Here is a 57,671-nt window from a genome sequence, read left to right as displayed (position 1 = left end):
GGATATCGTAGTATTGACACAGCTTCGTTTTACAAGAACGAAGAAGGTGTTGGACAGGCTCTTCAAGAAACATCGGTTCCACGCGAAGAATTATTCATTACCACAAAGGTTTGGAACGATGAACAAGGATATGAAGAAACGTTGAATGCATTTGAAAATAGCCTTGAGAAATTGGGACTTGACTATGTTGATCTTTACTTAATTCATTGGCCTGTTCCTGGAAAGTACAAAGACACATGGAAAGCACTTGAAAAGCTTTATAAAGATGGGAAGGTAAGAGCAATTGGTGTAAGTAACTTCTTGCCACATCATCTAGAGGAGCTTCAAAAAGACGCTGAAATCAAGCCAATGGTGGACCAGGTCGAGTTCCATCCTCAAAATAGCGTTCCTGAGCTTCAGGAATATTGCAAAAACAATGGAATTCAATTAGAAGCATGGTCACCTCTTGCACGAGGGAAATACTTTGAAAATGCAGTTTTACAAGAATTAGCGAAAAAGTATAATAAAACAGCTGCACAAATTATTTTGCGTTGGGACTTCCAACATGGAGTCGTAACCATCCCGAAATCTTCAAGCAAGGAACGTCAGGCGCAAAATGCTGATATTTTTGATTTCGAACTAACGGATGTAGAAATGGGCAAAATTGATACATTAAATAAAGAAAAACGTATCGGCCCCCATCCTGATGAATTTGACTATAATTCCTAAGAAATAAATAACCCGCCCATTATCATTAATAATGATAATGGGCGGGTTTCATTTATGTTGGTTGTACTCTATATGCTCCTTGAGGAAAACCTTAAACGTTTCTTTAATTAATAATACCACTACGTAATATTTTCGTATTTATGTTTATTTTTACTTTCATTTGAGGATATAATTCTCTCCATTTATCATTCTCCATGGCTTTGGGACCTACTTTTCGTTGGTATTTCAGTCCAAAGCCTACAGGGTCGGAGTTCATTTCCTGCAATTTTTGAATAAGTTCTTCAGTCTGTTGTTCTAGGTTCTTATCAATGGTTTCTTCTAATTTTTTTATTATTTTGTCATCTTCCATCTTAACCGCTTCGGAGAGTTCTAATACTCTGGCTGTAATGTTGATGTTGACGTTGAATTCTATATTATCCACACTAACAACTTGAATATCTGTATCACTTGATAGTTCCCCTAAATTAATATAAATGCCTTGTACTTCTTCATAATGACGGTCACTTTCCTTATCATCAATGAATGGCTCTTGGGGGATGACCATTTCTAATTGACCCGATTCAAATCTGTCCTTTAACAGTTTTAAATGAAAGCCTTCCTTGGCTGAAATTTTTCCTACCATTTGGTCACCTCTAAATACAGCAAGGTTTCGGATTGTAGGTTTTGAATTTTCTTCATTCAGAATAGGGACCACAGGGTCAGATGACCTATCATAATAGTGATGAAGAAAGTCATGTAAAGTACTTTGAGGAACTTTTTCGTCTTGGATATTTTTTTGAATTAATTGATGTAAATACGTCCCAATGTTGGCGGCATCTTCGAAGTTGTTCGCTCGTAAAACTTGATTAGCTGTAGTTTCACTTACAGCGATATACATCATGTCGGCAATCTCCGCATCTCGAGCCAGGGTGTCCAGCAATCTCATAACTCCTTCTTTGGCTATTTTATCTCCAAAAAGTACTAACCGAAGCTGACCGGATGCTAATTTTTTACTCGTCTTTAAACTTGCATCATTTATTAATCCTTTAGCTGTTTTGGCGCGAGTGGTAATAATTTGAGAAACATTTGCTTGATTTGGATCGAATTGAAATAGTACATGAGTTCCTTCTAACCATCCCTCTTCGTCAAGCATATCGTAGCCTACCGCAGTAACAATGCCGATTTGCTCTAGATATTTTTTTTCGACACAGCTCGTTAAACATAACACTGAACATATCATTAGCAACGTCAATCGTTTCATTTGGTACCACTTCCTTGTCCTTTTGTGAATTTCTTCTTCACTAATACAATCAGCAAAAGGAAATATGGATAAATAAAGACTGCATAGAAGCCAACATTAGCTGCAAGATCGGTAATGGTATTAATGTTAAATCGATATTCAAAAAAATTCGTAAATGCATAGAGAAGAATGATGATTACGTATAGGGCATGCTTTTGCTTTACATGGTACAGACGTTTTGCCCCATAGCTTGCTAACCAAATAAATAAAATGATGTTCGGTAAAATGACGAATCCCCAAAATGCAACAGCAATAAAGTCAAATCGCTCTAAAATGGAAAATTGGATAATCTTAAACATTGCTAAGGTTGGCCAGATTTGCTCTTCCAGTTGAGGACCACTGAAGTAGCCAATCGAAATAAAGGTCACTAAAAAGGTTAATATTGTTGTAAGTAATACAGCTAAATGGGCAGCTATAGGAACTTTCTTTTTATTACTAATGAAGGGGTATACAAACAATAAAACCTCTAGTCCTAATACAGAGAAGGTTGTTTTATACGCGCCAAGCATCAATTCTTTAGGAGTAGCTTGACTAAGTGGAAAGTAATGATCCCAATCCACATGGCGAACAGGTTCATAAAGGGAGAAAACAAGCCAAATTGTAAGGAAAAAGAACAGATATGCTGACCCTACTACGACTCGAAATCCACCTGTTATAGCATAAGTGGCCAAAAATAATAGAAAGAAAGTAATCTGTAGAGATGGCATCTTAGGGAAGATGAACACTTGAACAACTTCTGTATAATTTAACAAGATACTACTCGTAACGGTTAAAACATAAAGGATGTAAAAGGTGCCTAAAAATCGACTTATCCATTTTCCGAACACGTCCTTTTGGATGGCGAACAGATCAGCATTGTTGTATTGCTTCAGGAGTGTAACCATAACGAAAATAGTTAAATGTAAAAACACTCCTGCTATAAGCACAGAAATCCATGCATTATTCTTGGACTCCTTATAGATGATTTGAGGGACGCCCATAATACCTGCCCCAATTTGCATCGTATGAATGATGAAGAACAGGTAAAAAGCAGTGATTTGGATGTTTGGTTTGATTTTGACATGTGCTTGATTCATATAAATCCCTACTCATCTATGTCTTTTTTCTTCTTTGCTTTCTTTTCAGAATATGCTTTTTTATCCTTAGGATGGTTAGACAATGGTCTAGTGTTCCCAATTGTAGCAGGTAAACGAATAATGGAATCGTTAAAGTCCTTTATCGTTAATGGGTAAATAGGAGAGAGATATGGTCTTCCTATTGAAGTTAAACGTAATAAATGAATAATGAGAAATCCGAATACAAAAAGCATTCCAACTAATCCCCATAAACCTGCGAATATAATCGTAGGAAAACGTATGATACGGATCGCAGTACCCATTAAATAACTTGGGGCTGTGAAAGAAGACAGGGCGCTTAAAGCCACGATAATGATTAAGATATTACTGGTAAAGCCTGCTTTAACTGCCGCTTGCCCAAGTACAATCCCCCCAACGATACCCATTGTTTGTCCTACCTTCGTTGGCAACCTTGCTCCAGCTTCCCGGAGTAGCTCGATTAATATTTCCAACAGTAATGCTTCTAATATAGGTGGAAATGGTACTGTTGCTCTTGATTGTCCTAACGACACAAGCATGGATGATGGAATAACCTCATAATGGAAAGTTAGTGCTGCAACATACGCAGGCGTTAATAAAATAGAAAGAACCATGGCTGTTAGTCGCAATATCCGTGCAAATGATCCCATGTTCCATCTCATATACACATCCTCTGTTGTTTCTAAAAAAGAGAATACTGTAGATGGTGCAATTAATACGTTTGGGCTTTTATCAAGGACGACTCCCACTTTCCCTTTTTTTAATGCATAACATAACCTGTCAGGTAATTCGGTTTGCAAAATTTGAGGAAATATACTTCTACTATTATCCTCAATAAGTTGAGCTAGCACGGAGCTATCCAATACATCATCAACTTTTAACTCTTCTATTCGCTGCTGTACTGTGTTCACATTTTCATCATCTGCTAGAGATTTGAGATAAATAACGCGAACCTCTGTCGGGATTCGTTCTCCCACTATAATTTTCTTTACTTCTAAATCCGGGGTATCCATACGCCACCGAATAATATTTAAATTAGAAACAAGTGACTCTGTAAAAGATATTTGAGGTCCAAATACGAGTGATTCGTTTTCAGCACGACTGATTGATCTTTGTTCTAGTTCAGGAATAAGATAGGTGAGTGCTTTTTCATCCTGTTCTACATATACACATGCTGAACCATGTATTAGATTTGAGGCAATTTTATCTATATTATCTTGCGCCTCACCCCCACCTAAGGGAATCTCATTTAATATGACTTTATGATCAAGGTTTTGTTGCTGAATCTTTAAGAGTGGTGGGAGTAAACTCTTGTTTAATTGGACTTTGTTGATTTGATAAGTGATATAAAAGATAGCTACCTTTTTCTGTTGGATGGTGTACTCCACCATATTTAAATCAGGACTCTGGTGAAAGATATCCTTTAATTTCTGGTGAATTTCTTCAATAGTATATGGAAAGCTGCTACTAGAACTGCTATTAGATGATTTTCTTCTACTTCTTCTCATGATGGATTCATCCTTTGTGGAAAGTTAGTCTTAGTATGAGAGAAATTGGTGGGATTATGAGAACATTAGCTTTTTTTATGAAAAGAATTGAAGTGATGCATTCATTTATTTGAAGGAAGAGAGAGGATTTGGCCAATTTCACACATAAAAGTATGCATTTCACTAATACTAAAGCAAAAACAAGTCTTTATAATTCCGAATGTTAGTATATTCCATCCCTAGTTAAAAGGATGAACAACATGAGCCTACAATTAATTGAAGCCTATATTCCGAATAAACACTTCGAATCTGTAGATGAGAAGTTACGAGAGCATCCTCATACTTCCTATTGGGTATCAAGTGAGTCTAAAGAGCGGATGCTTGTGAGAATACTCGTGAATACCGATGAAGTAGAAGAGATATTAAATTATTTAGAGAGCGTATCAAATGTGGTAGATGGTTTTGAAACGTTGCTTATTCCTGTAAGGACTTATTTATCTAGGTCTACTTTAAATGAGGAAACAGAAGAAAAGGATAAGAGCGAACAGGAAGAAGAGGAAGATGATAAGACGATGCTGCTGCGTGCAAGTCGGCATGAGCTATTAACGTATGTAGAGAAAAACAGTTTAACAACCTTGAACTATACGCTATTGATTTTTTTATCTGCTGTGGTTGGCACAATGGGTTTTATAAAGGATAGTGATGCGGTTGTGATTGGTTCTATGGTAATTGCTCCTTTAATAGGACCAGTTATTGCTACAGCTTTTGCGGCTATATTAGGTGATTATAAATTGTTAGGAAAAGCTGCACTTACATCGTTGTTAGGCGTAGGTATTGTCATCGTAATCGCAATCATATTTAACATGTTCTTTAATATCGATATAAATACTCGGCAATATGTAGCGCGAACAGAAGTAACGCTTTCAGATTTTTTCCTTGCATTAGCAGCTGGTGGAGCAGGATCAATCGCAACACTAAACAGAAAGGCTGGCAACCTTGTAGGGGTTATGGTAGCTGTAGCATTACTCCCTCCGAATATTGCTCTTGGAATGTCAATAGGAAAAGGGTTATGGCCTGAAGCGTATGGTTCCTTTTTACTCGTAACAGTCAATATTATGTGTATATTGTTATCTGCAGTAATTGTATTTTCATTAACAGGTATTCGTCCCGTACGTTGGAGAGAAGTGCAACGAGCAAATGTATCAAGGTCACTATCGATTATTTTTGTTTTGCTTATTGTTGCCTCGCTTTTATCCGTGATTTTCTTAGGTCAGGACATTAAATTCGAATAACTTGTTGTGCTGTGCTTTATAAGAACAGCATATATTGTGTACCCAGAATTTTTAAAAGGGTAGGCATTTACCGTTCTAAACTTATTACACGTTCATATAGTAAAAAAGTAGAAAAGTTTTCCTGAAGTTGTTGACTTAAGATTTTGAAAATTATATACTTTGTACATCTTACGAATAAAAGGGAGGTTACATTATGTTGATTTCAAAGTTTGATTGCCATGAATTGAATAATATAAGTGACCTTCCCTCTTTATTCTTGTGTCAGTAGGATAAAAGGAGCTACAACTGTACGTAAAGGGTCACGCCTATGTTCGTGACCCTTTTTTATGCTCGCATACGTCACCGGACGTATGCGTTTTTTTATTGTTATAAGGCTTCAAGCTTTATATAAACATTCTAAAAGGAGGAGTTACACATGAGCAATTGTTCAGTAAGAAAGGTAGTAAAGGATTGGAAGGCAACAGGCGGATAACAAATGAATATTGGGAAAAGAAGGTGAACGTATGTTTTCAGTTTTAGGAAAACTCCAGTGGTTTTTTAAGGATCATTGGATTCGGTACACATCAGCAATCATCATGTTGATTTTTGTAAGTGCAATCGACATTATCCCTCCGAAAATTATCGGGATGGCAATTGACGCGATTCAGTTTGAAACATTAACAACAGGACGTTTAATGGAATTATTGCTCTGGTATGGGCTTATTATTGTAGTAAGTTACGTGGTTTCTTATTATTGGGTGAATTTGCTTTTTGGTGGAGCATTTATTTTGGAACGGAAAGTTCGCTCGAAATTAATGCAACATTTCCTTTCGATGACGCCAACTTTTTTTGGGAAATATCGTACGGGAGATCTAATGGCTAGGTCCACCAATGATTTGAAAGCACTGTCCATGACAACGGGATTCGGTATTTTGACACTAGTGGATTCTACTTTTTTCATGATTATGATTATCGGCGTTATGGCGATTACGATAAGCTGGCAACTAACGTTAGCTGCCCTAATTCCACTTCCAATAATGGCCCTTATTATGAATCGATATGGAAAAACGATTCACGAGCGGTTCACAAAAGCTCAGGATGCTTTTGGTGATATGAATGATGATGTTCTTGAGTCCATACGTGGTGTGCGTGTTATTCGTGCGTTTGTCCAAGAAGGGCAGGATGAGAAGCGATTTCATGAGATGACAGAAGATGTCTATGATAAAAATGTCGCCGTCGCGAAAATTGATGCCATGTTCGAACCAACGATTAAGGTTTTAGTAGGTATTTCTTATACGATTGGTTTAGGGTACGGGGCATCGCTTGTATTTACGAATGTAATTACACTCGGACAGCTTGTTTCATTTAATGTATATCTTGGTATGCTTATTTGGCCAATGTTCGCTGTAGGTGAATTGATCAATGTCATGCAGCGAGGGAATGCATCTCTAGATAGGGTGAATGAAACACTTGGCTACAAAGCAGATGTAGAAGATCCAACTGAGCCAAGGAAAGTTCCTCTTCCTCAAACGATTGCTTTTGATCAGGTGACGTTTCAATACCCTGATACAGAGCAAGCACAGCTCAAAAGTATTCAATTAGCGGTACAACGCGGAGATACAATTGGGGTTGTAGGTAAAACAGGAGCAGGTAAGACGACATTATTTAAACAATTGTTACGAGATTACCCTGGTATGAAAGGGAACTTATCGATATCTGATACATCTATTCATGACATTGCTTTAGACGTAACAAGAGGATGGATTGGATATGTGCCACAAGATCAAATTCTATTTTCGAAGACGGTTCGAGAAAATATTCAATTTGGTCAAGATGGGGCGGAGGATTCGGAGATTGAAAGAATCTTAGAATTGGCCTATTTGAAGGACGATATCGATAACTTACCGCAAGGATTGGACACGAAGGTTGGAGAAAGTGGAGTCACTTTATCAGGGGGACAAAAGCAACGTGTATCCCTAGCAAGAGCTCTCATTATGAATCCGGAAATTTTGATATTAGATGATTCCTTATCCGCAGTCGATGGTAAGACGGAAGCGAATATTATTAAGCATTTAAAACGAGAGCGCAAGGATAAAACAACTTTTATTGCTGCGCACCGCTTATCTGCTGTTCAACATGCTGATCAAATTATTGTGTTAGAAGATGGCCAAATTGTAGAACGAGGTACGCATGAAGAGTTGATTGAGAAAAAAGGATGGTACTTCGAGCAGTTCACCACACAACAAATGGATTCAGGGGAGGTGAGCGGCTAATGAAATCTTCAACGGAAAAACGACTATTTCAATATGCTATGCAGTTTAAGAAGACGATTTTCATCGGACTGATTTGTTTAACCATTGCCGTCGCACTTGAACTGACAGGACCATTTATAGCAAAGCGCTTGATTGATGAGCATATTCTTGGGATTGAAGCAAATTGGTATCAGGTTCAAGAGGAAGAAGGCTCTCACACCGTATTATATCAAGGAGATCCTTACAAACGAGCTGATCGCCTCGATTCAACGGATGAAAAAGTAAATACCGCAACGATTTTACAAGCTGGAAAAAGCTATTACTTTATAGAGGAAGATGCTCCAACAGAGGGGAATAAATCATTCGCAGATGGGGTACTTACGATTACCACACCGGATGAGAAAGTAGAAGTGAACGCAACCGCATTACAATTGAATGAGTTGTATGCATTCTTTAAACCGGAAACAAGTGCAATAAAATGGTTGCTTGGTTTGTATGTTGTGTTGCTATTGATTGCAGCTGTATTTCAATATTGGCAAACCTACTTGTTACAAGTATCCTCCAACAAAATCATACAGAAGATGAGAAAAGATGTATTTGCTCATATTCAACGAGTACCAATTAATTACTTCATCAATCGACCAGCAGGTAAAATAGTAGCTCGAGTAACAAATGATACCGAGGCGATTCGTGAATTGTATGAAAAGGTGCTAGCAACATTCGTTACGAGTTTGATTTATATGTTTGGAATCTACATCGCTTTATTTCTACTCAACGCGAAGCTAGCTGCAATCTGTCTATTGCTTATTCCCATTATGGCGATTTGGATGAAGCTCTATAAGGCATATGCAGGTAAGTACAATGATGTAATCCGTTCAACGATTAGTGACTTGAATGGTAATATCAATGAAGCGATTCAAGGTATGCCAATCATTCAAGCATTTCGGAGACAAAAACAAACGACAGAAGAATTTGAAGAGATGAACACGCGTCACTTCACCTATCAAAATAAACTATTAAACTTAAACTCTCTAACATCCTTTAATTTAGTAAATGTTCTACGAAATTTAGCTTTCGTAGCATTTATCTGGTATTTTGGAGGAGCTTCCATGGGAGTTGGTGGCGTCGTATCAGTAGGTTTACTCTATGCATTTGTTGATTATTTAAATCGTTTGTTTCAGCCAGTTATTGATGTCGTCAATCAATTATCTCAACTTGAGCAAGCACGAGTTGCCTCAAGCCGTGTATTTGAACTTATGGACCATGAAGGGGAAGAAGTTAATAATCAAACCATTCCTCGCTATAGAGGGAACATTACGTTTGATCATGTTTCTTTTGCATATGAAAAAGATGACTATGTACTAAAAGATCTTTCCTTCCAAACAAAAGAAGGGGAAACCGTTGCATTTGTTGGCCACACAGGTTCAGGAAAAAGCTCGGTTATGAATTTACTGTTCCGCTTTTATGATCCACAAAAAGGTACTATCTCGATTGATGGAACGGATACACAAAGCTTATCCCGACAACAAGTACGAAGTCATATGGGAATTGTTCTCCAAGACCCGTTTATTTTTACAGGAACGATATTATCTAATGTAACGATGGGGGATCCTTCTATCTCAAGAGAACGAGCAATAAAAGCATTGCAAGAAGTTGGTGCTGATCGCTTTGTAGAGAAATATCCTAATCAATATGATGAACCTGTGAAAGAAAAAGGGAGCACTTTATCCGCAGGAGAACGACAGCTGATTTCCTTTGCTAGAGCATTGGCGTTTGACCCGGCTATATTAATATTGGATGAAGCCACAGCCAACATTGATACAGAAACAGAAGGTATCATTCAAGCGGCATTAAATGTTCTTAAAAAAGGTAGAACTACACTAGTAATCGCACACCGCCTATCCACGATCCAACAAGCAGACCAAATATTTGTGCTGGATCACGGTAGAATTGTAGAACAAGGAAATCACGAATCTCTCATTAAAGAAAACGGCATCTACTTCCAAATGTATCAAATGCAACAAGGAAGACTGGAAGAAGCGGCAATTTCATAGCAGAACAAAAGCTCAGGGCGCCCGTTAAGCGACGTACAAAATGGACGGCTCCGTATGAGATAAAGGAAACACGAAGAGCGCAAGCGATTCGATGTTGACTTATCGTAAGGAGGTGCAGGAAGTTTGCTAGTCGCTGGGCGCTGGAGCTGGACGTGGCTACTTCACTTTTTCAGTTATACACAAGCATTAAATTTTATAATTTCCTAGACAACAATGAAAAAGATAGATGCATTCGGCATCTATCTTTTTTTGGTTAGGAAGGTTTGATGAAGAGTAATTGGAATAAAGGAGTTATTCAGGATAAGAGGCATAATCTTGAAGACTTGGATTCGAGATAATTTGGGTTAGAGGGATGTTTCCGTTGCTTTAGATGGTATAAAGGTGGCCTGGGAACAACTCGCGTCCTGCCGGCGAGCTGGCAAGCTACCTTCGGGGGAAACGTCCTCAGGGGATCTTGCCTACCTCTTTCTCCGGCGGGAGTCTCGTCGTTCCCAGGCCACCTTTGTTGTTGTTGGGAGGAACGAAAACATAGCCTGATTTTGCAAGGGTTCTACAAATTTTACTTAGTAGCTGCAATAACCCCCATAATAAGTACGAGCAAAGGATTAATGATGCTATGACACAGTTTAGCTCTAAATATTGAATACTTCTTAAGAATTCCCACTCAGATATTTCTATGCCTAGTAACGAGCTTCTGGCTATTTGGTTCGAACTTCAACATATGGCGATGTTTCCGTTAAACCAAACGAACACAAAGATGGGCCGGGAAATGGCGAGACTCCCGCGGAAAAACGGATGTGTCGAGACCCCACAGGGCCGCATTTTGGCCCGAGGAGACTCGACCGTTCGTCCGCAGGAAAGCGAGCTATTTCCCGGCCCATCTTTTCTCTGATTAAAACAACGGAAACATCTCTCTTTCCCCATAATATCTCGATTCCAAGTCTTCAAGATAATGGGGCTATTACAGAATATCTTTTACATCAAATAGCCAACAAATTTCTCACATTTGAACCAAAGGTGGTAAAATAAAAATTATATGATGCCTTATCTAATGTCATATAGCTTAAAGGGAGATTACTATGAGTGAAGAAAGAAAGAATAACAACTCAGATATGATAGATGATGACTTGTATGAAGAGTTCGAAGATGAGGAATTAATGGAATTACTGGAAGAAGAGAAGCGTAAGCCTAAACCGGAGAAAAAAGGACCTGTCTTTCCAAAGTGGGCGTTTTGGTTAATTGCCATTATGATGTTTATTAACGTTATAGCCGTTATACCAAACACGTTTTCCTTACCTGCTGTTGACTTTCTCTTTAAATCTGCTCAATTGTCGACTAATTCGGATATTAATACCTATCAAAAGTCCATCGTTGTTGTTGAATCAGGAAAGTCAAAAGGAACTGGCTTTTCCATTTCACAAGATGGGTATATCATAACGAACCACCATGTGATTGATAATGGGGAAAAGGTCTCCCTAGCCTATCCAGAAGCAGGGCTTTTCCAAGGTGAAGTGGTAGCTGAATTTGAAGATGTTGACCTGGCTTTATTGAAAGCTAAGCGAGTAGATGGTCAAAAAGTAGAAGCACTCCCCTCGTTGCCACTAGCCGAAGAGACATCATTCGAGAAAAGGGAGCATGTGTACTTTATAGGCAATCCAATGCGTTTCACTGGAATTGCGAACGAAGGAGAAGTGATTGGCTACACGAGTTTGGATGATTGGGAGCAGGAAGTTCTCATGCTCGATGCCCCGATTTATCATGGAAATAGTGGAAGTCCCGTGATCAATATGCAAGGAGAGGTTATAGCTGTTGTTTTTGCAACAATTAAACGTGAACAACATGGTAAGGTCGGATTGGCTATTCCAATTTCGTATTACCATCAAAAAATAGAGAATCTAGAGGATCAGAGCTTAGATGAAATTCAATAGTGTGAAATAATGGTAACACTAGAAATTTGTATATTTAACAAACGACATACTTCCTTGTGATGTAACGAATAGATATAGAGACTGAAAAACTACCTTTCGCAGGTAGTTTTTTTACATTTTAATCTTTATTGATTATAGAACATGGTAGGAAAAGAAACGATAGAAATAGGTACCCCACTTTTCCTTTATCATATAAGGCTTATATACAATGTTAATAAATGGATTGAAAAAACGGTAGATAACACCTTCTATATGGTGTATGATACCCATATTGAAAGTGGCTCAACCCCCGCCATGATAGGAAAAACATGTATTGAATATGACAATGGGTGAAATCTTTTTGTAACAAAAATGAAAAAAAGTAAATGTCACCACCCAAAAATAATTCAAATAAAACGAAAATTATAAATAGCTGGAGGTGATAAAGGTTGATCAGACGTCTGTTTAAAAAAGACGGAGATGATAGCCTCGAAGAACTCGTCACCCTTGCGCAGGATGGCGATGAAGAAGCACAAAATCATCTCCTCAAACAATATCAACCTTTTATCGCCAAAAGTGTCTCTGAAGTTTGCAAACGATATATCGATCCTTCAAAAGATGATGAATTCAGTATAGGTTTGATGGCATTTCACGAAGCCATCCAATCTTATTCAAGAGAGAAAGGGAGTTCTTTTCTCTCTTTTGCCAAGCTCGTTGTGAAGAGGAAGGTTATTGATTATATAAGAAATGATCAAAATAACCCAGTAGTTGCCTCGATTGATCAAGAATATGATGACGAGGAACAAATGGAAAATCCTCAAGAGGTTAAAGCAGCTAGAGATCGCTATGATCTTGAAACGGAGAGCTGGTATAGACGTATTGAAATTCATGATTTTACAGAGAAGTTAAAAACGTATAAATTGTCTTTTGAAGAGCTTACTACTGTGTCCCCCAAGCATAGAGATGCTCGGGAGTCAGCTATCAAAGTAGCTCGCACGATTTACAACGATGACCAACTTAGAGACTTTGTTCTAGAGAAGCGTAAACTTCCTATGAAACTTTTGGCTGACAAAGTAGAGGTAAGTAAAAAAACCTTAGAACGTAATCGCAAATTCATCTTAGCGATTTTCATCATTTTGCATGAAGATTACGTTTACCTGAAAGATTATATTAGGGGGGTGGGCCTTTGAGAAAAGGAATCATCATGGAGCAACATCGTCGGTATTCCGTCGTTATGGGTAGAGATGGCACGTTCCATAAGGCAAAACCATTGACTGAAAATATACCGGGTGACGAAGTGCAATTCGAACCTTTACCAGAGAGAAATAAACTATTCGGTTTTTTTCCCAGGAATCTAAAACTCAATGTGCGTTTTATTGCTATGGTAACGGCGTTATTAATTGCCATCCTACCGTTATATTCGTGGTATGATTCCAACCAAGCTTATGCTTATGTGAATATAGATATGAACCCTAGTCTTGAGTTGAAAGTCAATCATAATATGAATGTCATTGATATGACGGCATTAAATGATGATGCGAGTTCATTTCTTGAAACACTGTCAGACTGGAAAAATAAAGCCGTTGAAAAAGTGACTGTAACCATTATTCAAAAAGGGCAGGATGCCGGCTTAATGAATCAAAACAAACAAGTCATGATTGGTGTAAGCTATGATGGAAACAGCACACAAGGAAAAGAAATTACAAAAAGTATAGATGAATATATACAAACAAATCCTCAAGCCGTAACGATTGCCACGTTTGAGGTTCCAAAAGAAATCCGAAAGCAAGCCCAACAAGAACGAAAATCGATGAATGAATTATATGCTCAATCAGTTATGCAACCTACTGAGAAGACAACTAACTCTGTATCTACATCATCGAATGTGAATCAAAAGGAACAAGAAATCATACAATCTTTTTACAAAAGTTCCAGTGATTCAAATAAAACAGATTCATCAAACTCTAACAACTTACCTTCAGAACAATCGGATTCTACAGAAGATAAACAAAATACAGATTCAGAACAGACTGAATCTAAAGAATCGAAACAGATAGAGAACGAACAACAAGATAGTAAGGAAAAAGATTCAACTGCTGAAACTAAGCAGAGAAACGTTGAACAGAAGAAGGAAGCCCAACAATACTCTGCAAAACAGTTGTTGGAAAAGCTCCCTCCTGGTCAAGCGAAAAAATTAAACATACACGATGATAATATACTAAACGCTCTTCCTCCTGGTATTGTCAAGAAGGTAAAGGACTCTGGTAACATGGATGAGTTCCGGTCACTACTCCGCAAGAGGATTGAGGAGGAGTCTGATTTTTTACAAACGAAACAAGAAGAAAACCAAGCAAATAAAAAAAAAGAGACGAAAATAAATAATTCAAAACACTCGCAGGAAGAACCACCTGGTCAAGCGAAAAAGAAGAAAGATAAAAATAAATCTTGGAAAAACAAAAGCAAACACAAACAAGAGAAAGATAAGAAATGGAATGACAAAAAAGGAAAAAATAAACCAAACCACCATAAGTGGAAGCAAAAGGGCAAGCACAATAACAAGAAAAAATGGCATGAAAACTCTAATAAAAAGAACAAATAATAGCTATTATACTGCTTATAAGGAAAACCCTTTTTCTGTCCAAGTGCCAGAGATAGGGTTTTTTTTATCTTCTAACGTACAATAAAAATTAAACGCTTGTGTGTAACTAAAAAAGTGATGCGGCCACGTCCAGCTCCAGCGCCCAGTGACTAGCAAACTTCCTGCCTCTCCTTACGATAAGTCAACATCTGGTCGCTACCACTCTCCGTGTTTCCTTTATCTCCTAGGGTCTTAGGTGAAGTTCGATTAAGAACGCAACATAACGAAGCAACCTCGAACCAACCAACGTCGTGTGGGCCACAGCACGTACGTCGCTAACCGGGCGCACTGAGCTTTTGTTGTTACACTTCCAAAAGTGCAATCCTCTAGTTCTTTCGTTACAATAGGAGGAAATGGAGGGATGTAAAATGGCTAAGCAAAATTTAGGGGTTCGTGATGGAAAGTTAGCTCCTTGTCCAAGTTCACCAAATTGTGTATCGACGCAAGCGGAAGATGAGTCAAAGCATATGGAACCATTAGCGTTCAAAGGGGGTAAACAAGCTACAAAGGATAAGCTGAAAAGTATTATAGAGGCATATCCGAAAACTGAAATTGTTACAGAGCGTGGAGATTATATTCATGCTACGTTTAAGACAAAATGGCTTAAGTTTACCGATGATGTTGAATTTTACTTAAACGAAGAAGAACAGAACGTACATTTTCGATCTGCCTCTCGTACAGGATATTCTGATTTAGGAAAGAATCGAAGTCGAATGAATGAAATAACGGAATCATATAATAAGTTATAAGAACATGCCTTCAGATGAACCTTCATTTGAAGGCATTTTTTTACAAGCAAATGCTTAGCGCATAGGTGGTCGCTCATAAATTTGAAATCTCGCTCAAATACAATTCTCGCTCATATATCTAAAATCTCGCACAAAAACCCAACTCTCGTTCAAATACCAAGGCAATCTCGCTAAAAAACCTCTATCAAAATTGGAAATACTTTCTTAAACATCCGCAATGGAATCCCTGCGTCCTGTGGGCAGCAGTACATATGTCTCTAGCAGGGCGTTAAAGCTTCTCTTTTAGATTTGATGCTTTTATGGTATAAGCTATGATTATTTTCACAAAGCTTTCATATGATAGATAGCAGAGGATTGTAATGTTCTGAGCTTTTTTTCTAATTAAACTATGGAAAAATATCTCCAAGTTAGATTAGGTGTTGATAAACCAAATAATTCCTACTAAACCATTTACTAACACAGATTATTAAAAAGTTATAAGAGTTTATGACTTTTATGTTACAAAAGGTTTTCGAAAACATTACAAGATAGTATAATAAGTAAGGTCTTAGCATTATCTATGAAACATTGAATCTCCTAGTGGGGGGAGAATGGATTTTTATTTACTAGAAGGGGAGAGAGACATGAGCCAACATAAGAAAAAAGGAATGAGCAAATGGCTAGTCGTGGTTTTATCAATCATCGTCGTAGTCGGTTTTGGTGCCACTGCTTATGGTGTGCTAAAAGAAAATAATCCTATGGCTCTTTATGTAACAGCAGAGAAAAATACGATGGAAGAACAATGGGAACGTATGGAACAATATAATAAACATACGTTAGCATTACAAGAACGCATGCTTCAAGAAGCGTATGAAACAGATGCTTCCTTAAAAATGAATGCAAATGCTCAAGGTGGACAATTGAATCAAGCTGTTCCACAATTAGCTATGATACAAGGCATTCTATCAACTTTAGAACTAAAGATGACATCAAAAGTAGATCCTGAGTCTAGTGAAATGTCCGGTAGCCTGGATGTTCTATTACAGGGGAATAGTCTAGCACAAGGGAGCTTTTATCAAAATAAAGAAAAGACAGCTGTAAAAGCACCATTTCTATATGATAAATATTTTGCTTTGAAAAATAATGAACTAGGTGCTTTCATGGAACGCATGAATCAGCCTACACAGGGGTTAACGGAAATCCCTAACTTTGTTCAGTCTAATAGTGCAGCATTTACTGTAGATGAAATGAAAGAGATGGCTGAAGAATATGTGAAGGCGATAGGAAAGCATTTTGACCAGGATCAATTTTCATTATCGAAAGGTGCTTCCTATGAGGGCACGAAATATGACAAGGTAACGATAGATATTAGTGAAGAAAAAGCTCAAGCCATGATGAAGACAATGCTTGAAAAGCTAAAGAATGACGAGCGTATATGGGATGTTCTTGATCAGCAAATGAAACTTCAAGGAATGGCATCAGGGGAGCAAGAAACGCTAAAAGAAAATCTTGAGACAGCAATTCAGAACGTTGATCAAGTCAAGCTTCCAAATGGAATAAAAATTGAAGCCTATATTAAAGATGACATTGTTGCACATGAAACATGGACCATGGATGTAAAACCAAATGGTGAAGATGCTGTTAATGTTGCTATTACAAGTAACTATAATAAAGAAGCGAAAAATCGCTATAAAGCATCAGCAAACGTTACTTTAGTTCCCGAATCTGAAGAAAGTAAACTTAAGATTAGTTATAAAGAAGATGGGAAGCCAAATAAAGATGGTCTACATGTAGACTACAATATTGGCTTAGATTATAAGGATCAGCAAGAAGATTTAACAGCGAATTTACTATTAAATACAGATTACACAGAAACAAGCTCAAATACTGATTTTGAACTTCAGCTTGGTGGAAGTAAGCTCGGTGATCAACCAGTGCCCGGTATTAGTGGTACGTTTAAATCTAAGACAACAAAAGAAGATAACAATCAATATGTACAAATAAGTGACCTTGGCCTAGATATTGCGATGAATGATCCTTCAATGGGGAATACAAAAGCCCAGGTTGAGTTTCATTTAGAACAAGATGTTTCCTTCACGAATGACGTAAGCTTCCCAACTCTTGAAGGGGAAGAAGCGGTTCAAGTGATGGAAAAATCCGATGAGGAACTTGAGCAAATTAGTCAGGAAATCCAAATGAATCTGCAACAATATATTGGAAACTTCATGGGCGGCTTAGGAGGCCTAGGTGGTTTCTAATCATAAGAACGTTTTATGATGTGGAGGTGGCAGCTTGATGAATGTGTTCTCGCTATGGAAATATGAGATGAGGGCAACCATTCGTCGGCCTGCCCCTCTTTTTTTAGCTTTTTTATTACCAATAATTGTATTACTGATGGTTATCTCAGTTGTTTTTTCATTGTTTCAAGATGACAGAACTCTTATTCAGACAGCTGTTGTTGATCAAGATCAAACATTTGAAACGAAATCACTTGTTCATCAATTAGCTGAAGATGAAAGAATGAAAGAAGCGATGAACCTCACATCAATGAATAAATCCAAAGCAAATGAAATGTTTGCTAACGAAGAAGTTACAGCGATTATTGAGATACCTAAGGGATTTACCAAAAGCCTTCGTAGTGGAGAAAATGATCCGATTAAAGTTATTACGAATCAAGAGCAACCTCTCCAGTCCACTCTGGTTAACGTTTTATTGGAGAGTGGTGCTAACTATATATCTGCTTCTCAAAGTGCAGTGAATACTGTCTATGACTTACATATTAAATCTCTACCAGAAGGGGAGCGAGAAGGGAAGCTGCAGCAATTAATCGTGACGTTCACCCTTTTTGCATTATCTAGAAATGAGGCATTTGAAACCGAGCTGATTCCAGCTGGCACAGGCATAGGATGGGAATTACACGGTATGATATCGGTCATGGTTACGTTCCTATTTTTATTCAGTGCGATCTATCAACTTGCTGATACTCGTGTGGAGAAAAAAAGCATGCAGTTAAGATTACGCTCCTTCAATATTACAAGCTTACATGATTATCTGATCAAGTCAGTGAAGTGGTTTATTACCATAAGCATCGTTGGTCTTCTGTTTTTCTTATTGAGTAGCTTTATAGAAAGCACCCCGGCATTTTCATGGAAGATGGGATTTGCGATTATTCTGAGTAGCTTATTCCTTGCAACATTCGTATCTGCTTTCTATTCCATTCTTAAACATTCCTTAATAAGGGGAGGAGCATTACTACTTACGGGGTTATTTGGTATTGGAGTAGCAGGAGTTTGGGTTCCGGCCATTTATTTACCAGATGCTCTATTATTTGAGTGGAATCCGTTCTCGGCCTGTTATGTGTTATTTCAGTATTGTGTAACGGACGATTCCTCCATAACACCTATGATTTTCATCCTTCTCGTATGGTCCATCGCATTATGGAGCTTCGGTTGTTTACTCACGCAATGGAAGGAGAGACGGCATGCTTACCTATCTAGGATTACAGCTTCGTAGATGGAGAACAAAACCAATTATAGCTCTTATCAGCGCGATACTTCCTTTCCTGTGCTTCCTCCTTTTCGTGCCGTTTCTTACAACAACCACCGAAGAAGCGACAATTCCAGTTGCGATTGTAGATGAGGATGAGAGCACGTCTAGCCAACGAATCATATCTCGGTTAACCAATCAACAACGATTATCTATTCACCTCCTTTCTCACAAGGATATGGAACAGGCATTACGAAAAGGCGAAGTAGAAGCGGGGTTTGTGCTACAAGAAGGCTTGGAGGAAAAGGTACGTGAAGGTTCCATTCAAAATACTATTACATGGATGAGGACAAGCAACTCAACTTTTGATGTATTCATCAAAGAGCAGTTAGGTGCAGAATTGATGCGTATAGCTCTTAATGCCAAAGCTGCAAATACAGTGATGCAAGCTTCACAATCAAATAAAAGTTGGGAAGAAATTTATCAATATTCAGCTGCCTTTTGGGAGCCTTCCCCTTTATTTGAAATGAACTTTATGCAGCGAAGTCCTACTTCCCCCCAGCAAGAAAAGCCCATATTGGCCAGTTGGCATAAAACGGTCTTAATCCTTTTTTTCTTCTATACATGGACTATGTCTATATGGCTATGTAGAGTGCTTAAGAAAGATAAGCAAAGTGGCGTATTAGATCGTCTTTCATTAGTACAGCTAACCCCTTTTCGTTATTATTTGGGCCAAGGTTTCAGTATCTGGCTTGCTACTCTTGTTACCCTGGTCATTTCCTTATGTGCTATGAGGTGGAGCGTACCATGGGAGTTATTACTGCCTTGGGGAATGTGGACGATTATTGTGTTCACTGGAACGGTTGTGGCTACATATGCGTTCTTTCTTATGTTTAAGTTGTCTTCTGCAACCCTTTTTATTATCGAGGGTGTAGCAGTAGTTACTGTTGTAGCAACCTTATTAAATCAATCAGGAGTATCTTGGGTCGGGGAAAAAGTAGTCACATACTTTCCGCCAAGCTGGCTTCTGCATAATCCATTTATCACGTAAGGAGTGCTTGAATGATTACGTTAGAACACGTTTCAAAATCATACAAAAAAAAGCAAGTACTAGCTCCTACCTCTATAGAGATTCAAGAAGGTGGAGCTTACGGGATAGTTGGTCCCAATGGAGCTGGTAAATCCACACTCTTAAAGCTCATTGCATCACTTGAAAGACCAACCAAAGGAACCATCTATTTTCAAGGAAATCCGTACAGCTCATCAGTGAAAGAGGTGCGTCAATCGATTGGATATATTCCTCAAGAAATTGCATTATACGAAGAACTGACAGTCAAAGAACAGCTGGATTTTTGGTCGAATATATCTTCGAAAAAAATAGACGACGCTTTTGTGCAAAGCATGAAAGAAACTCTTCGTTTGGATGAAGTAGCTAACAAGCGGGTTCAAAACCTATCAGGTGGTTGGAAAAGGAAATTGAACTTATGTGTGGGTTTCATACATAATCCATCGATTTGCTTATTAGATGAACCAACAGCAGGGATTGATCTTGCAGCAAAGGAAGATATTCTTACGTGGTTAAAAGCGTTGCATCAGCAAGGGAAAACACTTCTTTACATTAGTCACGATCGATATGAGCTCCATACATTAAGTGACCAATTCATTGTACTTATGAATGGGCAAGTGGTATTTCATGATGACAAAGAAATGTTCCAACATACAAAATCACAGCTTTTGAAGAGCCAAACAGGATCTCAGGAATTGGAAAGAATCATATCCTATTTATAAGGCTATTTTTAAAAAGCCGCCTGCCCAATTGGACAAACGGCTAAAAGGTTTGAATTAATTTTTCAAAATCCTAGCTTTAACTTCAATTCCGTATAATGAAGCAATTGCTTATCATCTAGAACCTTTGCAGCAAAGCTAAGGGTTGTCATGGTGCTTCATTGTATTGGCCTTTACAATGTAATCTGAGCCATGCTTCAACTCTTTCTCTCTTTGGGATGAGAGTATTTTTAGTATGAGGGTAGATGTAGATGTTCATGTGTAGCAGGTTCTGAATAAAATGGAAGCAAAAGCCAATATGCTGTTAAGATTGAATAGAGCAAATTAATCAAGTATTTATTGCCACTTTGATAATAGTTAAAAAACCAGATGTCGTGTGCTTTTCCGACACCTGGTTTTATTCGCTTTTTCCTGTAATTCCATAAAAGAACATATGAAGAATTTGTTCTGTGAACTCTTGGATGGACTCTTCTGATTGAAAAAATTCTTTATGATTTCGCATGGCTTGATAGTACATGTCTACGTAAAACATCATCATTTGCAATGATATGGAATGATGGATGAAGCCTTCTTGTTTTCCTTCTTCGAGTAGATCCATAAAAATAGGGATAGTGTGGGACTGGGAGAATTCATCAATAAATTGTTTTAGTTCAGGTCGGTCTGATATCAGCGTCTGCATAAATTCCAAGTCAAATTGAAAAATGTTGTCCATCTTTAAAGTAATGAGTTGACGTATTTTCTCATCAAATGCAAGAGAAGGATCGTTCAATAAGTATTTTACTTCTTCAAGTCGAGAGAATGCAAAAGATTTTACTGATTCAACCAAGAGCTGATCTTTGCTTCCAAAATAGTTGTATATAGTTACTTGCGAGACTTCAGCTTTTTTGGCAATTTCTTGAATACTTACTTTTTGTATGCCTTGTGTGGAAAAAAGCTCAAAGGCTGTATCTAAAATATTTTTCTTTTTTAATTCTGTTCTTTTTTCAAAACCATTCATAAGCGCCACCTCTTCACCCTTATCATACCGTGGGTTATGGAGTGAATCAATTCATATCGCTCTGTATAGTACCATCATTTTATCCCTTAGCGCGTTTGGTGTAGCTTTCAATATATTCTGCTGACCGCTGTGCCAGACTATAAACAGTAAGGGTAGGGTTTGCAGATGGCGCAGTTACGAATGTTGGTGACCCTACAATAAATAAATTTTCCACATCATGGCTTTGGCCATAGCTTGTAACGACTGAATCACTAGGATTAGATCCCATCCGACATCCTCCCATTAAATGAGCATGTGCCTTTAAATGGTAAAGTGGCGTCCCTCCAGCCTTCTTGAGCACTGATTTCATTACATCTTTTGCTTTGTCTCGAATTGATTCATCGTTCGGATGGTGCGAGAATGTTACTTTCGGAATAGGAAGTCCATGTTGATCTTTTTGATTCGATAGGGTTACCGCATTCTGATGCTGTGGAATGACTTCTCCGAGCATAGCGATACTTACATAGTGATTATAATCAAGCATGCGCTCCCGCAATCGTTCACCAACACACTTCGTATCATTATCAAAGAATAGAGTGGCCAATCTAATTGGACGCAAACCATAGCTATTCATAATGAAGCCTCTCTTGAATCCGTACTTCACGCCACACAAATATGTATCCATCGTTAGAGCTTGAACAGGGTTACCGCGATACATTCTTATTTCTTCAGGAAATGTAGCCAGTACATGGTCATTCATATTTGTAAGAAGGTATTTGCCGACCAAATCCGAAGAATTGGCTAAACCGTTCGGAAACGTTTCTGATGAAGAGGCTAATAGAAGCCTTGGCGTTTCAATAGCGTACGCAGCTATTACAATCGTGGTTGCCTCGATTTCATGCTGTTTCCCATCTAAAAGATAGAGCACAGATGTTGCTCTTCCATGTTCATCTGTTGTAATACGGTAAGCTGTAGCTTCAGAAATTAACGTGACACCTGCTTTCAACCCTTCTGGGATGAACGTATTTAATGGTGTTGTCTTGGCGTCGGGCATACATCCCTCTTCGCAAAAACCTCTATTGATGCAAGGGTGTCTATCAGCTTTTGGAGCAGATAATATAGCTAAAGGAGAGACGCTGTGTTGATAACCTGCTCGTTCCAGTCCCTCTCGAAATTTAAGCGTATTATTGGATAAGTCATGATGGGCAGGATAGGGGAAGTGATCGCCAAATTCCTTCCATGGAAACGTGGAAGGTCCAGATAGAGAAAGCCTTTTTGTCATTTGTTTATAATAAGGTTCCACGTCCTCATATGAAATGGGCCAGTCTTCTCCAATATCTTCACTCGTTTTTGTTTGAAAATCAGAAGGATGAAATCGTAAAAGTTGAGCGGTGTAGTGCACTGCACTACCACCAACCCCTTTTCCAGATGTGCTTCGATATAAATCTAGCGGATCTTGCCCCTCACTTATTCTAGGCTCATCCCAGAAGAGTTTCTCCATCTCTAACTCATCACTAGCAAAGTCTTTTTCCGGACTACGAAACGGTCCTGCATCCAACATGAATACGTTTAGCCCTGCCTTGGCTAAATGAGCTGCTACAACAGATCCTGCAGCCCCTGCACCTACGATACATACATCACAGGAGGTTCTCGTCATGAGGCTTAGCCTCCCATTCATCAAATTGATGAGGACCGAATGCGTAATACCCACGAGGATAAGCAGGTCCAGCGAAGCCTATAGTAGACCATATGTGTGGATCTGCATATATAATTTTAATCAGCTCAGATGTTAAGGTTGAATAAAAGAGATGACTTTTAATAGCGTTCCATATCGTCTCCTCACCATCATTTCCCTTCCAAGACTCAAGAATGGAAAGTTGCTCTTTTTTGTCCAATTGGGAGAATGGAAGATGATAATGGAAAATACTCTCTCGCTCCGCATTTTCTAGCCCTTGGATGATAATTTCCTCTTTCGTAAAGCGAGCTCCTCTTGGAAATGTTGATAATTTTTTGTTTGTAATTCGCTGGTCGAGCACCATTGAAATGCTAAGCGTTTGCTCACCTAGATGTGAAGGGAATAGGCATTTAGCTAATGCCTGAAGCGTTCGTTTATGCGAAGCTGATAATACGTTGCCTTCTTTAGAATGCAAACGTTCAGCTATGACTTGTTGTGTTACGTTATCCCATTCATTCTTCTGGCTAAGTACATCATATGTAGGGTAGTACGTCTTAGAAGGATGATTGTCTTTTGTCATAGTAATACTCCTTTAATACCAAAGATTAAACAGCTGCATGATAGAAAACACAGCAATGGTAAATGGTAGAACGAAGGGAGGGCCTGATTGAAGATTCTCATAAACGAACCCACCTGTTCGTTTGCTAATAGCAACTAGGTGAAGAATGCCACCATACAACCCAGCTATTACGCCTATACTCGTCAAAATGGTTTGGATCCATCCAGTCCACGTCTCTGGATAGACAACTACTAAAAAACCAGAAAAGGCGAGTAAGGGAAGAGCAATGACAGGAATCCACATTTGCCATTTATGAAACTTTCCACGATGGTGCCAAACGGTAACTTGCATCCAAATCATGAGAAAGCCAAATGCAATAATTAGCGTTAATACACGGCCTATGCTCATGTGATCCCAGTCTACTAACATACAGGTTCCTCCCGACAGTAATATTTTCTATTTTGTTTCAAAAATGGTTACTCTATACATAGAGGGTGTGACTAGACATACCCATATGGAATTGATTACGATTAGAGTAAAGGATAGTAGTTTGTAAAGATAATGCTTTTCGTTTAGTTTTCTTTGAAACCGTTTTAAATACATTGTTCTTTTCAATACTTTCAACAAAGAAAGGGTTAGACTACATGTCAAAATTGGATTTATCACAATTTGAGAAAAAAATTGAAGTCAGGAATATACGCGACGAGGATATTGAACAAATCATGGACTTACAAAATGTGTGCTTTCCAGGAATGGATCCATGGAAAAGAGAACATCTGGAAAGTCATTTAGATATTTTCCCAGAAGGGCAGTTTTGTGTTGAACTAGATGGTGAGGTTATTGGAAGTTGCTCTAGCTTAATGGTGAACTTTGATGAATATGATGATCAACATACATGGGATGACATTACAGATGAAGGTTATATTACGAATCACGATCCAGAAGGTTACAACTTATATGGAATAGAAATTATGGTGCACCCTGATTATCGAGGGATGAAAATTGGGAGGCGCTTATATGAGGCCCGTAAGGAATTAGCTCAACAATTGAACCTTAAAAGTATTATTATTGGTGGGAGAATTCCGAACTATAGCAAGTATGAGGATCAAATGTCACCTCGTACATATGTCAGGGAGGTAATGAATCAAAATATTTATGATCCAGTACTGACGTTTCAAATAATGAATGGATTCACCGTTATGCGTGTTAATCCGAATTACTTACCTGACGATCAAGCGTCTAGTAAATACGCAACGTTAATGGAATGGAATAACGTAGATTATCGCCCAACTACTAAACGGTATTTTAAAACATCCTATCCAGTGCGCATAACGGCAATTCAGTACATGATGAAGAATATAGAGTCATTTGAGGAATTTGCGCGCCAAGTGGAATACTATGTAGACGTTGCTAGTGATTATGGCTCTGATTTTGCTGTGTTCCCAGAAATATTTACGACACAGCTAATGTCTATTATTGATGAGAAGATTCCATCCAAAGCAGTTAGAAAACTATCGGAATACACAGAAGACTATATCGAATTATTTACGCACTTGGCTGTAAAATACAATGTGAATATCATTGGAGGCTCTCATTTTGTAGAAGAGGATAACCATAAAGTATTTAATATTGCCTATTTGTTTAGGCGAGATGGAACGATTGAAAAGCAATATAAGATTCATGTTACACCGAACGAAAAGAAATGGTGGGGCATTCAGCCAGGAGATACAGTGAAGGTGTTTGATACGGACTGTGGACGGATTGCTATTCAGATTTGTTATGATATTCAATTCCCAGAGCTCTCTCGTTACGCAGTTGATCAAGGTGCAAATATTATTTTCTGTCCGTTCTGTACAGATGATCGCCAAGGGTATCTTCGTGTGCGTTACTGTGCTCAAGCACGTGCAGTAGAGAACCAGGTCTATACGGTAATTGCCGGAACGGTAGGTAACCTTACACAAGTAGAAAATATGGATATCCAATATGCTCAATCAGGTATTTTTACGCCTTCAGATTTTGAATTTGCAAGAGATGGAATTGTTGGAGAATGCCACCCGAATATAGAAACGATTGTTGTTGGAGATGTGGACTTAGAGGTATTACGTCGTCAACGTAAATCTGGAACAGTAAGACAACTAAGGGATCGTCGACGTGATTTATTTGAAATGAATTATAAGCGGTTATCAACTGAAATTGTAACGAACGATTGAGACAGAAGAAAATAATTCCCTAAAATTTTCGAAAGGATGGACACAGCCATGCAAAACCTACAAGGTCAGACAGCCATTATTACAGGTGCTTCTAGAGGGATTGGAAAAGAAATAGCTCGGCAATTAGCTGCACAATCGGTGAATATATCTTTATTAGGTAGTTCTGATGAGATTTTTAAGACAAAACATTCGTTAGAAGAAGAAGGATACCAAAACGTGTTAGCCTTCCAGGCCGATGTGAGTAAAGAGCATGAGATTGATCATGTTGTACAAGCCACAACCAATGCGTTTGGTACAGTTGATATTCTCGTCAATAATGCAGGGATAGGAATGTTCAAGCCTGTAGAGGAAGTAACCGTTGAAGAGTGGACTAAAATGTATGAAGTGAATGTACAAGGTGTTTTCCTATGCACGAAAGCTGTCATCCCTTCTATGAAAAAACAACAGTTCGGAACCATCATTACCATTTCATCTGATGTTGGTCGTTATAGTATTCCAAATGGATCTTTATATACGTCAACTAAATATGCAGTGCAAGGCTTTATGGGAGCTGTGGCTCAAGAAGTTAGAGAGCACAAAATAAGAGTAGGGACGATCAACCCTGGAATGGTGGATACGTACTTTGCTGAATCCAAGCAAGGAGACCCTGAAAAGAATGAATGGTTAAAAGTAGAAGATATTGCAGAATCAGTAGTCTACATGGCAGCTGCTCCGAAGCATATGTTAATAGATGAGATGCATCTTCATCCTCTTATTCAGGAATATCCAAGACCATAACTGTAAGAGCGCAAGTAGCCTTTATATGGTACTTGCGCTTTTTCTATAGTTATGATTTTGAATGGGTGCATATATAATAACGAAGAAAAATTAAAAGTTCTTCTGTATATTAGAGGGCTCATATGTTGCTAAACGGGCGTTTGCATTTTTTGATATAATGTCTGAATAGAAGCTTGTTAGGAAAGTTGGATTAGTATGCTTGATGAACAGCAACGGTTAGAAGCTTTGAAAACAATAGCTGAAACGTTAAATCAAAGTCAGCATAAAGAAGATATGATTCAAAATGTGTTACAACAATTGATTAACATTACCCATTTTGAGAGTGGTTGGGTTTTTTTGGAGAATGAGTCTGTCCACCTTGTCGCTGATGTAGCGTTGCCTCCTGCTTTAACGATGAATGATAAAGCTCCGATGTGCGGAGAGGATTGCTATTGTGTAAGTAAATATAAACAAGGAAAGCTTATGAGTGCTACAAACATTATTAATTGTAAGCGGATTGAAAAATCCATTCAATCAGGAAAAGGGGATACAAGAGGTATTACTCATCATGCTACCGTCCCTTTGAAGACTCCAGAACGCTCATTTGGGTTATTGAATGTAGCAACTCCTCATACCTCTACATATGAACAATCAGAGTTAGATTTGATAGAAGCTGTTGCTTACCAAATGGGGACAGCACTTCAGCGAATGGAGCAGTTTGAAAGAGAAGAGCAACGTGCTTATTTCTTAAACGAACTTCATGCACTATCCAAAAACTTGAGAGAAGCGCAATCAATAGAAGAAATTAGTAGCATCGCCATTAATAGTCTACATAAAGCATTTCCTCTGTATGGGATATCACTTCATACTACTGGAGAGGTATTTGGGGATGAGAATTTAGTTGCTGAAAGTGCACAAGTATTTGATTTCTCTGATCAAAATGGACAGCTACGCCTTCAATATAAGCGGAATTTGTCAGAACTAGAGAGCGAAATGGTCGAATTAGCAGTAGAGTATGTGGATTTATCCTTTCGTAATGTTCGTTTACAGGAACGAGAAAAGGAGATGGCTCGATTTCAAGAACGAGCTCGTTTGGCACAGGATCTCCACGATTCCGTTAATCAGTTGCTTTTTTCAGTTGTATTAACAGCAAAAGGTGCGAAATCGATAACGAAAGAAGAACCTGTGAAAGAACAACTTGGTTACATCCAAACGCTAACCTCTGACGCTCTGCAAGAGATGCGCACCCTTATCCAACGGTTAAAACCTCATGGATTAGAAGAAGGCGTATTAGCTGGTTTGAAGTCATATGCTGAAAAGATCGGTCTTGCTGTATCATTGGAATCCTCTGGAACGACAACGCTTCCGTACACTACAGAAGAAACGCTTTGGAGGATTGGGCAAGAAGCCCTTCATAACGCGAAAAAGCATTCCATGTGTCATCAAGTTTCTTTAACCCTCTCAAAAGAAAAGCACCAAGTTGTGATGACGATAGAGGATAAAGGAAGAGGTTTCGAAAGGGAAGCCATAGCTATGTATCCCTCATATGGTGTGAAAGGCATGATGGAGAGAGCAGAATTAGTGGGAGGAAGTTGTACTATAACGAGCCAACCTGGGGAAGGAACGACTGTACACATAACGATTCCTTTTAAAAAGGAGGAACTATAACTAATGACAATACGCATCTTAATTGCTGATGACCACCATGTTGTTCGAAAAGGACTTGTATTTTTCTTTCGAACGCAGGAAGACTTGGAAGTGGTAGCGGAGGCAGCTAATGGGGAAGAAGTTCTTACAGGGATAGAGGAACATGAAATTGATGTAGCCTTACTGGATGTACAAATGCCTGTAATGGATGGAGTAGAGACAGCTAAAGCTATCCGAGAACGCAATCAATCGATTAAAATTCTGATGTTAACGAGTTTCTCGGACTATGATTCGGTGATTCCAGCCATTCAAGCAGGAGCAAATGGATATCAATTGAAGGATGTAGAACCTGATCAATTAGCGGATGCCATACGAAGAGTTCACAAGGGAGAGAGTATGATTGACTCCAAAGTAGCTTCCCATCTAATGAACCATGTTACAGGTGGAGATGAGCAAGAGGAGAAGGCGAAGCTAGACTCCTTAACTAAACGGGAGAAAGAAGTTTTAAAACAAATGATGAAAGGTCAAAGTAATAAAGAGATATCCAATACACTTTATATTACAGAGAAAACGGTAAAAACTCACGTCTCCAATATACTATCTAAGCTAGAGGTTCACGACCGTACCCAAGCTGCACTGTTTGCAGTAAAATATATGAAAGAATAAATCAGACTAATGTTGTAAAAGATTGTCCGACTTATATAGGTTCATGTATCACTACTTCTAGTCAATGTCATGATCATCCATACCTTTTACAATAGACATAGGGAATACGAAAAAGGAGGACATAAGGATGAAAATCGTAGTAATCAATGGAACACCTCGAAAATATGGAAGAACGAGAATTGCAGCCAAACACATGGCTGATACATTAAATGCTCATTTAATTGATTTAAGCACGATGGATTTGCCGATGTTTAATGGAGATAAGGACCAGTCATCTCTTGCAAACGTTCAATTGTTAGACGAAACAGCTAGGGAAGCTGATGCTTTTATATGGTTATCCCCTGAATACCATGGAGGTTTAAGTGGTGCACTAAAAAATTGTTTGGACTTTTTAAATGGGGATCATTTTAAGCAAAAGCCAGTATTGCTCTTTTCGGTTGCGGGTGGAGGAAAAGGTGGCATCAATTCCTTAAACCAAATGAGACTAATTGGGAGAGCGTTGTATGCCCATGTTGTACCAAACCAAATGGTGCTAGACCCTCATTGCTTCATTCGTGAAGAAAATCGTTTAACGGAAGAAGCAGCAGAAAAAGTACAATCCAATTTAGATGAATTTAAACAATTCGCAGAACGCATGACAAGATAGTAAAAAACCCCCTTTTTACAAAAAGGGGGTTAATGATGGGTTTAAAGCAGTAGGCAATTTTTTTATCCTTGTTCCACAAGTTCACTTGGGGGTAGATGAATCATGGCATGGTCGATATACTGCATTAAGCTTTGGTGGGAAGTTACGACCTGATCATCCTCAGGGGAGTAATGATAGGCATGCAGGAATGTTTCAATTTTTTTAGATAAAAAATCATCTTTCGTACGTACCATCAAGATTAGCAAATCGTCCCATTGTCCCCACAATGTGAAATACAAGGCTTTATCATAATCAGCAATATAAACAGACATATTCTCGACGACCCCTTTCACGAAGGGTTAATAGTAGTGTAACCCTGTTTGGCACCTTACACGCTATGACGTTTTTGGTGTACTTGTTAAAGTATGGGGACATCAGTAAAAAGGTTCTTCCAATGTAAAGGTATAAGGTCATCCTATGGTGAAAATGAGGATCTTAGTGACTTTTGAATAGTATTTACTCTGACTACAAACTCTAATCATGAACGACTTGGTAAAGGAGAGACGTTAATCATGACGAGTAAAAATGGCAGTAAAGGTAGTCAAAATCAAAATTCACCAAAGCGTACTGGAAACCTTCCAGGTGGCAAGATGAAGGAAGAATTTGCGAAGGAAATCCATGCTGGCGATAACAATAAAGGAAAAGAGTATCGTTCTAATAAAGGTAGTAAATCACAACTGAAAAACCCTCAAAATCATTAAGTATATAAAAACTACAACTTGTATGGTCGAGTTGTAGTTTTTTGTTATGGTTTGTACGATGCTAGCAGGGCGCTTGCGCTTTTGCCACGTCCAGCACCAGCGCCCAGCGACTAGCAAACTTCCGTCACCTCCTTACGATAAGTCAACATCGAATCGCTACCGCTCTTCGTGTTTCCTTTCGGCCTACACGACGTAGGTTGGTTCGATGTTGCTACGTGATGTAGCGGTTTTAATCGAACTTCCACAGAGTTAGGACAGTTTGTACGTCGCTAAACGGCCGCTTGCGCTTTTGTTCTAATTGGTAACAATTGGATTTGTGTTTTGTTAAAAATATCATTCCTTAGAGAATAAACATCCTTGAGCAAAACATACTAAGAGCACACCAAATATTCTCCAAGGAGGAAATACAAATGAATATCAAAGTTGTAGGCATTACTATGCTTTCTGCAGCTATACTTTTTGGCTGTCAGGGAGACGATAAAGAAGCACGTATGGGTACAAAAGGAAATGATTATGAGGATAGTGCAAATAACACAAACTATTCCGCTCAAGAAGATGATTACAACAAGGTTGATTATGACAATGGTCCGAATCAAGGCATGATGGATGGCCAAGACTATAATGAGGAAAATGTAGGTAATGAAGATACCTATAAGAATGACAGAAATGATAATGATCGACGTTATAATGTAGCACGTGAAGTTGCACAAAAGGTTTCTAAGCAAGTAGAGGAAGTCGATCGCGCTTATGTACTTAAGACACGCAACAACGCATATGTAGCTGTTACACTTGAAGGTGAAAATAATAACAATAATAATGGTATGAATAATAACAATAATACCATGAACAACGATAACAATAACTACAACACTAACCAAATGAATACGAACGATAACAACAACATGAACAACAATGACATGAACAATAATATGGGTAACGATAAAGTGAATGATTCATTAAAATCAGAAATTGCTAAAGTTGTTAAATCAGCAGATAAAGAAATCGACAATGTATATGTATCATCAAATCCAAACTTCTACGGCATGACAAGAGGTTATGTGAATGATGTGAATGATGGAAACCCTGTTAGAGGATTTGTAGATGAGTTTGGTCGTATGATTGATCGTATTTTCCCTGATGCACAATAAATTGAACCAAAATGAACTCCCAGCATAAGGTATGCTGGGAGTTTGTTTTATAAGTGAAGGATGTGTGTTGTTTACAAATGCATACATATATAACTCTAACGCTTTGATTTAATCTGTCAGGGGAGCTCCTGCAAGTAAAGGAAATGCTAAGACGGATACTCAATAACTTCTAAAGAGTGATCTTGGTCGATGCAATACGCAAAGAAAATATGGTTCGTATTAGGAAATCCCTTCTCATGTAGTTGCTCCAAAAGCCATTCCTCATTTTTATCAATTAAACGTAGATTTCGATACTGAATGACACCTTCCACAATAACGGATAAGGGGATACCCTCGTATGGAGGTTGAATACCGATATCGTTTGGTGTGAGGGGAGCGAATTCTCTTTTGGGTATGACGCTGACCTCACCATTTGGCTCTAAAAAAGCATATTCAATGGTTCCTACTTGAGGATGACCAGCTGTGCGAAGGACTGATAATAGCTCTACTAAAGAAAATCTCGATTTCTTTAAATTATCCGGTAGAATGTTACCATGTCGAACGAGAACAGTGGGTTGCCCGATAATCCAGTGCTTGATGCCATTTTTGAGCATAAGTATAGAGATCAAATAATGAATGAGAGCAATCCCAATAATCCCAATAATACTTTGCCAGTACGTATCGATTTGGATAGGTTGAAAGGCGACATAAGCAAGGAAAAACAACGCTGCAAAATCATGAGGAGTTAGTTGAGCGAGCGCTGATTTTCCAAGTAAGCGGACGACCAAAATATACAATATGAAAATAAGTAGTAGTGGGGGAAGAAAGCTCAAATCTGCCTCACATCCTGTTCTATGTAATTTTTCATAGTGTTTGTCTTCATCCTCTGAATATGTACGAACCGGACAAATCGTTCATTTATCATTTGTAATTATGCTTTGATACAATGGTGAAAATGGGTTTTGAGGAGGAAGTAGATGAAACGTAAGCAAAAAATTGTTGCCTATATTACTCGCGTGAGAAATGGGCAACATGAGTTACTCGTACATAAGCATAAACATCAGCCTGAAGCAGGGATGCAAGTTGTATCTGGCACAGTAGAAACAGGGGAATCACTTGAAACAACATTATTTCGGGAAATCCTAGAAGAAGCAGGACTAAAGAGAATCAAATTGAGGAAGTTTTTACATACTTATATTTACTACCATCCTACCAAGCATAAAGAACTCGAGCGAAATGTCTTCTGGCTTGAGGTGACAGGTCAAGTGCCTGATGAATGGGAACATGAAGTTCAAGGGAGTGGCAATGACAGAGGGCTCGTTTTTTGCTGGACTTGGGTTCCTCTACATCATCACATAGAACTTGCAGCTAATCATGGTGATTGCTTACATTTAATACGGTGATGGTAGAGAGAACACTCTAGTTGAGGGTTGTTTTTGTTCTTAAACAAATAAACAGTAAACCTTCAAGTCATGCCACTCTTTCTCTTTCATACACTAGTAATAAGACATGTATGAAAGGAAGATGACCGTGAACATACAGGGTAATAAAGAGCTTCACAAAGCTATTGAAGAAATTACTGACATCGCAGAAGGATTTGGCCTTGATTTTTATCCAATGCGTTATGAGGTTTGTCCTGCTGATATTATTTATACGTTCGGCGCATATGGAATGCCAACTCGTTTCTCCCACTGGAGCTTTGGTAAGCAATATCACAAAATGAAACTTCATTATGACCTTGGATTAAGTAAAATTTACGAGCTTGTTATTAACTCTGATCCTTGTTATGCATTTCTATTGAACACGAACAGCCTTATACAAAATAAATTAATTGTCGCACACGTTCTAGCCCACTGTGATTTCTTTAAAAACAATGTACGATTCGGGAATACTGACCGGGATATGGTTGAAAAGATGACGGCTACTGCAGAACGTATTTCTTATTATGAAAAAATTCACGGCCGCAAAACAGTGGAAGAGTTTATTGATGCTGTGCTGGCTATTCAAGAACACATTGACCCCTCCTTACAAAGACCAAAACTTGCTTGGACATTAGAAGATCTAGAAGAGGAAGAACTAGAAGGACCTCGACCAACCCCATACGACGACCTATGGCAACTAGGGGAAGAGAAGAAACCAGAAGTTGATAAAAAGAAGAAAAAGAAATTCCCTCCACAGCCTGAGAAAGACATCTTATTATTTATCGAAGAGTATAGCCGGGACCTTGAAGAATGGCAACGCGATATTATGACCATGATGCGTGAGGAAATGTTGTATTTCTGGCCGCAGCTGGAGACGAAGATCATGAACGAAGGCTGGGCTTCGTTTTGGCACGCAAGAATATTGCGTGAGATGGATCTAACTAGCTCTGAGGCTATTGAGTTTTCTAAGCTGAACGCAGGTGTTGTGCAGCCATCCAAAACACAAATCAACCCTTACTATCTTGGCGTGAAAATCTTTGAGGATATCGAAGAACGATACAACAATCCAACCGAAGAGATGAAAAAGCTTGGCGTCAAACCTGGTTCTGGTCGTGAAAAGATGTTCGAAGTGCGGGAGATTGAATCGGACATTTCCTTTATTCGCAACTATCTAACCAAAGAATTGTGCAGTCGTGAGGACTTATATTTGTTCCAAAAACAAGGGCGAGAATACAAAATTACGGATAAGGACTATCAAGAGGTAAGAGACCAACTTGTAACGATGAGGGTGAATGGAGGATTCCCTTACATCACAGTCGAAAATGGTGACTATCTGAAAAATGGAGAGCTGTACCTGAAGCATCATTTTGAAGGAGTTGAACTAGACCTAGATTATCTGGAACGGACGATGCCTTACCTGTATCAATTGTGGGGAAGAACGGTTCATATTGATACGTATGTAGAGGATCGGAATATTCTGTTTACGTATGAAGGGAAGAAAGTGAATCGGAAGTTTATTTAGACGTAGCATCAAGTTTATAAGGGAGGACATAATCAATTCAGCTCTAGAGTGATAACTGAAGTTATTACTTCAGAGCTGAATTTTGTATGGAAAAAAATAATTAGTAGGGAGTTAAACATTAAGAAACTAAGGTGAAATCAAAGCATACTTCCAATGTACTGAGTTTATTTCCATCACTTACAATGAAGTAGAAATTTAATCTTTCAAAAATTTCCCACCTCTTCATGAAAAAGATGGGCTTGTTTTTGAGAGAACTGCCTAACACCATTTTCATACTATACATACATCAAGACGAAATATGAAGAGGTGTATAAAAATGAGGAGTCAGCCTTCATCTAAGAAACACTGTCAGGTAGTATTACCACCAAGTGGATGCCCAGGCATTTTTCCAACTACACAATGCCAAACTCCAATGATTCAACTTGACCAGATTTCCTCGATAAGTTGTGAGGGAGTTATTACAGGGCGAGTACTTTGCGATTTTGCTCCGATTTCAGGTGTTGAGGTTACATTATCAAGTTCCTCCGATGTTGTTATGTTTGAAGATACTACTCCAATAACGGATCGGACTGGAAGGTTTACAACTAGAGTTTCGATCCCTAAAGGAACTTCTTTTCAGCAAGTTACGATAACTGCAAAAACGTCAGTGGCCAATGTAATGATTTCCGATTCTATTCAGATTACGGTAGACTGTGTTTTTTGTAGGGAACCTCTCTTAACCTTAATCTCACCTGTTGGAAAAGTAGGATGTATGGGGGAGAAGCTTAAGGGTTCACTATTATGTGATGGTGTGCCTATAGCTAATGCACCTATTTCATTCCAAATTATATCTTCTTCTCGAAATATTTTTCTAAGCCCTAATCCAGCTATAACTGAACAAGACGGTAGTTACTCAACTACATTGATTCCTACGCTAGGTGTCAATGAAACCATAACAATTGTTGCTTCTGCTACAGTAGGAGGGAAAAAGGTAACAGCAGTATTGGAAGACATCACGGTTAGGTGTCAAAAATGTAAAAAACCAAAAATAGAGCTAGATGATTCTGGTTTAATCAATTGCAAGGGAACCATATCAGGGCGGTTAACGTGTGATGGTGAACCTATTAACAATGTCGTAGTAAATCTTACAAGTACATCCGTTCTGGAATTCGATACTCCAAACCCAATAACGGATGCAAATGGTGAATTTTCTAGTGTCGCTCGAGTTCCTGAAGGGACTGCCTCACAGAGTGTTTCTTATAAGGCTACAGCTACTGTAGATGGAAAAACCGTATCCAAGACAGGGATGGTTGAAATCGTTTGTGAAAGTTGTGTTAATCCACATATCACCTTAAAAGTTCTTACTAAAGTAGTCGAATGTAGTGGTGCTAAACTAGAGGGAAAAGTAACGTGTGATGGAAAGCCAGTAGAGAACGCAGAAGTATTTATAAATATTCAGCCTCCAGGTGCTAGAGTAAAGGTAGATCCCAACCCAGCAATCACAAAGGAGAATGGGGTGTACATTACAACCTTAACTCCTGAAGGGAATGTGGATCAGACAATTTCGGTAATTGCATCTGTTACAATCGGAGAGAAAACGGTTTCCACAGATCCCCAAGATATTAAGGTGAATTGTAAAAAGTGTAAGGATCCTAAGATTATATTAGATGATTCAGACTTTATTAAATGTGAAGGAACCATTTCTGGCAAGGTCACCTGTGACGGGAATCCAGTAAAAAATGAGGTAGTTTACCTTAGTAGTGAATCTGTTTTAAACTTTACAACACCTAATCCAGTCACAAATGATTCGGGAGAGTTCTCAAGTGTGGTTACGGTGCCACCAGGTACGTCATTACAAAAAGCAACCTACTCCGCAACTACAAGAATAAGTGGTGTCCCAGTTTCTGAAATGGGTGAGGTGAAAGTAGTATGTAATCAGTGTGAAAACCTTTCTGTTACATTGAATACACCAGAAGACAAAATTGATTGTAAGGGGGCTGATATTAATGGTAAAGTCACATGTGATGACGCCCCTTTAGCCAATGTGAAGGTATTTTTTTCAGTAGTGACTAGTAAAGGTACTGTCACTATTAAACCTAATCCAGCTATCACGAGAGAAGATGGAACTTATTCGGCAAACTTGCTACCGAGTAAAGGATCTTTTGGAAAAGTGAAGGTTATTGCGAATGTTACAGTAGAGGATCGAGAGGCGGAAGCAGGCCCTAATCATGTGAATGTGTATTGTCCTAAACATAAAAAAGTACCTTGTAAGATTCATTTAAAGACACAGGGAAATCACACCGCAAAGCTCAGGGTCATTCAAAATGAAGGATCGAAAGAGTATCATGGCTTCATGAAGCTAGATGTTAACGGTAAGTGTGGAGAATGTGATTTCACAGGGAATGGATTTGTGATTCACTTCCAATCGGATAAGGGAGAACATTTTACTTTAAAAGAAGAAAAAAGAAAGTCTATATACTGTGAAGACCATTATAAGGTTGCCATTGTAAATGGGGTAGTTGAAGGTAAGTTGTATGATGGAAACCAGAAAGATTATTTAGTGACGATATGGGCAAAGCTTGATGAATTATCTAATCAAGTGATTTGGGAATTTATTGCGGATGATGGGGAGGGTACCATCATAGAAACTGCATCACCATATATTACGACTTCTTGTGAGGAGAACGTTATAGAGCCTTGTAATGGAGAATATTTCTTTGAATAAGAGATACATTTTATAGCCTTCATATGTGAGGGCTATTTTTTCTATTTGCTACACTGTCGTTTATGTTCACATTATAAAGAATAAACCGGAATAAATCATCATCATGTTACAGTGGAGATGTGGTATGAATGGATGAGGAATATGGAAGGAGGAAGCACTATGGAAAATGTGATTGTTTCTTGGAGCGGTGGAAAGGATAGTGCGTTTGTATTATATAAGCTTATGAGAAATCAAGAGTACAATATAAAGGGATTGTTGTCTACAACATCAGAAGACACAGAACGCCTACCGATGCACGAAGTAAGCACAACACTTATTCATGCACAAGCGAGCTCCATAGAGTTACCTTTGTTTGAGGTTGCATTACCTTCAAATGCCAGTAACGCTATATATGAAAGAACGTTACAGCAACAGTTTGATTTTTTTAAAAATAATGGGACGTACACCATCATATACGCAGATTTATTTTTAGAGGATATTAAAGTATTCCGTGAGCAATTATTGTCGCAAGCAGGTATGAATGGAGAGTATCCACTATGGGGGAGAAATACGTCAGAAGTAGCTAAAGAATTCATCTCACTAGGGTTTAAAGCAATCGTAACGACAATCGATACTGAAAAGCTTCCCTCTGAGATGGTAGGGAAGCCTTATAATCAGTCTTTTTTGGAAAACTTACCAGAAGGTGTCGATCCTTGTGGAGAAAATGGTGAATTTCATACGTTCGTTTTTAATGGGCCTGTGTTTCAACACCCTATTCCCTTTACATTAGGGGGAACCTTTGAGACCGTTAGTGGTCGATTTTTACATATAGAAATCAAACCAAGTTAATCTTTTTCTGCTAAATAGAACCCGATATAATCCAGCGCTGCTTCAAGGTTCTGGACGGTTTTTGTTTTTAATTGCAATAATTGAATGTTATTGACCTCATGCTTGGCAATTTCCGGGGAAATGCCAGTGATAATGGTCTCAATACCCATTAATTGTAAAGATTGTACAAGTTGGATAATGACTTGAGGGAAGTGTCCATCAAGAATAACTAGACCTGATAAATCTATAACAAAATATTCAATTTGATGAGACGAACCATACTGAAGTACATTATTTATTAGTTTAGAAGATCGGGACTCATCTATTATTCCTTGAATCGTAAGAATAGAGATACCTTTGGTGATAGGGATAATAGGAACAGTAAGGTAGTCCATGTTGTATTTAGTTTGATCTAACTCTATAAGATGGGATAAGACATCAGCCATGGATTTTAAGTAATTAATATCGTCATCACTAAATTCCTTTTCTTCTTTATCCAACACACATAATGTACCAAAAACGTTCCCCTCTGAATCAGATAATGTGACACCTAGGAACCCTTTTACATCTAATTGGGAGGTGACTTCTAATTGCTGAGTTACCTCATCCTTCATTAAGTTTTCAGTAGTCATTGCATTATTTTCATTAGCAATAATTAAACGACAGAACGTACCACCATATTCTACGGAATAACCTTCTGGAATAATTTCTTCATGTTCATTAAAAGAGCTAAGTATAGTCATTTCGTTATCGCCACGCTTAGTAATATAAGCGGTATTCACATTTAAGTGTTTACTAATAATACTGAATAGCTTTTGGGAAGCTGACTTTAAAGATCGGAATTCTGATGAAGCTAAATTGTATTGACTAGACATATAGGGGCGAACTCTCCTTTGAAATCTACAGTAACAAGATTATATTTTAATTGTAATATAGATTTCCTGTTTCTTGTAAGTAAAAGGGCTAATGTAAAAAAGGGATAAAGCAGCCTCAAGAGCTGCTTTTCTCTTTTAATACCCTGTGTCATCTGCTGATATCACTAATTTATTACAATAAATGGAACGTACTTACTCTAGTTTGTATATAATGGTAACAAAAGGAAATCATCACTATTCCTTAATCTCATTAAGAAGGGAGCGAAGGACGTCAGTTTGCGTTTCTATCCTTTCTATAGTGGATATAATCATATCCTCATAAATCGATAAAATTTTTTGTCCATAAAAATCTCCTGGTACAGCCCATTTTCCATTTAATCCAATCCAAGTAACAGCACTTCCTCGTGAAACTAGAGAAAATCTAGGGTCTATGAGCGATAATCCATCCGGAATAGAGTTAAGAGAGGCATAGGCATATAAGTGTTGGATATGTGCGTGTACTCCTTCTTCAGGTGTAGTAAAGGAAGCTCCTTGATTCAAAACATCTGTTGCCCCAATACCTGCGTAATTGTTTTGGTTAATCTGGACGATTCCAGTAAATCGAAAATAATTTGTCTCATGGATTGCTTGGGCATATGCTACGTCCCCTCGAACTCCATAAAGTTCTCCATATTTCACATAAAGTTCTCCTAATACAGGAGTCTCAGGGTTAACCACTTGAGCAAATGTGTCGAGTTGATTGGCATCTAATACAGTAGCTCCTTCAATGCTAAGACTATCGTCTGATGGTGTAGCAGGACTTGTAGTTAGTAAAAATGGATTTGCAATACCAATTTCCTTTAAAGCCTCTACTTGTTGTTTAGCATTCTTCTCACTAGAATAAGCTCCCGTTTGAACACGATAATATCGTTCATCTGAAATCGTAGTAGGCGTAATGAATGAGTCGATGTTGTTCTTCTTAAGAAATTGAATACGTTGTAAGGCGTTTTGTCTATCTTTAAATGATCCAGCAATAACCCTGTAGAGGGGGTTATTTGATTTCACTTGTAGATTTAAGGCAGATGCAGTACCTTTTGCAATTGCTTCTGATACTTCGTCAATAAAGCTATTGTTGTTGAGTAGTTGGAGGTCTTGTTCGTTATCCACAAAGAGTACCTCTATTAATATGGCACTCATCTTGGTTTCCCGAAGTACATGAAAATTTGCTCGTTTTTTTCCTCGGTCAGGCACATTATATTTGTCTTTAATCGTAGTAATAACTTGGTTGTGGATTGTGTTTTGTATAGACTTTGTTTGATTGGATACCTGGCCGTTATAAATAAACGTTTCGAAGCCTCGACCACCACTAGCGTTATTGTGAATGGAAAGAAAGTAGTCTGCATTTATGGAATTTGCTATATCGGTACGTTCTGTTAAGCTAATGGTTTGGTCAGATGTGCGCGTCATTGTTACATTTACTTGATAATGATGTAATAGATAGGATCTTACTTTACGTGCGATAGTTAAGTTATAGTTCTTTTCTAAAAAACCTTTATAGGATGCACCTGGATCACTGCCTCCGTGTCCTGGATCTATGATGATTGTCTTTATAGTGATTCCTCCTTTATTAAATTTCATATTATAGTATTCAAAAACATGCTGGAGTGCTTGGGTTTACATATATCAATGTGCTAGTGTAAATAGTTCTAGAAAAAAATTACAAATATATTTAAAAAAGAGTAGCTTTATTCTAGGGATGTGCTATAATAAGATTAATTATTGTTGTTCGTGTACGAAAGCAAGAAGAAATGGAATTTCGTCTTGAATGAATATGTTGAGCAGGAATAGTAATACAATGTGGAGATTATTCCACGCAGGAGGTAACTACATGTTACAAGGTAATGTTAAGTGGTTTAACGCAGAAAAAGGTTTCGGTTTCATCGAAGTAGAAGGACAAGACGATGTATTCGTTCACTTCTCAGCTATTCAAGGCGAAGGTTTCAAAACACTAGAAGAAGGTCAGCAAGTTTCTTTCGAAATCGTTGAAGGCAACCGTGGACCACAAGCAGCTAACGTTTCTAAGTAAGCTGTATATAGAGAAAGGACTTCCTGCATAGGGAAGTCCTTTTTTATTATCTAGCGTACTATAAAATTCAACGCTTGTGTATAACTAAAAAAGTGAAGTGGCCACGTCCAGCTCCAGCGCCCAGCGACTAGCAAACTTCCGTCACCTCCTTACGATAAGTCAACATCGAATCGCTACCGCTCTTCGTGTTTCCTTTATCTCATACGGAGCCGTCCAGTTTGTACGTCGCTTAACGGGCGCTTACGCTTTAGTTAGTATCTAAATAACAAGGGAGCATGAATCAATCTTTTGTATTCACGCTTCTTCTTTCGATCATCACTACTTTGGATGAATAGGATCGAGAAGGCCTCCCACATAAAAATCCACCCTCCAACTGTTAAGCTTTCCAGCAAGAAGTGTTCAAATAATCCAGATTCTGTTGCATTTTGAAAGTAAAAGGAAAGTAACGTAAATAGCGTGGATATCAAAATAAACCATAGTGACTTTTTTCTTCTCTTATGTACCTGTTTACTCGTAACGAAGTAATGATATTCAAAAAAATTACGAATGCTATCGGTTATTTTCTCTTCTAATTCTTTGTCTTGCGTTTCTTTTGAGACATTAAAACGAAGGGCAATTTTTTCACTCGTATCAATATCCCTCGAACAATCTTCAATAAACGAACGCAAGCTACTATCTAAGTCACGAACGTTATATACAGATGAATCCCACGTGTTAAAAATATCATCATAATCCTCTATCGCAATTTCAATAATATAATCTCCGTCTTCATCAATTGTATAAAACTGCTCTAGGTAGTTTTTATTCAATTTCTACACCACCTTCATTATATGAACTAGTTTGTCCTAATTGTAACGGAATCTATCATTTTTAGCTTTTTTTCAAAAGTAAAGAAAGTATAAGTTTCTGGCGCATACATAATCTAGCTCCAGCTCCTACTCCCTCGGGGGCTTAAGTCAAGCCTCGCTGTGGCAAAACACACCACTTCGAGGCATTACTTAAGCCTGATGGAGGTGACCAAGGTGCCCTAAGCTTTTCTTACGAATTGACCTCACTCTATTAGCTGGTAAAATAAGTGAGTGCAAGGAGGTGAGAGTATTACTATTTTTCGATCCAGTCAACTTGATTATCACGGATTACATAAAAGATTATTTCGTATGAAAAGGATTCTGTTTGTGATGATTGTGACAATCGTTTGGTTTGCTAGCCGGAATTACATCGAAGAGAGAACCTATCTGTTACAAGATATATCAAAAGCGGAAGATACCATGTCTCAATTTTCATTTGAATTAGAAGCAGCTATGCATGGTTCTAGGAATTTCCAAAAAAACACGAGCTTTGAGCACAATGAACACTTGAATTTATTGCAGCGAAACTTTAACTGGTGGGAGTCCTTTCAATCTAAGCAGCACCCTTATCAATTTCGACTGGATACATCTTTTGGAGACTTTTTAGAAGTTTTATATATAAAGAAAAGTCGTGATGTTATTGGCTCAGTCGATCAAGAAGCATATAAGAATATGAGAGGGTATATTGAACAGTATCAGAAAGTTTTGCAGGAGGAACGAACACACCTTAATGGTATCTGGGGTTGGGAACTATCTTCCATTTTGCATACTATGAAGGTACCAACCATTATGGACCTTCATCAACAAATCGATCAATTAAGCATGAGCTATAGCCAGTATCAACAACTCCCATCTGAGATGAACGTTATTTCTGAACAACAGGCGAAAGAAAGGTTGAGAACATTATTTTCTAGTCCTGATGCAGATGTTCATTTGTCTGAATCTTCTTCTGAATCTTACCAGTTAGATGCGAAAGGCTTTTTGCAATTTGATGTAGATATTGAAGGGAACGATTATTCTGGTGAAATGAATGCCTATACGGGAGAGGTACCTCATTTTCGTGCCCATAGTGAGTCGACATCAGGAGACGTTATATCTAAGGAGAAGGCTGAACAAATAGTGGATAAATTTCTTCATGAAAATGGGGATGGTCGTTTCGGGTATGAAGTTACTTATTTAGGGATGAATCATAAATACACAAGTAATGTGGATATTAAACGTTACTCTTATAAGGTTACTCCTACATATAATGATTACCCATTACACATTGCTTATCAGTATGATATTGATGCTCGTACGGGAGAAATGGTTAGTAAGCGATTGATGAATAGCCGCAACCATTCCATTCACAAAAATATGAGCATTCAACCTGTGTCTGACCCAATTTCTAAACAGGAAGCTACAGAAATATTTACAGAGCAACACCCCGACATGCCTATTGAATATGAAGGGATGCTCTATATTCCATCGCTACTTTCGAATCAATATGAACTGGTACATGAGTTTTCAAAGGACCATGAAAAAACGTATATACGTGCACAAACTGGTAAAGTGGATGTGTCATATTAAGAGAGGAGCTCCCTTCTCTCTATTTATGGTTAGACGAGTTAAAAACTCTGTGTTCTTCTAACAAATGACGAATCCAGGTTAAATTCAAAGCCAATAGGGGAAAAAGGAAGTAATACGCTAAAACAGAGTACCACAACTTCCATTCATTAAAGAGCATCATGCCGAATTGTATGGAGTAATACTCATAGATCATCGAAAAGAAGATACATATAGTGATATAGCTAAATTGAATACTCCCACTTTTACCAAAAGGATAATAATTCAAAAATAAAACATTTACACCGACAAAAATAGGGATGACAAACATGGTTGCCCAATCAATCGTATGTTCCGTTAAATAATAATACCAATTCAATTTGATGTGTAAGTACACATCAACAACCAACTGCAGATATAAAGCTGAAAAGGTAGAGGCATATATCTCTATCTTAGTTAGCCGTTTTGGAACCATAATTGTGACGAAGATGAACATGATTGATGTAATAATTAAATATAGCATTGCATCAACTCCAATACCCAGAACTTGTTGATGAGCGTAGTAGATATTCTTATTATCTTGCACGAATGTAGAGGAAGTATAAGTATTTTGAATTTCTTATACGTATAGATAAGGAGAAGGATAAAAATGCTTTCACTTCAACCGAGTAAGGTGATGAAGCTTTAAAGGAAAATATATCTATACACTTTTTTCTGAATCTTTGTTAAACTTGTGCGAATAGAGAATCTTTTACCAAATCACTGAAGAGATGAATAGGATAATGATACCTATAATGTTGAGGAGGAGCCCCATGAGCATAAAACCTTATGTGTTGACCGAGACTGAATATGTAAACCAAGAAGAGTTAACGTATCCTTTTGAGGAGCGAGGCCTGCAATTCGGCGATGGCGTGTATGAAGTAATCCGAGTATATCATGGAGAATATTATTTAATTGAGGAGCATGTGGAGCGATTGTATCGATCTGCAGCGGCTATAAAGTTAGAAGTCCCATACACGAAAGAGGATATGTATAAACGATTAGATCAGTTGCTACAATTGAATGCTTTCACCGGGGACGGGAAAGTTTATTTGCAAATCACAAGAGGTTCCGCACCACGTGACCATGCTTTTCCAAAAGGTGTTGGGGCGAATTTATATGCCTATGTAAGTGATGTCCCAAGAAAACTGGACCTTATGGAAGAAGGAATTTCTACTATTACAGAACCTGATGTACGCTGGGATTTATGCTATATTAAGAGTTTAAATCTGTTACCAAATGTAATGGCTAAACAAACAGCCACTGAGCATAATTGTTTTGAAGCTATTTTGCATAAGGATGGAAAAGTAACAGAATGTAGTTCCTCCAACGTGTACTTAGTGAAGGATGGGGCGATTTATACTCATCCCGCTACTAAAAATATACTACACGGATGTGTGCGAATACGTATCGAAGCATTTGCCAATGAAGCTGGTGTACCATTCCATGAAGAAGCTTTCCATTTAGAAGATATTACGGAAGCGGATGAGCTGTTTCTAACCAGCAGTACAGCAGAAGTCATGCCTATTGTAAACGTAGATGGAAAAACCGTTGCAAATGGTACTCCAGGTAAGATAACCCGTCTAATGCAACAGGCATATGAGAAAGATGCAGGAATCCCAGAGGATGCTTCCATCTTCGCTGATCGTTCAAAAAACAAAAGTGTATCGTAAATAGTAAGACTTAAAATTATTAATTTTTTGAAAAAGCATTGTTCTTTAACAATGCTTTTTTTCTTATTATAAAGGGGTTATAGGTATTTTGGTTCAAAGGATGAACTTATTAAAATTTTTCATTTTATGAGATTAGATTATGTGCTAAACTCCTTTAGCGAGAAAATATCGAATGTTAATTTTTCGATAATTCTAATGATTAAGAGTGAGGGGTTTAGCATGAACAATCAAGCTTTAATACAAGACCCAATGGCGATTTTTGCTTATCTGATTGCCATTATTGGTGTTGTGTTTATGATTTCTACAATTGAGAACAATGGAGTTAAAAAATTCTTCCGTTACTTACCTCCATTGATATGGATGTACTTTTTACCTATGATTTCTACTACAGTTGGAATCATTCCACAAAGTTCTGATTTATACAGTTTCTTAAGTACATATATGCTTCCAGCAGGTTTATTGCTATTAATGATTAGTACGAACGTACCTGCTACGTTTAAGCTAGGCGGAAAAGCCATACTCGTGTTTCTTGCTGGTACAGTCGGAGTGGTCATTGGTGGTCCAATTGCGTTTGCTTTGTTTCAGGGTATTTTACCTGATGAAGCATGGAGAGGTGTAGGTGCCCTTGCTGGTAGTTGGATTGGTGGAACAGCCAATATGGGTGCAATGATTGACTCCTTTGACACACCAAAAGATATATTAAGCCCCATTATTTTAACGGACACAATCGTTGCGATTAGTTGGATGGGGATTATGATTTCTCTAGCGAACTTTCAGGAACGCTTTAACAAGTGGAATGGTGCAGACAACTCCACTATTAAAAAGGTGAATGAAGAGATTGCAACGGATATTGCAAGGAATGCTAAGCCACTACAGCTTCCGCAGTTATTCGGTATTTTAGCGGTAGGCTTTGCAGGATCTTATTTAATCCGAGCATTTGCAAAACTAGAGTTCATTCCAAAGACAGAAGTTATGAGCACATCCACGTGGACATTCATCATTATTACAGCAGTCGGCATCGCGCTATCCTTTACCAAAGTTCGTAATTTAGAATATTACGGAGCTAGTAAAGTAGGCTATTTAGGTATATTTTTATTCCTAACGGGTATTGGGGCTCAGGCTAATCTAATGGATATCGTCCAAGCACCACAATTTATATTAATGGGTGTTGTATGGTTGATCATCCACATTATTTGTATCTTCACAGCTGCTAGATTACTAAAAGCACCATTATTCTTCGTAGCTGTTGGATCACAAGGTAATATTGGCGGCACGAGTTCTGCCCCTATCGTAGCGTCTGTTTTTCAACCAGCCCTTGCGCCAGTAGGATTGTTAATGGGTATTGTTGGTAACGTAGTGGGTACCTATGCAGCATTGTTATGTGGACAGCTTGCGAAGATGATAGCAGGTGGTTAATGTGTAAGAGGTTATGATAGAAAGGAGAATTCTCTAATACTAGGGAATTCTCTTTTTTATAAGCTGTCTTTAATTATTACTCTGTTATAATAAAACGAGTTGAGAGGAGGTTTCAAAGTGAACAAGTCATTTTCGCTTCTGGAAGTTGTTCTTATTTTTACGGTTACGGTTTCGTTTTTAATGATGGCCATTTCCTTTGATGGACCTCTTTATTTAGCGATGATTCCTGGTATTGTACTGTTATGTGGGTTTGGAATAAAGCATGGTTATACGATGAATCAGTTTGTTCATTCTTCATGGAAAGGTGTGAAGCGGAACAAGGATGTTGCTTGGTTATTATTTTTTATTGGTGTTCTTCTTCCAACATGGTACTTTTCTGGCACCATCCATGACCTTAATGAGCTATTTTTATCATTCATATCGCCTTCCTACTTCTTTACGTTTGCATTTCTTATCGTAGCGATGATGTCGATGGTGGTAGGGTCATCGATTGCTAGTTTAAGTATTGTCGGCGTACCACTGATGGCAGCAGCGGACCAAATTGGATTGCCTGTACCTGTCGTAGCTGGTGCGTTAGTGTCAGGTGGTTTCGTTGGAGATCGTTCCTCACCAATATCAAGCTCATTTCAGTTGCTGCGAATGTCTGTGGAGATAGATACGAAATCACATTTTCGGTCGATAGCACCAACATTAGCATGGGGAGTTATTTTATCAATACTTATTTTCCTTGCGATGGACTTTGTTATTGCGAAAGAGCAACTTACATTGAATGAGGTAACACCATTTTCGCAGTTAAATTATGGGAGTATAGGTGTTTCGTTGCTTCCTCCATTTACATTGTTATTGATGATCCTGTTCGGTCAGGAAATGAAATTCTCTTTTTCATTGGGGATAGGAACTGCTATCGTCATTTTGTTCGTAAGAGGAGTGGCTCCTATGGAGTGGTTGGAAGGTCTTTATTTTGGAGTGGATGCCCTGAGTGGCGTAAGAGACATGCTACCATTTGTTCTGTTTATTCTTGTTGTAGGAGCCTATTGCCAAATTATGGAGGACACGAAGATTATTCAACCTTATATTGAAAAGATATTTACAGATAACCGTTCTCTACAAAAAAATACAGCTCAATCCATTGCCGTAGCGGCAGGTGCCTCCTTGATTTCACCTAATCAGTCGTTTCCGATTATATTAACAGGAAGAACCCTTATGCCCTATTGGGAAAAGAACTTCTCCAAAGCTCATTTGTCACGTATTTTAGCGGATTCTACTGTTGTGTTTGCGGGTCTAGTCCCTTGGAGCCTATTGGCCATTTTGTGTAGCACAATAGTCGGAGTTCCTGTGCTTTCCTACGCTCCTTTTGCAGTATTCCTGCTCCTTATGCCAGTTATTACGTTTATCTATTCAGGCATTGTTAGTAAAAAGAATGCTTCTGGTCTAAAGCATGTTTTACAACAATAAAATGTTTACTAATAAATCAAATTAGATTAGAAATAGTGAAATACAAAAATACATAAAAAGCTTGGGGTTGGTTTCCCAAGCTTTTTTGTGTGTCTTATGTTATAGACGTTTCTTCATAACAAGATCTGTCACCTCATACCCCAATTTTTCATAGAGTGCTAAAGCTCTTTTATTGTGAGCAAACACATGTAGTCCAATTTGCTTAATCCCTGTTTGTCCTGCATATTCCTCAAGTGCATGCATGGTTGCTCTTCCATATCCTTTGTCACGCTGGTTTTCATGAAGTTTTATATCGTAGATAAAGGCACGTCTCTCATCCGTCTTATCTTCAATCTTGATCCAAAGTACTCCAATGGATTCCTTCTGCTCATTTTGAACGGAGAAGAGTACATGTTGGAGTGTATCTAATCCATTTGGTAGCAATTGTTTAAATTGTTCTTGTGCATTTGGGATTGCCTCTTCCTCTGTCCAATTCCCAGCCTGGACATGCTCAGCAGCATACTCCTCTATAGATTGTTCATAATAATTCTCAAAAATTTCCTGTGACATAGGTTGTAAAGTGATGTTCATCTTATCTCTCCTTTATGTAAATCAGTATTCCCCTATATTTATTCGACTCTATAAAGAGAGAGACCTCTTAATTATGAATTTTTTATAGGAAGGTACTTAAACCTAGTTATATAGCTTGTTTTGAAAAGCATTACCTGGTTATAGGTGGAATAGATTAAAAAATATAATAAAAAATGTGAAAAAATACTTAACATTTTATAAGTATGGTTCGATATTCATATGTGTGAGTCGAAAATAATAGTTCGAAAATAAGGGAGAGGAAAAGATGAGGGGTCAAGATAAGAATAAAGTAATGATTCTAGTAATAATCATAGCTAGTTTTTATATCCAATCTACTATATTTAACCCAACCGTATCACAAGCGCAAACGGAGACATTTGCTTCATGTATGGTGGAATGTCATGAGTTTTCCCTTGTAAATAATCAGTCTTCAACTACCGTCGATGGGACAACTGAAGGTGAGTATTTGTCGTTCACATCGATGATGTCAAAAGATATCTCAGGTCAAATATATAACTATTATACTGTGCAACAAGACCCAACCCCTTATGTGTACTACGAAACACCTACGTTGGTGACAGAATTATCCCAACCTTCCAGTAATGAGAATAATAAAACGAATCTTTCGTTACAAATTGAACCTGGAAACAAAGCCCAAACGGTAATTAATGGTGCCAACACGAAGTTAAAAGCACTTATTGAAAAAAATCTACAGTTACACGGTTTTACTGTAAATCAAAATGGTGTTTCCGTAACAGAAGCTTCTGCAGAGTCGAATGTAGAGTTACAGATGACAAAAGCACAAAGTGAAGCCTTCGTTCAGAGCGGTAATATGAATACTGTAACAGAGGGCTATTCATTTAAAACAAAAACATACAACACTTATGTTCAAGCGATACAAGATGCTTTGAATGAGTATCATACGCAAAAAAACGTTTGGCTGTGGGAACGTTCTCCAATAACGGAGAATCCAGATGAAACCATTGATTTCCTTATTGATCACCAGGTTGATCACATTTACCTGCACTATAAGCCAAACCTTGAGAAGTCTGTATATGCTTATTTTATTAAGCAAGCTACAGCCAATGGTATGAAGGTACATGCCTTAATGGGGAGTCCTAAGTGGGGATTAGAATCCTATACAAAGCATGCTGTTAAACGTGTGGATATGGTTGAAGCGTATAACTCTACTGTTGCCAAGGATGAGCAGTTTGTAGGGATTCATTTTGACGTAGAACCATACACGCTTGACCAATGGGATAAGGATCGCGCTACTGTCTTAACTGAATGGTGGTCATCTGCTCAGACGTATATTAATCATGCAAAAGATGCAGGATTTATTGTAGGTAGTGCCCTACCATTTTGGACAGACAACAAAAAAGTTACAGACGTAAAAGAGGACTTCTTTAAGGACATGGTGGATATCCAAGACTATGTATCCATTATGGCGTATCGAGATACAGCTTTAGGATCAAATAGCATCACGTCTCTTGCAAACTCTGAAGTGCTGTATGCTAACTCACCAAAAGTGGAAGTAGGCGTCGAGTTAAACCCATACGAGATTGACTATGTATCCTTTGCCAATCACTCTAAGTCAGAGATTCAAAAACAAGTTTCCCTTGTACGACGACACTTTATGGAAGACCAAGCAGAAGGATTTAAAGGTATCACGATGCAAAGTTACAGTGCTTGGAAGAAGAAAGAAGAGGAATAGAGAAAAAGCGTCTCCTTAGAGAGGCGTTTTTTTATTATTAAAAAGGGGTATCCCAGCTTGGATACCCCCTGTCTATTAGTATAGGTCTGGCTGGAACTCACTTCTTAAAAGTCCCATCATAATGGTATCGTAGTATTCTCCATTTACGAATTCATTGCTTCTTAGTCTGCCTTCTAATTGAAAGCCACATTTTTCATAAACTCTTAGTGCTTGATGGTTGCCACTCCATGTATCAAGCTGAATTCGTTCCATGTTCAAGTCGTAGAAAAGGTGCTTCGCGAGTGTCATGATGATATCCATGCCGTAGCCTTTGCCCCAGTAATCCTTCTCTCCGATAACAAGGCCGATAGTAGCAGAACGGGTGATGACGTTAATATCACGGAAGTCGCACTTACCAATGTGCTGAGAGGATTCTTTTTCATAAACAGAAAATACGTATCCATGAGTTAATAGATTGTGTTGTGTAAGATTTTGTTCATAATGTGCCTCGATTGCTTCTAATGGATTGTTGATTTGGTACGCAAATTCTGATCCTGAGCCTAATCTTGTGATGTCCTCATCGTTATTCCAACGGTAAACATTTTGAAGATCCGGTTTTGTGACAGGACGTAGCTCGACGTTTTTTCCGATTAACATAATAAGTTCCTACCTTTCTCTCTCTTTGATATGTTTCGGCTAGTAGATTGAACTGTTTCGATTATCATTGTCATCATAAGCACCATCCTCTCACATTTACTCTCCATTATACGAATAGTTTGATAAAAGTTAAATTAAAAAATAGGAAACTTTCAAGATAGAGAAGGAGCGGATACAGGAGAAGGAGTGACGGATAAGCGGCTCAAAGGAGCGGATAAAGAAGGAGGAGTGACGGATAAGCGGATCAAAGAAGCGGATACAGAAGGAGGAGTGACGGATAAACGGTTCAAAGGAGCGGATACAGAAGGAGAAGTGGCGGATAAGCAGTTCAAAGGAGCGGATAAAGAAAGAGGAGTGACGGATAAGCGGTTCAAAGGAGCGGATAAAGAAAGAGGAGTGACGGATAAGCAGTTCAAAGGAGCGGATAAAGAAAGAGGAGTGACGGATAAGCGGTTCAAAGGAGCGGATAAAGAAAGAGGAGTGACGGATAAGCAGTTCAAAGGAGCGGATAAAGAAAGAGGAGTGACGGATAAGCGGTTCAAAGGAGCGGATAAAGAAAGAGGAGTGACGGATAAGCAGTTCAAAGGAGCGGATAAAGAAAGAGGAGTGACGGATAAGCGGTTCAAAGGAGCGGATAAAGAAAGAGGAGTGACGGATAAGCGGCTCAAAGGAGCGGATAAAGAAGGAGGAGTGACGGATAAACAATTCAAAAGGAGTGTACACAGAATGAAAAGCGAAGAATAACCAAACAAACATGTTCTAACAAAAAAAGTAAGAGAATTTTCTTCCATACCTACATACATCCACACAAAATTCAAGTAGCTCAGAATACATTTTGTACTTGAATTTTCTCTTAGGATTCTGTAATGTTGAATACAACATATAGATTTCAATTATAAAATTAAAACTATATATGCTAAAACTAGCGAGTTGAAGGTGCTCAATCAGAGCATAATAGGGAATCTGGTGAAAAGCCAGAACTGTCCCCGCAACTGTAAGTGTGACGAAATGAGACATTCCACTGTATCGATGGATATGGGAAGGGCTCAGAGTAGGTGGAAGCACAAGTCAGGAGACCTGCCTTCTCTCGTACGTAGTTTCAACATTCTTCGGGGACCAAGAAGGTGAAACGATAGACATACATATGAGTACTGGATTAGTCTAATCCTTTTCATAAATGATGCTGTCGTGATAACCGCTTTCCCTTCGAGGGATGGCGGTTTTTTATTTGTATAGGAGGTATGGGAGATGAATGTAATGACATCAGTTAAAACAAAAGAGAACCAATCATTTGAGGCGTGGTTTGCTGAATTAAAAGAGGATTTATACGGATTAACGGGAGTTTTTCCACACCTTGAGATAGAGGACTATATTGAAACGGTCATGACATCCTTGTATCAAAAGGGGGAAAGTTCTAAAGATCATGTGTACAATGAGCTGATTTTAAAAGGTCTAGAGCGCATGGATGAGCAAGAGCCTGATTGGACGTATGTTTGTGCGCGTATCTATGCAAAGCAATTATATGAAGATGTTGCCACAAGGCGAGAACCTTCACCAACCGGTGACTACCCGTCTTTCCAAAAACTTATTTATCTGCTTGAAGAAAAAGGGGTGTATAGCTCTTTTATTCTGGATTCTTATACAGATGAGGAACTACATACGTTGGGACAGAAACTAGTACCAGAGCGGGATGAGTTTTTTAACTACATCGGCCTAAGAACATTAGCTGATCGTTATTTAGCAAAAGGTCACGATGGTGAACTGTATGAACTTCCGCAGGAGCGGTTCATGATTATTGCTATGACACTAATGGCCAAGGAACCTAGCTCCAAACGCATGCAATTAATAGAGGAAGCCTACTGGGCGATTAGTAATCTGTACATGACAGTCGCGACACCTACTCTATCAAACGCTGGGAAAAGCTATGGGCAGTTATCTAGCTGTTTTATAGACACGGTAGATGATAGCTTGCAAGGTATTTTTGATAGTAACACTGACATTGCAAATCTATCGAAAAGTGGTGGTGGTATTGGGGTTTATCTCGGGAAGATTCGTTCAAAAGGCAGTGATATTAAAGGGTACAAAGGTGTCAGTTCCGGTGTTATTCCATGGATGAAGCAACTTAATAATACTGCTGTCAGTGTCGATCAGCTTGGTCAACGCCAGGGTGCGATTGCTGTTTACTTAGATGTGTGGCATCAGGATATCTTCGCCTTCCTAGATGCAAAACTAAATAATGGGGATGAGCGCCAACGTACGCATGACCTTTTCACAGGTGTTAGTCTGCCAGATTTATTTATGGAAGCAGTAGAGAACCGTGAAGATTGGTATCTATTTGATCCTCACGAAGTTCGTACCGTAATGGGTTTCAGTTTAGAGGATCATTATGATGAAAAAGAGGGATCAGGTAGTTTCCGAGAAAAGTACCAAGCTTGTGTAGATAATCCAAATCTATCGAAGCGTGCTGTTCCGGCGATAGATATCATGAAGAGGGTTATGATTAGTCAACTCGAAACAGGAACGCCATTTATGTTTTACAGAGATGAAGTCAATCGTAAGAATCCAAATTCACATAAAGGCATGGTGTATTGTACCAATTTATGTACAGAGATTACGCAGAATCAAAGTCCAACAACGGTAGAGGAAGAGTACACTCAAGACGGCAAAATCATTACTGTAAAAAATCCTGGAGACTTTGTTGTTTGTAATCTATCGAGTATTAATCTAGGAAAGGCTGTACCGGATGATGTTCTAGAACGTCTTATCCCTATTCAAGTTCGTATGCTTGATAATGTAATTGACTTAAATCAAATCCCAGTTGTCCAAGCAGAAATTACGAATAACCATTATCGAGGCATTGGACTCGGTACATTTGGGTGGCATCATTTATTAGCTGTACAAGGAATTCGTTGGGAATCGGAAGAGGCTGTTAGCTTTGCAGATGAACTATATGAGAACATCTCGTATCTTACGATTGAAGCTAGTAAAGAGTTAGCTAAAGAAAAAGGCGCTTATCCGTATATGGAAGGCTCTAAGTGGCACACAGGCGAGTACTTTTTAGATAGAGGCTATACGCAATCCTCTTGGCATTCCTTACAGCAAGAGGTGCAGCAGCATGGTGTGCGAAATGGCTACATGATGGCCGTAGCACCGAACTCCTCGACGTCTATTATTGCAGGGAGTACGGCTAGTATCGACCCTGTTTTCAAGAAGTTTTACTCTGAAGAAAAGAAAAATTACAAAATCCCTGTTACAGCGCCAGATTTAAATGAACAAACCTATTGGTATTACAAGTCTGCTTACGACATTGATCAAACATGGAGTATTCATCAAAATGCAGCACGCCAACGACATATAGACCAATCTGTTTCCTTTAATATCTATGTGAAAAATTCCGTGCAGGCGAAAGAGTTATTACAACTTCATCTTGAAGCGTGGCGTAACAAATTGAAAACCACCTATTACATGCGATCAACTTCAACAGAGGATATAGAAGATTGTGAGAGTTGCTCATCTTAATGAAGGAGGAATAATCATGAATGAATCATTGTTATCAAAACGAGATTTATATGATACAAAAGCACCTAATCAATCAACAGGCATTATTAATGGACGTAGCTCTAATGTTTTAAATTGGGATGATGCACGCTTTTCGTGGGCTTATCCAATGTATAAAAATATGTTAGCGAACTTTTGGATCCCAAATGAAATCAACATGAATAATGATACGAAGCAGTGGCCACAATTAAGTGAAAAGGAACAAGATACGTTCAAAAAGGTTATTGGATTACTAGCATTTCTTGATTCTATTCAAACCGATTATAGTGGGAAGATTGCCGACTACTTGACCGACTCTAGCTTAACAGCGCTTATGCAAGTACTTTCCTTCCAGGAGGTTGTTCATAATCAATCATACTCCTACGTATTATCATCACTTGTTTCCAAACAAGAACAAGACGAGATTTTTGAATATTGGAAGCATGATGAGGTGTTGCTGGAGCGAAATGAGTTTATTGCCAATGGATATAAGGAGTTTGTTGAAAAGCCAACGCCAGAATCATTTCTTCGGTCGGTCGTTTATGATGTAGTGCTAGAAGGGTTGTTCTTTTATGCTGGTTTTGCATTTTTCTACAATCTGGCCCGCAATCAGAAAATGGTATCAACGAGTACGATGATTAACTATATCAACCGAGATGAACAGCTTCATGTGAATTTATTTGTTCATATTTTCAAGGAAACGTTAGAGGAACATCCTGAGATTGATCGAGCAGAAATGCTTCAGTTTGTTACCGACACATTCCGTAAAGCAGCTGAGCTTGAGATTAAATGGGCATCTTACATTATTGGGGATGACTTTGATGGCCTCTCGATGTCAGAGCTAGATGCTTATATTAAATTTATGGCCAACAAGCGATGCATAGAACTTGGGGCAGAAAAGCCATTTCAGGATTACAAAAAGAATCCACTTAAATGGATCCGAGCATACGAAGATGTGAACAGTGGGAAGTCCGACTTCTTCGAGCAGAAGTCTCGCCAGTATACGAAAGTGAATTACCAGGATAATGGATTTGATGATTTATAAGAAAGCAAGAACCCCGCAGTCATTGCGGGGTTTTTTATATGGATTCAAATGGTACAATAAGAAAAAAGAATCGGGAGGTGTGGAAGATGAAGGAAGAAATATTGGATAGCCTCCATACATTGGAAAGAGTACATCAAATTCGTATTTTATATGCTTGTGAAGCGGGGAGTCGAGCGTATGGTCTAGCTTCAGAATCAAGCGACTATGATGTTCGTTTTATCTATATCGCACATCCGGAATGGTATTTATCGATTGATCAAAAGCGAGATGTGATTGAAGAACCATTACATGACCAAATTGACTTAAGTGGATGGGAGCTGACGAAAGCGTTACAGCTTTTTCGAAAATCAAATCCTTCTATGCTTGAGTGGCTTCAATCCTCTATTGTATATCAACAAGATGATGACTTTATATCTCAGCTATTTGATCTTTTACCAAACGTTTTTTCCGTAAAACCGGTGATGTATCATTATTTACATATGGCTAAACGCAATTACAAAGATGTTATCAACAAACAAACGGTTACAGTGAAGCACTACCTTAATGTGTTACGACCTTTACTGGCGTGTATCTGGATGAAGCAATATGAGAGTATCCCACCGATGCAGTTTGCAAGAATGGTAGAGGATCTGAACCTACCTGCTAACCTTCGCTTGAATATTGAACGAATCAGAGAGTTGAAAATAGATGCATGTGAAAAAGAACAAGTTGGACCACAGCCACGTTTGCAACGGTATATGGAAGAACAACTCGCGTTCATTCAAGAGTATGTAGAAGGGGTAACCCCAAATGATACAACCATTACAACGGAGTTAGACGAGTTGTTTCGAAAGGTGTTATTCCAGACATGGAGTAGTTACTTTTATTTTCATAGTGATTCTTTATAAAAAAACTCCTTTACCTTAACGTTACGGAAACCCTTATGATAATGGCAGAAGATAAAGGAGGAAATGACTTGAAAATAAAAGAAGCAGCTAACCAGCTACATACAACCCCGAGAACGATTCGATTTTACGAAGAAAAGGGACTCATTGAGCCAGAAAAAGGGGAAAATGACTATCGATATTATAATGAAGCGGATCTATGGCGGTTGCAAGCAATTCTTGCTCTTCGTGAAATTGGAATGTCTACAAATCAAATCAAAGAAGCTCTCGAAGATGAAAAAGAGATCGAAACATATTTAAATGTTCAGCGTTCTGCCCTTTATGAAGAATGGCTTCAAATGAAAGATATGATTACAACAGTCGATGACATGCTTGAAAAACAAAAAGAACACAAATTAGCCGCTGAAGATCTTTTCAAACTTTCGAAACAATTAAAAGGGTTAAAACAAACACGGAATGATTGGGAAGATAAATGGAATTTCAATAACCAGGCTCAAGCTTATGACCAAAATATTAAAACAACAGGTTACCGTTTTAACGTACACGAGCATTATCATGAAGCGTTAGCTAAAGTGAGGGAATGTATATCACCAATGTCTGGTCAACTAGGAGTAGATATTGGAACAGGAACTGGAAACCTGGCATCTTTATTCTTGGAAAAGGACGTAGAGATGATTGGAGTAGATCAGTCCGAAGAGATGCTAAAAGTTTGCAAGGAAAAGCATCCTGAGATGGACGTTCGCCATGGTCATTTCTTGGCTCTTCCATTAATGGATGGGCAAGCAGATTTTATTACCACGAGTTATGCTCTTCATCACATTCCTGATACACAAAAGCTATTGGCACTAAAAGAGATGGACAGAGTTTTAGGAAATGAGGGATGTATTGCTATAGCTGATCTTATGTTCAAAGATGAGCACGATCGAAAGTTGAAATTAGCTAAGTACAAGGAAGAGGAGAATCACGAAGCGCTTGAGGCAATCCATGATGAATATTATGCGGATCGCTCCTTGCTAGTGAACTGGTTGAAAGAAAATGGCTATCATGTAGAATGTTTGGCCTTTAATCCAATTCTTCATGTTGTGTTTGCAGAAAAAGTATAAGAAATTTCACGGACATATGTAGAGAAAGATAAGTAAAGGAACAGGCCGAATAGTCTCTGTTCCTTTATTTTTTTGGCTGTGTTAAAGTTTGTTGTTGATATAATAATGAAATAGTTTTATG

At 38.3% G+C, this 57,671-nt stretch carries 49 protein-coding genes and 1 riboswitch (1 of these 50 running past the window's edge); of the genes, 34 read left to right on the top strand and 15 right to left on the bottom strand.

Going from position 1 to position 57,671, the window contains the following annotated elements; genetic code table 11:
• Positions 1-708, top strand: partial view of an aldo/keto reductase gene (locus N782_RS08465; protein ID WP_036818455.1) — the 3' portion only. Its footprint begins 126 nt before the window's first position; the window shows 708 of its 834 coding nt (coding positions 127-834); its start codon lies off the left edge, out of view; the stop codon is at positions 706-708.
• 103 nt (positions 709-811) lie between these two features.
• Here the strand turns inward: N782_RS08465 and N782_RS08460 are convergent, their stop codons facing one another.
• The 3 genes from N782_RS08460 to N782_RS08450 are packed head-to-tail and all read right to left on the bottom strand — an operon-like array spanning position 812 to position 4,589.
• Positions 812-1,948, bottom strand: coding sequence for a Ger(x)C family spore germination protein (locus N782_RS08460; RefSeq protein WP_036818453.1), 1,137 nt, complete (start codon positions 1,946-1,948; stop codon positions 812-814).
• Positions 1,945-3,063 carry a GerAB/ArcD/ProY family transporter gene (locus N782_RS08455; protein ID WP_036818451.1) on the bottom strand — a complete coding sequence of 373 codons (1,119 nt, stop codon included), beginning with the start codon at positions 3,061-3,063 and terminating at the stop codon, positions 1,945-1,947. The genes N782_RS08460 and N782_RS08455 overlap by 4 nt, the downstream gene beginning before the upstream one ends.
• Positions 3,064-3,071: 8 nt before the next feature.
• Positions 3,072-4,589, bottom strand: a complete 1,518-nt coding sequence (locus N782_RS08450; protein ID WP_036818449.1) for a spore germination protein — start codon at positions 4,587-4,589, stop codon at positions 3,072-3,074.
• 239 nt (positions 4,590-4,828) lie between these two features.
• On the opposite strand from N782_RS08450, the gene N782_RS08445 reads away from it, so the two are divergent.
• The 11 genes from N782_RS08445 (at position 4,829) to N782_RS08395 (ending at position 20,692) form a co-directional block, all read left to right on the top strand.
• Positions 4,829-5,860, top strand: a complete 1,032-nt coding sequence (locus N782_RS08445; protein WP_036818447.1) for a TIGR00341 family protein — start codon at positions 4,829-4,831, stop codon at positions 5,858-5,860.
• 503 nt (positions 5,861-6,363) lie between these two features.
• Entirely contained in the window at positions 6,364-8,112 is a 1,749-nt protein-coding gene (locus N782_RS08440; protein ID WP_036818444.1) for an ABC transporter ATP-binding protein, read from the top strand.
• Positions 8,112-10,145 carry an ABC transporter ATP-binding protein gene (locus N782_RS08435; protein ID WP_036818442.1) on the top strand — a complete coding sequence of 678 codons (2,034 nt, stop codon included), beginning with the start codon at positions 8,112-8,114 and terminating at the stop codon, positions 10,143-10,145. The genes N782_RS08440 and N782_RS08435 overlap by 1 nt, the downstream gene beginning before the upstream one ends.
• Positions 10,146-11,224: 1,079 nt before the next feature.
• On the top strand, positions 11,225-12,073 hold the full coding sequence (locus tag N782_RS08430; protein WP_036818440.1) for a S1C family serine protease: 849 nt from the start codon (positions 11,225-11,227) through the stop codon (positions 12,071-12,073).
• Positions 12,074-12,501: 428 nt separating this feature from the next.
• A complete protein-coding gene (sigI, locus tag N782_RS08425) occupies positions 12,502-13,242 on the top strand; it encodes an RNA polymerase sigma-I factor (protein ID WP_052111253.1) in 741 nt (246 codons plus the stop codon).
• Entirely contained in the window at positions 13,239-14,651 is a 1,413-nt protein-coding gene (locus N782_RS08420) for an anti-sigma-I factor RsgI family protein (RefSeq protein WP_036818438.1), read from the top strand. Before sigI ends, N782_RS08420 begins: the two co-directional genes overlap by 4 nt.
• 407 nt (positions 14,652-15,058) lie before the next feature.
• Complete coding sequence (locus N782_RS08415) at positions 15,059-15,439, top strand: DUF1499 domain-containing protein (protein WP_084103026.1); 381 nt, start codon at positions 15,059-15,061, stop codon at positions 15,437-15,439.
• A gap of 623 nt (positions 15,440-16,062) precedes the next feature.
• On the top strand, positions 16,063-17,676 hold the full coding sequence (locus N782_RS08410) for a DUF6583 family protein (RefSeq protein ID WP_152600744.1): 1,614 nt from the start codon (positions 16,063-16,065) through the stop codon (positions 17,674-17,676).
• Positions 17,677-17,713: 37 nt separating this feature from the next.
• Entirely contained in the window at positions 17,714-18,931 is a 1,218-nt protein-coding gene (locus tag N782_RS08405) for an ABC transporter permease (RefSeq protein ID WP_036818432.1), read from the top strand.
• Entirely contained in the window at positions 18,900-19,955 is a 1,056-nt protein-coding gene (locus N782_RS08400; RefSeq protein WP_036818430.1) for an ABC transporter permease, read from the top strand. The genes N782_RS08405 and N782_RS08400 overlap by 32 nt, the downstream gene beginning before the upstream one ends.
• An 11-nt stretch (positions 19,956-19,966) precedes the next feature.
• The gene (locus tag N782_RS08395) at positions 19,967-20,692 is read left to right on the top strand and encodes an ABC transporter ATP-binding protein (RefSeq protein WP_052111252.1); all 726 of its coding nucleotides are present in this window, start codon (positions 19,967-19,969) and stop codon (positions 20,690-20,692) included.
• 394 nt (positions 20,693-21,086) lie between these two features.
• On the opposite strand, the gene N782_RS08390 is transcribed toward N782_RS08395, so the two are convergent.
• From N782_RS08390 to N782_RS08375, 4 genes are all read right to left on the bottom strand, one after another.
• On the bottom strand, positions 21,087-21,686 hold the full coding sequence (locus tag N782_RS08390) for a TetR/AcrR family transcriptional regulator (protein WP_036818428.1): 600 nt from the start codon (positions 21,684-21,686) through the stop codon (positions 21,087-21,089).
• A gap of 79 nt (positions 21,687-21,765) precedes the next feature.
• Positions 21,766-23,322 (bottom strand): GMC family oxidoreductase, encoded by a 1,557-nt coding sequence (locus tag N782_RS08385; RefSeq protein ID WP_036818425.1) that lies wholly within the window; start codon positions 23,320-23,322, stop codon positions 21,766-21,768.
• The gene (locus N782_RS08380) at positions 23,303-23,920 is read right to left on the bottom strand and encodes a gluconate 2-dehydrogenase subunit 3 family protein (protein ID WP_036818423.1); all 618 of its coding nucleotides are present in this window, start codon (positions 23,918-23,920) and stop codon (positions 23,303-23,305) included. The genes N782_RS08385 and N782_RS08380 overlap by 20 nt, the downstream gene beginning before the upstream one ends.
• Before the next feature lie 12 nt (positions 23,921-23,932).
• Complete coding sequence (locus tag N782_RS08375) at positions 23,933-24,328, bottom strand: hypothetical protein (RefSeq protein WP_036818421.1); 396 nt, start codon at positions 24,326-24,328, stop codon at positions 23,933-23,935.
• 215 nt (positions 24,329-24,543) lie between these two features.
• Between N782_RS08375 and N782_RS08370 the strand changes: the two genes are divergently transcribed.
• The 5 genes from N782_RS08370 (at position 24,544) to N782_RS08345 (ending at position 29,824) form a co-directional block, all read left to right on the top strand.
• Positions 24,544-26,109, top strand: a complete 1,566-nt coding sequence (locus tag N782_RS08370) for a bifunctional GNAT family N-acetyltransferase/carbon-nitrogen hydrolase family protein (RefSeq protein WP_036818418.1) — start codon at positions 24,544-24,546, stop codon at positions 26,107-26,109.
• A 48-nt stretch (positions 26,110-26,157) separates the two neighbouring features.
• Entirely contained in the window at positions 26,158-26,886 is a 729-nt protein-coding gene (locus N782_RS08365) for an SDR family oxidoreductase (protein ID WP_036818416.1), read from the top strand.
• A gap of 195 nt (positions 26,887-27,081) precedes the next feature.
• Positions 27,082-28,533 carry a GAF domain-containing sensor histidine kinase gene (locus tag N782_RS20670; protein ID WP_052111251.1) on the top strand — a complete coding sequence of 484 codons (1,452 nt, stop codon included), beginning with the start codon at positions 27,082-27,084 and terminating at the stop codon, positions 28,531-28,533.
• Between the two features lie 3 nt (positions 28,534-28,536).
• Positions 28,537-29,178 (top strand): response regulator, encoded by a 642-nt coding sequence (locus N782_RS08350; RefSeq protein WP_036818412.1) that lies wholly within the window; start codon positions 28,537-28,539, stop codon positions 29,176-29,178.
• Between the two features lie 127 nt (positions 29,179-29,305).
• A complete protein-coding gene (locus N782_RS08345) occupies positions 29,306-29,824 on the top strand; it encodes an NADPH-dependent FMN reductase (protein WP_036818410.1) in 519 nt (172 codons plus the stop codon).
• Positions 29,825-29,886: 62 nt separating this feature from the next.
• Here N782_RS08345 and N782_RS08340 read toward each other — a convergent pair whose 3' ends face one another.
• Positions 29,887-30,135 carry a YhdB family protein gene (locus tag N782_RS08340; RefSeq protein ID WP_036818408.1) on the bottom strand — a complete coding sequence of 83 codons (249 nt, stop codon included), beginning with the start codon at positions 30,133-30,135 and terminating at the stop codon, positions 29,887-29,889.
• A 240-nt stretch (positions 30,136-30,375) separates the two neighbouring features.
• Between N782_RS08340 and N782_RS08335 the strand changes: the two genes are divergently transcribed.
• On the top strand, positions 30,376-30,564 hold the full coding sequence (locus tag N782_RS08335; RefSeq protein ID WP_036818406.1) for a hypothetical protein: 189 nt from the start codon (positions 30,376-30,378) through the stop codon (positions 30,562-30,564).
• 410 nt (positions 30,565-30,974) lie between these two features.
• Positions 30,975-31,712, top strand: a complete 738-nt coding sequence (locus tag N782_RS08330) for a YhcN/YlaJ family sporulation lipoprotein (protein WP_052111250.1) — start codon at positions 30,975-30,977, stop codon at positions 31,710-31,712.
• Positions 31,713-31,858: 146 nt separating this feature from the next.
• On the opposite strand, the gene N782_RS08325 is transcribed toward N782_RS08330, so the two are convergent.
• Positions 31,859-32,488, bottom strand: coding sequence for a DUF421 domain-containing protein (locus tag N782_RS08325; RefSeq protein ID WP_420805587.1), 630 nt, complete (start codon positions 32,486-32,488; stop codon positions 31,859-31,861).
• A 180-nt stretch (positions 32,489-32,668) separates the two neighbouring features.
• Here N782_RS08325 and N782_RS08320 point away from each other — a divergent pair, with 180 nt between their 5' ends.
• The 4 genes from N782_RS08320 (at position 32,669) to N782_RS08305 (ending at position 38,166) form a co-directional block, all read left to right on the top strand.
• Positions 32,669-33,094 carry an NUDIX hydrolase gene (locus N782_RS08320; protein WP_036818404.1) on the top strand — a complete coding sequence of 142 codons (426 nt, stop codon included), beginning with the start codon at positions 32,669-32,671 and terminating at the stop codon, positions 33,092-33,094.
• Between the two features lie 127 nt (positions 33,095-33,221).
• A complete protein-coding gene (locus N782_RS08315; RefSeq protein ID WP_036818401.1) occupies positions 33,222-34,634 on the top strand; it encodes a SpoVR family protein in 1,413 nt (470 codons plus the stop codon).
• A gap of 316 nt (positions 34,635-34,950) precedes the next feature.
• The gene (locus N782_RS08310; RefSeq protein ID WP_036818399.1) at positions 34,951-37,338 is read left to right on the top strand and encodes a hypothetical protein; all 2,388 of its coding nucleotides are present in this window, start codon (positions 34,951-34,953) and stop codon (positions 37,336-37,338) included.
• Between the two features lie 159 nt (positions 37,339-37,497).
• Entirely contained in the window at positions 37,498-38,166 is a 669-nt protein-coding gene (locus tag N782_RS08305) for a Dph6-related ATP pyrophosphatase (protein ID WP_052111247.1), read from the top strand.
• Here N782_RS08305 and N782_RS08300 read toward each other — a convergent pair.
• A complete protein-coding gene (locus N782_RS08300; RefSeq protein WP_036818397.1) occupies positions 38,163-39,020 on the bottom strand; it encodes an STAS domain-containing protein in 858 nt (285 codons plus the stop codon). The two genes, N782_RS08305 and N782_RS08300, sit on opposite strands and share 4 nt — an antisense overlap.
• Positions 39,021-39,254: 234 nt before the next feature.
• Positions 39,255-40,637, bottom strand: coding sequence for an N-acetylmuramoyl-L-alanine amidase (locus tag N782_RS08295; protein ID WP_052111246.1), 1,383 nt, complete (start codon positions 40,635-40,637; stop codon positions 39,255-39,257).
• A gap of 250 nt (positions 40,638-40,887) precedes the next feature.
• Here N782_RS08295 and cspD point away from each other — a divergent pair, with 250 nt between their 5' ends.
• Positions 40,888-41,085 carry a cold-shock protein CspD gene (cspD, locus tag N782_RS08290; RefSeq protein WP_036818395.1) on the top strand — a complete coding sequence of 66 codons (198 nt, stop codon included), beginning with the start codon at positions 40,888-40,890 and terminating at the stop codon, positions 41,083-41,085.
• 251 nt (positions 41,086-41,336) lie between these two features.
• Here cspD and N782_RS08285 read toward each other — a convergent pair whose 3' ends face one another.
• Complete coding sequence (locus tag N782_RS08285) at positions 41,337-41,894, bottom strand: hypothetical protein (protein WP_036818393.1); 558 nt, start codon at positions 41,892-41,894, stop codon at positions 41,337-41,339.
• A gap of 348 nt (positions 41,895-42,242) precedes the next feature.
• On the opposite strand from N782_RS08285, the gene N782_RS08280 reads away from it, so the two are divergent.
• Positions 42,243-43,502 (top strand): PepSY domain-containing protein, encoded by a 1,260-nt coding sequence (locus N782_RS08280; RefSeq protein WP_152600741.1) that lies wholly within the window; start codon positions 42,243-42,245, stop codon positions 43,500-43,502.
• 19 nt (positions 43,503-43,521) lie between these two features.
• Here N782_RS08280 and N782_RS08275 read toward each other — a convergent pair whose 3' ends face one another.
• Entirely contained in the window at positions 43,522-44,064 is a 543-nt protein-coding gene (locus tag N782_RS08275; RefSeq protein ID WP_161783087.1) for a hypothetical protein, read from the bottom strand.
• Between the two features lie 226 nt (positions 44,065-44,290).
• Between N782_RS08275 and dat the strand changes: the two genes are divergently transcribed.
• The 3 genes from dat (at position 44,291) to N782_RS08260 (ending at position 48,061) form a co-directional block, all read left to right on the top strand.
• Positions 44,291-45,190, top strand: coding sequence for a D-amino-acid transaminase (gene dat, locus N782_RS08270; RefSeq protein ID WP_036818386.1), 900 nt, complete (start codon positions 44,291-44,293; stop codon positions 45,188-45,190).
• A gap of 219 nt (positions 45,191-45,409) precedes the next feature.
• Positions 45,410-46,606 carry a DUF819 family protein gene (locus tag N782_RS08265; protein WP_036818384.1) on the top strand — a complete coding sequence of 399 codons (1,197 nt, stop codon included), beginning with the start codon at positions 45,410-45,412 and terminating at the stop codon, positions 46,604-46,606.
• A 117-nt stretch (positions 46,607-46,723) separates the two neighbouring features.
• Positions 46,724-48,061 (top strand): Na+/H+ antiporter NhaC family protein, encoded by a 1,338-nt coding sequence (locus tag N782_RS08260; protein ID WP_052111245.1) that lies wholly within the window; start codon positions 46,724-46,726, stop codon positions 48,059-48,061.
• A gap of 99 nt (positions 48,062-48,160) precedes the next feature.
• On the opposite strand, the gene N782_RS08255 is transcribed toward N782_RS08260, so the two are convergent.
• The gene (locus N782_RS08255; protein ID WP_036818382.1) at positions 48,161-48,631 is read right to left on the bottom strand and encodes a GNAT family N-acetyltransferase; all 471 of its coding nucleotides are present in this window, start codon (positions 48,629-48,631) and stop codon (positions 48,161-48,163) included.
• A 265-nt stretch (positions 48,632-48,896) separates the two neighbouring features.
• Here N782_RS08255 and N782_RS08250 point away from each other — a divergent pair, with 265 nt between their 5' ends.
• Positions 48,897-50,345, top strand: a complete 1,449-nt coding sequence (locus N782_RS08250; protein ID WP_036818381.1) for a hypothetical protein — start codon at positions 48,897-48,899, stop codon at positions 50,343-50,345.
• Positions 50,346-50,420: 75 nt separating this feature from the next.
• Here N782_RS08250 and N782_RS08245 read toward each other — a convergent pair whose 3' ends face one another.
• Positions 50,421-50,981, bottom strand: a complete 561-nt coding sequence (locus N782_RS08245; protein ID WP_036818379.1) for a GNAT family N-acetyltransferase — start codon at positions 50,979-50,981, stop codon at positions 50,421-50,423.
• 186 nt (positions 50,982-51,167) lie between these two features.
• On the opposite strand from N782_RS08245, the gene N782_RS08240 reads away from it, so the two are divergent.
• From N782_RS08240 to N782_RS08220, 5 genes are all read left to right on the top strand, one after another.
• Positions 51,168-51,725 carry a hypothetical protein gene (locus N782_RS08240; protein ID WP_036818378.1) on the top strand — a complete coding sequence of 186 codons (558 nt, stop codon included), beginning with the start codon at positions 51,168-51,170 and terminating at the stop codon, positions 51,723-51,725.
• 173 nt (positions 51,726-51,898) lie between these two features.
• Positions 51,899-52,079: riboswitch (cobalamin riboswitch) on the top strand.
• Between the two features lie 150 nt (positions 52,080-52,229).
• Positions 52,230-54,500 carry a ribonucleoside-diphosphate reductase subunit alpha gene (locus N782_RS08235; RefSeq protein ID WP_036818375.1) on the top strand — a complete coding sequence of 757 codons (2,271 nt, stop codon included), beginning with the start codon at positions 52,230-52,232 and terminating at the stop codon, positions 54,498-54,500.
• A 16-nt stretch (positions 54,501-54,516) separates the two neighbouring features.
• Positions 54,517-55,563 (top strand): ribonucleotide-diphosphate reductase subunit beta, encoded by a 1,047-nt coding sequence (locus N782_RS08230; RefSeq protein WP_036818373.1) that lies wholly within the window; start codon positions 54,517-54,519, stop codon positions 55,561-55,563.
• Positions 55,564-55,649: 86 nt separating this feature from the next.
• Complete coding sequence (locus tag N782_RS08225; RefSeq protein WP_036818371.1) at positions 55,650-56,450, top strand: nucleotidyltransferase domain-containing protein; 801 nt, start codon at positions 55,650-55,652, stop codon at positions 56,448-56,450.
• Between the two features lie 68 nt (positions 56,451-56,518).
• Positions 56,519-57,550, top strand: a complete 1,032-nt coding sequence (locus N782_RS08220; protein ID WP_036818370.1) for a MerR family transcriptional regulator — start codon at positions 56,519-56,521, stop codon at positions 57,548-57,550.
• Positions 57,551-57,671: the final 121 nt, after the last annotated feature.

It is taken from the genome of Pontibacillus yanchengensis Y32, assembly GCF_000770635.1.
GTDB lineage: Bacteria > Bacillota > Bacilli > Bacillales > BH030062 > Pontibacillus > Pontibacillus yanchengensis.
Note: the sequence above shows the minus strand (reverse complement) of the source record. Positions and strands in the feature narration are given on the sequence as shown.

Bases quoted from the DNA above. Each gene is read 5' to 3' on its own strand.
- N782_RS08370 (WP_036818418.1), top strand. From the start codon at position 24,544: ATGTCAAAATTGGATTTATCACAATTTGAGAAAAAAATTGAAGTCAGG.
- N782_RS08335 (WP_036818406.1), top strand. From the start codon at position 30,376: ATGACGAGTAAAAATGGCAGTAAAGGTAGTCAAAATCAAAATTCACCA.
- N782_RS08340 (WP_036818408.1), bottom strand. From the start codon at position 30,135: ATGTCTGTTTATATTGCTGATTATGATAAAGCCTTGTATTTCACATTG.
- N782_RS08395 (WP_052111252.1), top strand. From the start codon at position 19,967: ATGATTACGTTAGAACACGTTTCAAAATCATACAAAAAAAAGCAAGTA.
- N782_RS08415 (WP_084103026.1), top strand. From the start codon at position 15,059: ATGGCTAAGCAAAATTTAGGGGTTCGTGATGGAAAGTTAGCTCCTTGT.
- N782_RS08445 (WP_036818447.1), top strand. From the start codon at position 4,829: ATGAGCCTACAATTAATTGAAGCCTATATTCCGAATAAACACTTCGAA.
- N782_RS08280 (WP_152600741.1), top strand. From the start codon at position 42,243: ATGAAAAGGATTCTGTTTGTGATGATTGTGACAATCGTTTGGTTTGCT.
- N782_RS08305 (WP_052111247.1), top strand. From the start codon at position 37,498: ATGGAAAATGTGATTGTTTCTTGGAGCGGTGGAAAGGATAGTGCGTTT.
- N782_RS08295 (WP_052111246.1), bottom strand. From the start codon at position 40,637: ATGAAATTTAATAAAGGAGGAATCACTATAAAGACAATCATCATAGAT.
- N782_RS08460 (WP_036818453.1), bottom strand. From the start codon at position 1,948: ATGAAACGATTGACGTTGCTAATGATATGTTCAGTGTTATGTTTAACG.
- N782_RS08320 (WP_036818404.1), top strand. From the start codon at position 32,669: ATGAAACGTAAGCAAAAAATTGTTGCCTATATTACTCGCGTGAGAAAT.
- N782_RS08410 (WP_152600744.1), top strand. From the start codon at position 16,063: ATGAGCCAACATAAGAAAAAAGGAATGAGCAAATGGCTAGTCGTGGTT.
- N782_RS08300 (WP_036818397.1), bottom strand. From the start codon at position 39,020: ATGTCTAGTCAATACAATTTAGCTTCATCAGAATTCCGATCTTTAAAG.
- N782_RS08235 (WP_036818375.1), top strand. From the start codon at position 52,230: ATGAATGTAATGACATCAGTTAAAACAAAAGAGAACCAATCATTTGAG.
- dat (WP_036818386.1), top strand. From the start codon at position 44,291: ATGAGCATAAAACCTTATGTGTTGACCGAGACTGAATATGTAAACCAA.
- N782_RS08385 (WP_036818425.1), bottom strand. From the start codon at position 23,322: ATGACGAGAACCTCCTGTGATGTATGTATCGTAGGTGCAGGGGCTGCA.
- cspD (WP_036818395.1), top strand. From the start codon at position 40,888: ATGTTACAAGGTAATGTTAAGTGGTTTAACGCAGAAAAAGGTTTCGGT.
- N782_RS08375 (WP_036818421.1), bottom strand. From the start codon at position 24,328: ATGTTAGTAGACTGGGATCACATGAGCATAGGCCGTGTATTAACGCTA.
- N782_RS08225 (WP_036818371.1), top strand. From the start codon at position 55,650: ATGAAGGAAGAAATATTGGATAGCCTCCATACATTGGAAAGAGTACAT.
- N782_RS08255 (WP_036818382.1), bottom strand. From the start codon at position 48,631: ATGAACATCACTTTACAACCTATGTCACAGGAAATTTTTGAGAATTAT.
- N782_RS08450 (WP_036818449.1), bottom strand. From the start codon at position 4,589: ATGAGAAGAAGTAGAAGAAAATCATCTAATAGCAGTTCTAGTAGCAGC.
- N782_RS08250 (WP_036818381.1), top strand. From the start codon at position 48,897: ATGAGGGGTCAAGATAAGAATAAAGTAATGATTCTAGTAATAATCATA.
- N782_RS08455 (WP_036818451.1), bottom strand. From the start codon at position 3,063: ATGAATCAAGCACATGTCAAAATCAAACCAAACATCCAAATCACTGCT.
- N782_RS08390 (WP_036818428.1), bottom strand. From the start codon at position 21,686: ATGAATGGTTTTGAAAAAAGAACAGAATTAAAAAAGAAAAATATTTTA.
- N782_RS08350 (WP_036818412.1), top strand. From the start codon at position 28,537: ATGACAATACGCATCTTAATTGCTGATGACCACCATGTTGTTCGAAAA.
- N782_RS08310 (WP_036818399.1), top strand. From the start codon at position 34,951: ATGAGGAGTCAGCCTTCATCTAAGAAACACTGTCAGGTAGTATTACCA.
- N782_RS08265 (WP_036818384.1), top strand. From the start codon at position 45,410: ATGAACAATCAAGCTTTAATACAAGACCCAATGGCGATTTTTGCTTAT.
- N782_RS08430 (WP_036818440.1), top strand. From the start codon at position 11,225: ATGAGTGAAGAAAGAAAGAATAACAACTCAGATATGATAGATGATGAC.
- N782_RS08440 (WP_036818444.1), top strand. From the start codon at position 6,364: ATGTTTTCAGTTTTAGGAAAACTCCAGTGGTTTTTTAAGGATCATTGG.
- N782_RS08345 (WP_036818410.1), top strand. From the start codon at position 29,306: ATGAAAATCGTAGTAATCAATGGAACACCTCGAAAATATGGAAGAACG.
- N782_RS08435 (WP_036818442.1), top strand. From the start codon at position 8,112: ATGAAATCTTCAACGGAAAAACGACTATTTCAATATGCTATGCAGTTT.
- N782_RS08365 (WP_036818416.1), top strand. From the start codon at position 26,158: ATGCAAAACCTACAAGGTCAGACAGCCATTATTACAGGTGCTTCTAGA.
- N782_RS08405 (WP_036818432.1), top strand. From the start codon at position 17,714: ATGAATGTGTTCTCGCTATGGAAATATGAGATGAGGGCAACCATTCGT.
- N782_RS08245 (WP_036818379.1), bottom strand. From the start codon at position 50,981: ATGTTAATCGGAAAAAACGTCGAGCTACGTCCTGTCACAAAACCGGAT.
- N782_RS08380 (WP_036818423.1), bottom strand. From the start codon at position 23,920: ATGACAAAAGACAATCATCCTTCTAAGACGTACTACCCTACATATGAT.
- N782_RS08330 (WP_052111250.1), top strand. From the start codon at position 30,975: ATGAATATCAAAGTTGTAGGCATTACTATGCTTTCTGCAGCTATACTT.
- N782_RS08400 (WP_036818430.1), top strand. From the start codon at position 18,900: ATGCTTACCTATCTAGGATTACAGCTTCGTAGATGGAGAACAAAACCA.
- N782_RS08230 (WP_036818373.1), top strand. From the start codon at position 54,517: ATGAATGAATCATTGTTATCAAAACGAGATTTATATGATACAAAAGCA.
- N782_RS20670 (WP_052111251.1), top strand. From the start codon at position 27,082: ATGCTTGATGAACAGCAACGGTTAGAAGCTTTGAAAACAATAGCTGAA.